Genomic DNA, 51,736 nt, shown 5'->3' on the forward strand with positions numbered 1-51,736 from the left:
CCTCTATCACCACTCTTCTTAGTCTATGTCCTAACTAAACTGGCAGTAGCTATAATTGAGTGCTGGTTCAACAAGCTCAAGCACTTTCGCCGGGTCTTTTCTCGCTTCGAGAAGACCGCCAAGAATTTTCTGAGCTTTGTTTATTTCACAGCCTTGCTGATTGAACTTCGCTGAAAGGTCAACAGAACCTAGGAGTGCGATCGCAGGTTTCGCTTTGATGGGATGAATGAGGGTGCGATCGCACAGTTTGGCTAATTGAATGACTGCTTGAAAACAAGCTAATTTTTGACTAAGTTTCTGAGCCAAATCCAATCGCCCTCAACTTCTGCGATCGCATCCTTCAAAAACGGATCAGTCCGCGTCCGATTAGGTGCAGAAACCAACGCCATAAACTTTTCAACCTGCTCAAAATTTGGGTTGAACTGGAGAGTTTTCTGTAAAAACTGCCGCACCGCTCGACGTTGCAGCGCAAGGGGTGCTTGCCTCAAAATTTGGCGGTTCAAACGGGAATCATCCAAATCAGCCGCTTTTTCGCGCAAGGTAGAGGCTTCTGCTTCGAGATAGTCCACCTCCGCACTCAAAAGTTCCACCGTTTGAGCAAGATGCCGCTCTGTTTGAGAATTGAAGTGAGTTTTGAGATAGGGCAATAGCTCGTGACGAATTCGGTTCCGTGCATAGCGGAGGTCTTGATTAGTCGAATCTTCCCAAATTGGAAGATTAGCGTGTTGGCAAAACTCGCCCGTTTCAGTTCGAGTTGTCTCTAGCAAAGGACGAACCAAAGTTAGGGTCGGGCTGAGCAAACGCATCCAGCCGAGCGATCGCAGCCCATCAGATCCACTGCCTCGCATCAAGTTGAATAGCAACGTCTCCGCCCGATCGCTGGTGGTGTGCCCAGTGGCGATCGCACTATACCCTTCTTCATTCGCGATCGCACTCAACACGTCATAGCGCCACACTCGCGCCTCGGCCTCACTTGCCGGAACCTGTTGGGCTATTTCTAAATAGAACGGTAGATTCCAGGTCTTAGCAACGTGAGCCACATGATCTGCATTGGCTTGAGCATCCAAACGCCAGCGATGATCGCAATGCGCGATCGCCAGCTTCCACTTCCACTTCGCCTGCAAATCAAGCAGCAATCGAGCCAGACAAATCGAATCCTGACCTCCAGAAACCGCCATCAGAACTGCTTGATCTGGTTTCAGCAACATGCGCTGACGAATTGTTTGATGCAGGCGAACATGAAGCGGTGTCCAGAGGAGACGGCTCATCGATCAATAATCGCTATCGTCAGAGTAAATATCGTCAATTGGGCGCGGACGCAGCTTATCAAGCGGTTCTGGACGAGCAGAAGAACGTTCTGGCAGGGTTCCGGGCGGCTTGAGTGGCATGAATTCTAGGCGAATGCGGACTCTACCGCGCTGCCAACCACCAGACGTAAAGCGCAGCGCTTCACACGGGAGTCCATCGCCAAACCACGCTTCATTCTCTTCTGTCCAGTCACCTTGACGATCGCTGACGGCTTGAGCCAACTGGTCGAGAAATTCGCTGACCTTGAACGTCGGATTCGACATCAAGACCCGACCGCGATCGGTAAACAATACTTCATCATCGTTCAAAGGTACAAATCCGTTATCCATAGTGATAGTTCGCTCTCAATCTCGTTCTGAATGTGTGAATTATAGGACTTACGCATCGGCAACGGATTTGATCGGGATGTATCCCATGCACGGTTCTGGCTGAAGTTGAAGTGTGACTCTGTTAAATCCGCAGGCGAAGCCTCTTGAAGATACCCGCCATCCGTTGCCAACGGGAAACCTTTGTGCAAATCCTAAATTATAGAAACCAACCGTAGCTATGAAGCCCTTTACCCAGAAGATTGACACCTAAGTAGCAGATCCATACGACGACAAACCCTGCTGCTGCAAGAATTGCCGGACGCCGACCTTGCCAACCTTTAGTGATACGGGCATGAAGATAGGCCGCAAACACAAGCCAAGTGATCATTGCCCATGTTTCTTTCGGATCCCAACTCCAGTAAGAGCCCCAGGCTTCGTTCGCCCAGACAGCCCCAGCGATGATGCCGATCGTGAGGAGGGGAAATCCGAGTCCAATGACGCGGTAGCTGATATTGTCTAACGTATCTGCGAGGCTAAGTCGCTGCGGGGAGAGGGTTGCTTCAGCCGAGACTGAATTTAAAACGGCAGTTCCGCCTCCTTGAATCGGAGTCTCTATTGGTTCTGCTCGACGCAACTGGTAGGAGCGCTCTCGATAACTGCCCGTACCGACCGAACTTCCGCGCAACTCGACATTCTGACCCCGCGTGACCACGAGAAACGCGATCGCCAGCAGTGCCCCGACCATCAATGTGGCATAGCTCAACATCATGACGCTGACATGCATCATCAGCCAGTTAGACTTCAGCGCTGGTACCAGCGGAGCGGACGCTTGCATCGTGTCTGGCAACGTCAGAGCCGCAAACGCTGTAATTGCCATCGCCACCGGAGCCGTCACCACCCCAACTAGCCGACTGCCGCTCATCTGCTCGGCAACTAGGTGCATCGTGGTGATACCCCACACGAGAAAAAATAGCGATTCGTACAAGTTGCTGAGGGGGAAATAACCCGCTTCTAGCCAGCGTGCGCCCAGTAGGACGGCAGTGGAAAGGTTTGCGATCGCCATTCCTGCAGTTCCCAAGCTTGCGAGGTAGGATTGCGGAAAAGCAGCTCCGACCCAATAAACCAGCATCGTCACGAACAGAACCGCAAATGAAACGTTGTCTAATATGCTTTGAAGTGCGACCAAATCCATGTCGTGTTTTTTCCCCCTGCAATCAGCAGACTTTAGCATCTATTGATCATTGTAAATGAGTGAGGAAAGCCCCGGAAAATCACTCTTTGTGAAAGATCGATCTTGACCTCTTGTACAAAACCTATTTTTTTCTGAATTCTTCTTGTTGGTATCTATCACTGCCGGACAATTCTAGGTATAGACGCCACAATAGAAAGAATTATCAGAATCGGAAGAGGTGCTTGTGGCTTTATACGCAGAATTACATCGTCATCTCGGTGGGTCAGTTGTGCCGCGAGTCTTGTGGCGCTACCTACAACGCAACGAATCAGAACTCATTGAGCGCTTCACTGAATATCCCGAATTCGAGGATTTTTATACTCGTCCTCGAAATACGTTAGATGAATACTTAGAACTGCATACTCTAGTCGAAGGCGTGCAGACAGCGGATGCACTGCCGTATTTCATTTACCGCTTAATGCGCGGAGCCTATATTTTCGAGAATTTGGCCTATTTAGAGTTGCGCTATACGCCGTTCTTGAGAACAAACCCTACACTCACTCAGTCAGAGCGCATTGACCAAATGGCTCAGATTATCGAAATTGTGGGTAAAGCAAGTCAGTTAAAAGAATATCCCATCGTCAGTAGCCAAATTCTGTGTATGCATTCGCGCCTACCCTATGAGGTGAATCGCGCCCTAGTCGATTTAGCAGCGCAATCGCGAGAATACGTTTGTGGAATTGATTTAGCCGGAGGTGATGCCCATTATGCAGAGCGGTTGGATGAGTTTGTTGAATTGTATGCCTATGCGCGATCGCTAGATCTCAATACAACCTGTCATTTGTACGAGACAACCGATGGGCATTACCCAAAGCTTCTGCCATATTTGATGCGAATCGGGCACGGAATTCAAATTCCGTTGCAGCATCCTCATTTGCTTAAGGAAGTCGCCGAACGTCAGCAGTGCCTCGAAGTGTGCCCAACCACTTACCTAAAAACGGGAACATTGCAAGACTTACGGCAACTGAAGCATGTGTTCGACTCCTGTTTCGAGGCAAGCGTAGATATCGCAATTTGCACTGATAACGCAGGTCTCAACGATGTGCGGCTGCCGTTTGAGTATGAAACGTTGCTGACGCAAGACATTATCGGCTTTAAGGAACTGCAAGCCTGCCAAGATGCTGCTTTCCGTCATGCATTTGCGTGGAGATATGCTCAGCGCCCCGCCTCTTTGCTCAATCGAATCTTAATGACGGATGCAACAGCAAGTTAACCCTTTAAAAAGACTTTAGATCTTAAACGTTGAACTTCAATTCAGCTCGATTAAGATCTAGAGCCTTTTCTCAATTCACGGCTAAATTGAATCAAGTCCCACGCTTAAGTGAAAGTTCGACCTGCTGAAATTCTTGGGCAACGCGATCTTTTAGCTTCTGAGGAACTGGGCGATTTGGATAGGAGCTATAGTGACCTGCCAGAGAGTTGAGCGCTGTCCGCATTGTAGTGAACGAACTCAGCTTGGTCAGACTAGAATCTTGACGGTAGCGAGAGGCAAAGTCATTGATCAACTGACGGGCACTGTTTTGCGCCGGAATTCGAGCCGGATCGTCTTGAGGCAGATCGATCGCGGCTTTCAAAGTGCTGATAACGGACAGGGTATCTTCTCTATAATTACCCGTCAGCCCATTGGGCGAAGAACACCCCACAAGAGCGACCGCCGCTACTAACACCAAAGCCAGCAGGCGAGACAAATAGCGCTTCATAAGCCTTTACGTGTGAGTGAATAAAAGTAACAGTTTTTTAATCCTACCGTGATTAGGAACAGCGGGATCACCATAACGTCGCTCCGCAAGTTTGCCACAGAATCTACACCCAATTTTCTACCTAGAGTTAGAACTGGGCTAAAAACAACCGCTGGAAAGACGATTAGGTGTCTCTCCAGCGGTTGTAAAACTTCAATCGGCTTGATTAACCGAAACGTCCACTGACATAAGCTTGGGTTGCTTGTTCTTTAGGACTCTGAAAAATTGCCTCCGTGCGATCGTATTCCACAACGTATCCGGTTCGCTGCCCTTTGCTATTAGCTTCTACGTTAAAGAATGCCGTGTAATCAGAGGCACGAGAGGCTTGCTGCATGTTGTGAGTCACGATCATGATCGTGTATTTCTCTTTGAGTTCTTGCAGCAGATCTTCAATTTTGAGGGTTGAAATCGGGTCGAGAGCAGAACAAGGTTCATCCATCAAAATGACATCTGGCTGAACGGCAATGGCTCTAGCGATGCACAAGCGCTGCTGCTGTCCACCAGAAAGGTCAGTTCCAAACGCTTTGAGCTTATCTTTCACATCGTCCCAAAGCGCCGCTTGCTTAAGCGATTGCTCGACGAGTTCATCCATGTCGCCCTTATAACCCAGCAGCCGAGGTCCAAACGCGATGTTGTCATAAATTGATTTCGGAAACGGATTCGGCTTCTGAAATACCATGCCAACCTGTCGACGCACTTCTACCGGGTCAATCTCTGAGGCATATAAATCTTGGTCGTGATAGTAAATCTTGCCTTTAATGTGAAATGACTTGATCAAGTCATTGAGCCGATTGAAACAGCGAAGAACAGTGCTTTTGCCGCAGCCAGATGGTCCGATAAAGGCCGTGATCGAATTTTTGGCAATATCGATCGAGAGATCTCGAACGGCTAGAAAGTTGCCGTAGTAAATATTGAGATCTTCGGTGTGGAAAACGGAATCGGTTTGGCGGGCGCTTTGAAGTCGGGAAGTCATAAACGTCTCACTGAGTGAAAGAAGACTAGTCGAGAATCGAACAGAATCAGACTAGATAGATCAGATGCGATCCTCCGAAGCTTGGCAGAGCCAATCGCAGCAAGCGTGACCCAAGCGAAGGCTGGCAATCACTTACGTCTTCGCTGAGTGACCAAGCGAGACAATATGCTCGTTACAAGCACCAACGCCACGAGGACTAGAGAACCCGTCCAAGCCAATTGTTGTTGGCTTGCGTAAGGAGCTGTTGCAAAGTCAAATACCAAGCGTGACAGAGTGGCAGTCGGTTGCCAAACCGTGGTATTCCAGTATCGGCTAAATGAGGCAGTAAACAAAACTGGGGCCGTTTCGCCTGCTGCGCGGGCGATCGCTAGCATGATCCCCGTTAGAATAGCTGGAACAGCAGCAGGCAAAACAATTTTCAGCGTCGTCTGCAGCCGAGTTGCTCCTAGCCCGATCGCAGCTTGCCGAAAATCGTTGGGCACAGCTTCTAAAGCTTCTGCCGCTGTGCGGACAATGGTCGGCAGCATCAAAATCGCCAGCGCTACCCCCCCTGCCACGGCAGAAAACGTTCCGGTGGTCAGCACAACAACGGCATAAGCGAATGCCCCGATCACGATCGAGGGAACGCCGCTCAGCACGTTAGTGAAGAAGTTTACCCATTCTGCAAGCCGGGTATCGCGACCAAATTCTGAGAGATAGATGGCGGCGACGACCCCAAATGGAATGCTGATAGCAGCCGCGATCACAACCGTTAAGAGCGTGCCAAGCAGCGCATTTCCAAAGCCGCCACCGCGCAACCCAGGAGCAGGGGGAAGTTGGGTAAATGCTGCAATGTCTAGCCGAGGTAAGCCATTGACTACCACATAAGCTAACACTGCAACCAACGGAATCAGGGCAAGCAGGGTAAATAGAACTGAGAGTACCGTCATTGCAGAAGCAAACAGCGTCCGGGGTGAGGTAGGCGATCGGTTCAAACTCCTGGGGCCTCGAGCAGCGGCAAAGTCTGGAGCAGGCATGTCAACGGTTCCTAAAATTCAACGAATTCACAGTCTCAGGTCTTAAGTTAAGGTCTCAATTTTGCAAATTTCCAGTTTCACAAAACTATCGCCTCGCTTACAGTTTCAAACTAAAGCGGCGAACCACAATCTCAGCTAAAACGTTCACCACCAGTGTCAGGCCAAACAGCACCAACGCAGCGTACATCAAGGCAGAAACCTGAAGTCCCCCCGCTTCCGCAAACTGGTTTGCCAACAGCGAAGAAACAGTTGAGCCTTGAGACAAGATAGAAAATGAGTCGATCGTGTTGGAGTTACCAATCAGCATAGTGACTGCCATCGTTTCGCCCATCGCTCGACCAAGCGCTAACATCACACCGCCAGCAATACCAGAAAATCCTGCTGGCAAAAGAATCTGGAAGATCGTTTCCCAGCGAGTAGCCCCCAAACCATAGGCGGCTTGGCGCAATTCAGCCGGTACGGCGACCATAGCATCCCGGGAGATCGCGGCAATAATAGGCAAAATCATGATCGCTAGAACAAGCCCGGCGGCATAGATACCAGGACCTGCCGGAGCGGTGCTAAAGAGCGGAATCCAGCCCAAGTTTGCGTTTAACCAGATCCCGATTGGACTGAGAAAAGGAATCAAGACAAAAATTCCCCAAAGCCCATAGACGACGCTAGGAATGGCTGCCAGCAGTTCAACTAAAAAAACAATCGGCTGCTTGATTCGAGGGGGCAAGAAATCTTCGCTCAAGAAAATTGCCACTCCAACTCCGATGGGTACGGCAATGAGGAGGGCAATGAATGAGGTGACGAGCGTGCCGTAGATTTGGGTCAATGCACCAAATTCGCCATCAATGACGCTCCATCGGTTGGAAACCAGAAAACCCAGCCCAAATTTCTGAATTGCTGGGAGAGCATCTTCTCCAACTTGCAGCGCAATCACGGCTAAAAGCAACCCGACGGCGATCGCGATCGCCGTCGTACCCCAGACAAATCCATCGTCGATCAATCGAGTTGCCGCCGATCGCTTACGATTCATTGGCGAAGAGTGATCAGTTGTCGAAGCCATAATACCTGCTGGCAAAAAAGGTTAAGGGGAGCGTCACAAATCGTTCAAGGAGGCAGTCAAGTGCTGTTATCGGTTCATCGTGGAATCAACCAATGAGACGACAATAGCACTCAACCCCTAGGCTAAATTGTGAAGTTACTTCGCTGCTACTTTAATTGTATCTAACGCGGACGCTGCCTTCGTTGATAAATCATCTGGTAGAGGAATATATCCCAGTTCGGTGGCAATTTGCTTACCCGGCTCGGAATAAGCCCACTTCATAAATTCGGTCATTGCTTTAGTTTTAGCTGGCTCTTGAGGATTCTCATAGAACAGCAGCCAGGTTAAGCTGACAATCGGGTAAGCATCTTTTTGCTCTGGATCGGGCACAGACAGGGCAAAATCAGCTGGGACTTGAGCACCGACTAATGCTTTTGCGGCTGCATCAGGAGTCGGCGTGATGAAGTCGCCCGCCTTGTTTTGGATAGACGCCATTTTCAGCTTCGTCTCGTTGGCATAGGAATACTCGGTGTAGCCAATCGCGCCTTTGGTTTGCTGAATTTGAGCTGACACCCCTTCGTTGCCTTTTGCCCCCGTTCCAGTGGACCACTCAACCGTTTTTCCTGCTCCCGCCTTCCAGTTCGGGCAGGCTTTAACGAGGTGCTTGGTAAAGATATCCGTGGTTCCACTTCCGTCCGAGCGGTGAACAAATGTAATCGGATCAGCAGGCAGATTCACCCCAGCATTGTCTTTGGTAATCTTGGCATCGTTCCACGTCTTAATCGAACCGTCCGTGATGCCGCAAAAGGCTTCGCGCGATAGTTTGAGATTCTCGACGCCATCCAAGTTGTAGGCAAATACGACAAATAAACCTGTTGAAGGGACTTGAACAGCTTGACCACGAGCGGCAGGAATCTTTTGACGCTCCTCTTCTTTTAGAGGAGAATCCGTTGCACCAAAATTAACGGTTCCATCTAGAAAGCGCCTGACACCCGCACCACTGCCTACAGAATCATAGCTAATTTGAACCGTGGGATTTTGTCTGTTGTATTCTTGGAACCAACGCTGATAGAGCGGATTAGGAGCAGTTGCACCCGCACCACTCACCGTTAACGTATTTCCTCCTGCCGCAGGTGCAGCTGCGGGGCTTCCGCCTGCTTGAGGGGGGGGAGCGGTTGGGGTATTGGGAGTACAAGATGCAAGACCAACCACTAGCGCGATCGCAGAGGTAGAGAACAGTGTCCGACGAGTTTTGCTCACTAGAAAAGACATAAAAACGTTAGTGCAGGGCAAGTGATATCCCTCTCAGGATACACCCTGACCTTAAAGACAAGGTTAAGGCAGATTTATTTTTTGCCTCAACCAATATTTAATTTACAGTGTTTTCCTTGAGCTATAACAAAACTACGGCTATTAATTATTCAATAACTTCCGGCAGTTTCTACCAGAATGCCCTAGACCATCTACGTTTTTTTTGAATGTTAAGGTTTACAACTTAGGTTAAGTTTAGGTAAACACTCATCTTTTTTTAACTATTGAACGATTTCAGGTTAAAAATTGTTCAGCATAAACACTTTAGCTTCTTTCATAAGAATCGATTGGACAGACAATCGAAATTCCTATTTTTATAGCTAGACGAAATGCATTGAGTATGCTTCTCAGGATCGAGAGAGTCAGTTATAATAATCTCCAAACCAAGAGTTCGGCTGGGCTATTTTGAGTAGTGCCAATGCCCCTGCTCCCACAGCTTTAACCGAGTTCGCCCTCACAAGATTTGTTTGGAGAGAAGCGTGACTATTTATATTGGAAATCTATCTTTTCAGGCGACTGAAGAGGATTTAAAGGAAGTCTTTGCTGAATACGGTGAAGTCAGCCGAGTCAGCCTTCCCACTGACCGAGAAACGGGCAGGAAGCGTGGATTTGCCTTTGTTGAGATGGTGGATGACACGCAGGAAGATGCAGCGATCGCCGCGCTTGATGGAGCCGAGTGGCTCGGTCGCGAATTAAAGGTAAATAAAGCAAAGCCGCGCGAACCTCGGGCAGGGGTAAGCGGTAGTGGCAGAAATTTTAGCCGAGACAATTACTAACAACTCACAAAACCAACTCACAAAATTATGTGCGCCTATCTTGTTCAGATAGGCGCATTTGTTATGGAGTGCGCTACGACTGAGACACTCTTTCTAACGTCGCTGGTTCTAACGTCGCTGACTGAGGAACTGTCCCGCTAAACCCATCGCATCCCCCAAATCAACATTTCCATCCCGGTTAGAATCCAAAAATGCATTCAGAACAGGATTACCGGATTGCTGCACTCCTCCAGTAGAATTTCCGCTCTGCAATAGATTTAGAGCTAAGGGCACTAAAACAGGCAGCATTGACAGAATTGTATTGGTGTCAAACCCGGTGCGCTGCGAAATATCTTGAGCAACTTGTTGCTGCTGTCCTCCTGGAAATAGAGACTGAACAGCTTGCGGATTGCTGCCCAGTCCAGCGAACTGATTGACGACATCTTGGGGATTATTGCCTTGCTGGTTTTGCAACGACGATCGCACGTGTCCGCCTAAAATAGACATGATTGCTTGAGTTGCATTACCATCCATGCCATGATTGCCTGCGACTTGTTGTGCAACACCCAAGATGCTTCCCAATTGATCTGGAGAAGCTTGCTGTTGAGGATTGCTAACAGCACCTAGAATTTGGTCGAAAAGGCTCATAGATCTTTATTCCAAAACGATTTTAGAGAGTGATTAACCTCTAAACGGTAAAAACTTTGCTGTGTAAAGTCAAGAGTGTTCCGTTACCATCACTTGGGTGCCCGAATATAGCAAGTCAGGCAGCATAATCAAGCTTTCATTCTCTAGAGGCTGTTGTAGCTTAAGGAATAAAGGAGAATAAGACAGTACATCGGGCGTTCCGATCTTTTCTCTGTGTTGAGTAGTTTCCATGCCTCTGTCACGACTTCTAACGCTAATTTTTGGGGTGGCGCTGATCTTAGGGCTGGTGATTTGGTTAATCGATTCGCTAAATCGCTTGTGGTATTTGTTGGCGTATTACCCGTTTCTGGGTGCGATCGTGATTCTGCTGATCATTGGCTTGTTGGGAACCTTGATCGCGGCGTTTATCTATTATTTTTTCTTATTACCAAATCAGCAGCGCAAGCGAAGTCGGCGGCGAGTTACGCCAAAGGTTTCACAAGACAAAGTTGAAGCGGCAGGAGAAAACCTGCAAGCGGTACGGCAGCAGGTCGCTCAGATTCAAGATGAGGTGACGAAGCAAGAACTGCTGATGCGATCGCGAGAGATTGAACAAAATCTGGCTCGCGGGGAAGTCATGGTTGTCGTGTTTGGCACAGGATCATCGGGCAAAACCTCCCTGGTCAATGCGCTGATGGGTCGGATGGTTGGGCAGGTCGGCGCACCAATGGGCACAACAGAAGTTGGAGAAACTTATCGATTGAAACTAAAAGGCGTCGATCGCGAGATTCTCATCACTGATACGCCTGGAATTTTAGAAGCGGGCGTTGCGGGAACAGAACGAGAAAAATTGGCGCGTCGATTGGCAACTGAAGCAGATTTGCTGATCTTTGTTCTCGATAACGATTTGCGGCAATCGGAATACGATCCGCTAAAGATGCTGGCGGAAATTGGCAAGCGATCGCTAGTCATTCTCAATAAAGCCGATCTCTATACCGAGCAAGATTTAGAAACGATTCAGGCGCGATTGAGAGAGCGGGTTCGTGGCATTGTCAATCACAATGATGTAATTGCGATCGCGGCAAATCCTCAACCCTTCCGTATGGAAACGGGCGAAACGCTGCATCCCGAACCAGACGTGATGCCGTTGATCCGCCGACTTGCTGCTGTCCTGAGAGCCGAGGGCGATGATTTGTTAGCCGACAACATTCTGCTTCAGTCGCAGCGCTTGGGAGAAGAAGCACGGCGACTGATTGACGGACAACGGCGACGACAGGCCGAAAAAATCGTAGAGCGCTTTCAGTGGATCGGGGCGGGCGTCATTTCAGTGACGCCGCTTCCGGTAGTGGATTTGTTGGCAACAGCGGCGGTTAATGCTCAGATGGTGGTTGAGATCGGGCGAGTGTATGGCTGTGACATTAACATGGAGCGGGGGCGAGAGTTGGCGTTTTCGCTCGCGAAAACGCTGGTTAGTTTAGGCGTTGTCAAAGGTGCGATCGACCTTTTAAGTAAGGCACTTCAGCTCAGTGTGGCAGGGTTTTTAGCCGGAAGAGTGATTCAAGGCGTGAGTGCAGCCTATTTGACTCGGATCGCAGGTAAAAGCTTTATTGAATATTTCCGCCATGATCAAGATTGGGGCGATGGCGGTATTACGGAAGTGGTACAACGTCAGTTTCAACTGAATCGACGCGACGAGTTTATTAAGTCATTTGTGCAAGACGCGATCGCAAAAGTGGTGAAGCCGTTGCAACTTGATATTCGCGGAGAAAATGAAATCGATCCGGGTGAAATGGAACCCTTGGAGTTACGGCAACCGATGAAACCGATTCAAGCACCGGAGCGAGTTGAAATTCGGACTGATTCAGATGAAGAGACGATCGATGACTGGCAGTAGAAAGCGGCATCTCATGATGCGATCGTGGTCACTCTACTATAGTCTTCTTCATGAGCTTGGATTGCATCCCAGATATCAACTTTTTGCTGAAGATTAAGCCAAAACTGAGGACCATTCCCCAATGCTTTCCCAATGCGAATCGCCATATCTACCGTAACGGGTCTTCGGCCCTGAACAATTTCGTTGATAGTACGCCGAGATACTCCAAAAATTTCAGCAAAGTTTGTTTGAGTCATTTCGAGATCTTCAAGCACATCTGAAATGACTTCACCAGGATGTACTGGTCTTATGCGCCTCCCCTGAATCATATCTTGTATGTCTTTCATATAATCTCTCTGCGTCACACAACGTTTCTAGTGAAACCAGAATGGGAGTAAACTAATCGGCGCAGGAATCATTTCGCCCCGTAGATCCAGCAGTTGAACCAGCATTAAATACGCGATTCCCAGAATTAGAGAAATAACGCCAGTCAAAATAGCGACAAACTTTGAGCGATTCATAAATAGAATTAGAGCCAAACGTCCTTACATTCAGTGTAAGCAAAATTTCACTGCGGCGATCGTTCGGAGTTTGGCAAAGCCGTTTTCCCTGAAGTTGCGCTTTGCCCTAATCGCACTCAACCCAAAAATCCATGCATCGAAAATCGGATTGGATGTTTTAATGGCAACACGCTATTCTGTAACCTTCCGTATGGATACTGCTGTTGATCCTCTAACTTCTACTACCGATGCCAACCGGGCGATCGCGCTGCAAACCTACGAACTGAGTAAGACTTATCGAACCGGATTTTGGCTGAATCAGAAGGTGACATCGCTGAAGAAAGTGACGCTAACCGTGTATGAAGGCGAAACCTTCGGATTACTAGGGCAAAATGGAGCAGGTAAAACAACGCTGCTCAAAGCGCTGCTGGGAATTGTGCGTCCAACAGCGGGACGGGCAACCCTGCTCGGTCAACCCCTAGGCGATCGCAGTGTCAAGCAAAACATCGGATACCTGCCTGAAAATCCTTATTTCTACGATTACCTCACTGGGTGGGAAATTCTTGAATTTACCGCAGGGTTGTTTCGCCTGCCGCGATCGCATGTTCGTAAACGCATTCCTGAACTATTGGATCTCGTTGGCTTAGCGAAATCGGATGCGAAGAAAAAACAATTACGCCGCTACTCGAAAGGAATGCTGCAACGCATCGGTCTAGCACAAGCGCTGATCAACGATCCAGAGCTTGTGTTTTTAGATGAACCGATGTCAGGACTCGACCCGCTCGGTCGTTATCAAATGCGCGAGATCATTGGCTCGCTCAAAAGGCAAGGCAAAACGATCTTCTTTAACAGTCATGTGTTGTCGGATGTCGAGAAGATCTGCGATCGCGTAGCATTGCTGGCTGGCGGCGAATTAATTGCGATCGGCTCAATGCAAGAGTTGTTAGGCGTAGCCGAACAGTATCGCGTCGTGGTCAAAGGTGGCAATCCTGATCTACTGCGTCAGCGCGTTCCCGATGTGGAGTTTCAAGACGGGTTGTGGATCGGGCATCTGCTTGGGGAACCGCAGGACTTTATGGCGAGTGTGCGCCTCATGAACGCCCAATTGGTGTCCATCCAACTGGCACGACCGTCGCTAGAAGAATTTTTTGTGCAGAAATTGCGCGATTCACTTCGCGAAGCTCCCAACGATTAGCGCAGAGTGCAACGTTGAAGGACGGCGTTCTGCCAGTTGTTAACCAAAAAAAGACGGGATGAAATGTCCATCCCGTCTCAAACCTTTAATTCAATCGCTTACTACTTTTCGCTAACCTCAGCCGTCTCGGGATAGCAAACCTTAGTACCGCCCAAACCACAATATCCACCAGGATTCTTTGCTAGATATTGCTGGTGGTAATCTTCCGCGTAGTAAAACTCAGGAGCTTCTAAGATCTCCGTCGTGATTTCGCCGTAACCCGCCTTTTGAAGCTCTTTTTGATAGGCATCACGAGAGGCTTCTGCCTGTTGACGTTGTTCATCGGAGTAGACATAAATGCCCGATCGATATTGCGTCCCGCGATCGTTGCCTTGGCGCATTCCTTGAGTCGGATTGTGGCTTTCCCAAAAGACCTTCAGCAGTTGCTCGTAGCTGATCACGTTGGGATCAAACACAACCAAAACAACTTCATTATGACCCGTCATTCCAGAGCAGACTTCCTGGTAGGTCGGGTTTGGTGTCACGCCTGCCGCATAACCAACAGCCGTTGTAAACACGCCATCTTGCTTCCAAAAGACTCGCTCCGCACCCCAAAAGCACCCCAACCCAAACATCGCCATCTGCATTCCGGCAGGGAAGGGAGGCTTGAGCGGATTACCATTCACAAAATGCTTTGCGGGAACGGGCATTGGAGTTGCGCGTCCGGGCAGTGCTTCTTCTGGTGTCGGAAGCGATGATTTTTTGCCAAATCCAAATAGCACCATGGCTTTAAACTCTTCTTTTCAGACTGCTTTACTTTTCTTTATGGTAGCTCAATCCATGATTTGATGGCTTCCAATACTCGCTATTCTCGCGCTCAAATCTGAGAGCAATCTAAACGTGGTATTAGAGTTTCCATAGAGTTCTTTGACAGGTGAATAAATACTTACTTAGTAGCCAATCGTATTTGTTTGAGATTGTTCTTGTGCTTATACGTTGGCAACACAAATCGCAACTGTAGATTCTGGTGTTTGCCTTAGCGATGTTAGTGATATTTGCATTTGCGTTGCCAATTATTGCAACTGTTCTCAAATCGTGAAGCCGCGATCGCGGCTTGACCATGAGAAACAGGAATAAACAATCTTCAAGAACTTAGAGTGTTCATATTTGGCAATGTGACTATCGAAAATGCTTCTTGCATCAATGCTGCGTTTGCTTCAGAGTTGTACTCTGCGTAATCGCCAATCCATAGCGTAGAATCTTGCTCGTACAGGGAAACATGAGTAGTAGATTGGGCATCACTACAGATCCAATCCAATGACATCATCGTAGACAATTTTTAACAAGGTTTTTAACAATAAGTTGAGAGAAAGCGCTCTGTTTCGCCTTCCTTGGTGACAAGCAATGCTTTAGATTGAATAGGAAGCAATAGGTTGCATTCACTGAGCTTCAAGCCTCTCTCACCGCAAGAATTCCCTTTATGACTGCCCAATCGACTCACCAGATCTGCATCTACGACACCACCTTGCGTGATGGCGCTCAGCGCGAAGGCTTGACGCTATCTATTTCAGACAAGCTGCGGATTGCGCGGCAATTAGATCAATTGGGTGTGCCCTTCATTGAGGGAGGATGGCCCGGTGCAAATCCGAAAGATGTGCAGTTCTTCTGGCAACTGAAAGAAGAACCGCTCAGCCAAGCAGAGGTTGTTGCCTTTTGCTTTACTCGTCGCCCTGGTAAAACGGCGGCAACCGATCCAATGCTGCAACCCATCCTCGCTGCCGGGACTCGGTGGGTGACAATCGTCGGTAAGTCTTGGGATTTACAAGTCACAGAGGGACTCAAAACCTCGCTAGACGAAAACCTAGCCATGATTCGAGATACGATTTCGTATCTACGCAGTCACGATCGACGAGTGGTATACGATGCCGAACACTGGTTTGATGGGTTTAAATACAATCCAACCTATGCATTAGAAACGCTGAAAGCCGCTCATGATGCTGGAGCGGAGTGGCTAACCCTATGTGACACGAATGGCGGAACGTTGCCCCACGAAATCGCTCAAATTATTCAGGCGGTTCTAGAATATCTTCCTGCCGCTCAATTCGGCATCCACACTCACAACGATGGAGAACTTGCGGTTGCAAATGCGATCGCAGGGGTACAAGCCGGGGCGCGAATGGTGCAAGGAACAATCAACGGCTATGGCGAGCGCTGCGGCAATGCCAATCTCTGTTCGCTCATTCCCAATTTGCAGCTTAAATTAGGCTATGACTGCTTAGCGCCCGCACAGCTTGCGCACTTGACAGCAACCAGTCGATTTGTGAGCGAAGTTGCCAACCTTGCCCCTGATGATCATGCGGCTTTTGTCGGATTATCTGCTTTCGCTCACAAAGGCGGATTACACGTCAGCGCGGTCGAGCGAAACCCGATTACGTATGAACACATTGCACCAGAATTAGTGGGCAATGGTCGGCGGATTGTGATTTCTGAGCAAGCGGGCATGAGCAATGTCTTAGCGAAAGCGCGATCGCTAGGCATTGACCTCGATAAGAACAATCCTGCCTGCCGCCAAATTTTAGAGCGGCTGAAGCATTTAGAACACGAAGGCTATCAATTTGAAGCGGCAGAAGCGAGCTTTGAATTACTGATGCGTGAGGCATTAGGACAACGGCATTCCCCATTCGAGGTCAAAGGATTTCAGGTGCACTATGATATGCTGCCCGGAATTCCACTGCCCGTGTGTTCAGTGGGAGATTGGCGCAGCCAGTCGCTGGCAACGGTGAAAGTTAGAGTGAATGGAAACAACATTCTTGAAGCGGCGGAAGGAAACGGTCCGGTCTCTGCTCTCGATGCAGCGTTGCGGAAAGCGCTCGTAACGTTCTACCCAGAAATTCAAGCGTTCCATCTCACCGATTATAAAGTCCGAATTTTAGATGGCGCTGCCGGAACATCAGCTAATACTCGCGTGTTGATTGAGTCGAGCAATGGCTTTCAGCGCTGGCGAACCGTTGGAGTATCATGCAATATTCTGGAAGCGTCTTACCAAGCAGTAGTCGAAGGATTGGAGTATGGGCTGTTTTTACAGCACCAAGCAAAGACAGTGCTGACAACGTAGGATTGCACTGATGGTTAGAGGAGTATCTTCGTCCCAACATGAAGATGCTTTCGTTTCAACCAAGCTCCTGTAACGCTGAAGTTCTTCCAGATGTTGCGGATAGTTTTGAGCATAACTACAGGCAAAAAAATTAGACTATAGGCAGAAATATTAATTGCCACAACAGTAAGAAAGTACGATACCATTAGAAGTTGTAAGGTCTTGGATAGCCACGATACACGTTGCGATGCTATCACCAAGATGCCCACATTTAGAAACTTCAACAATTTAATTCTTAAAAAAGGAATCAAGGAATCGTATGAGCCAACAGGTCGCACACCCAATGGAGAAATTGCAGCGTCAAGTTCAAAAACTTGTTGATTCTAAACTGATAAAATCTACCGATGGTTTGTGGAAGATTGCACTCCTTTACGGAGATGAGTGGGCGTATTGGAAGCAAGAATTGCTTTCGTTTGAATTCTCAATGAAAGATCCAGTAAGCGCTTTACTTGCTGTTGATACGTGGGAAGAAGACGAGGGATGAGGGATGAAACAAGAGCCTTTAAAGTGCTTCTTGTAAAGCATTGAAGTCATCTTCACGTCACCATTGGACAATTTGCAATTGACAAACCGTAGTCTTGGACTAATCCTGTAACGCTGCTTTATAGACAGGAAGCTTACTCAAGAAGCTTTTGGTAGTCAAGAATGATCTACTAACGTCAGGGTGCTGAATTACGGCGATCGCGCTGGACAGCCAAATCTCACCTTCAAGATATGAGTGATGCTATTTCAGAATTCTTGCGCTTTAAGTTAGCGCAAGTGTCCTAAATTAGGGCGTACTTTGGCTCGAATCGCGATCGCGGTGATGTTATCGTGCCCATTGAGCTGATTGGCTAAATCAATCAGCTTACTCACGCCTTGATCTAAATTGGTCTGCGAACTCACCAGCGGATCAATGTGGGTTTGCCAATTCTGTTCCAGTAGATTGTTATCGGTTAGTCCATCCGATGCTAGAATAATCACCGCATCTTCGTTAATCTCAAAATACTGCACGTCTGGGTGAATGAAGTGTTCGTCTCTCGGTCCCAACGCTTGCGTTAGCTGATACGCATCTGGACGACTATAGGCAATTTCAGGTTCAACCCCGCGCAGAATTTCACGCTGCCCTACTTCGTGATCGAGTGTGAGTTGCTCTAAGCCACGCTTGCGCGTATAGCGGTAAAGACGACTATCACCCACATGCGCGATCGCAATTTCCGTATCTTGCAACAGCAGCAGCACCATTGTCGTTCCCATTCTGCCGCTTCCCGACCGGGCATTGGTTTGATTCACATCATAGATTGCTTTGTTCGCACGCTGGATCGCCTCCCGAATGACGTCTGCGGGCGGCAGCTTGGCATCTGCTCCAGTCTCTGCGGCCTGTTGCCAATACTGCTGAAAATAGCTGCGTAACGTATCTGCGGCTAACTGACTTGCCACTTCGCCACTTGCATGTCCGCCCATACCATCACACAGCACATACAAGCCCCGCGCTCGTACCGCTTTACCAGAAGATAAATGAGTTTTTGCGACTTGCGTATCAATGCTAAAGCAATCTTCGTTGTGATCGCGCTGCCGTCCAATATCTGTTCGTCCAGCATCATCTAGGCTGAATAGCTGCATCGGCAAAACGACGGTGGGCAAGTCGTCCGCGTCAACTGCGGCGTCTATCGGTTCGGTTGTCGCCTCTAATGAAGAGGCGGGTTCAGAATTCGGAGGTAACTCAGACATAGATTCAGACATGGTGATGGCCGGAGGGGGAGTATCTTGAAACTCTTGGGCAAGCGTTCTGAGCCGCGATCGCAGGTCTTCAACCGTCACGACTGCCTCTACTAAAACATCTGCAATCAGTAAATGCAGATCAGCCGATTGAGTTTGAGACAGACGGGCTAGCAGTAACTGCCAAATTGTACCCAAGTTTCTCAACGTCAGTTCGCTCGGAGGGTCAGGATACAATCGCTGTAAACACAGTACCTGATCTTCATCCAACCGAAGATTGGGCAACTCTAAAAGACTTTGCCGCATTCGCCACGGATCTAGCATTTCCCACAGGTCTACCATTTCGTAGAACCAGTGCAAGATTTGCAGCATGGGTACAGTGTCGTTGTTTTGGGTCATGAAGTCTGTGAGTTGCAGCAGGTGCGATCGCTCTTCTAGCAGCAAAATGTTAGCTCCGCTGACAACTCCAGAAGAATCGCTCTGCTGCCAAGCGTCATATACCGCAGGCAGTACCTGATGCAATTCAGGTAAATGAAGATAGGGACTAGCAAGTTCGGACAAGGGTTGAGACTCGTCAAAAAAAGGTGGCTGGAGGGGCTGAGTATCCAATACCAGGCATTCGCTGCCTAGGTCAGTTTCTTGAAACGCTGACAAAATCTGATATCGACAGGCAGGATCTAAATACTTCAATGCTGCCGAATCTTTTTTGGTTCCTTCAGGGTTGCGACAATCGCTAACTGCAGTTGCTTTGAGAGGATGAATATCACAAATTGCTAACAAGATCGTTCCCGTTACAGTACCGCACTGAGAACATCTTTCAGCAGCAAGCAGTACCAAAGCATCACAACCTGGACAGGATTTTTCCGTGAGAGACATTCCGCACACCTGACAGAATTCGTGAGCGTCTGGATTTTCAGACTGACACTGAGAGCAAACAAGCATTGATCTCTACTTCTCACTGGGATGGAGACATTCCAATCTTACGCACATTTTTAGTGATGGTGCTTTGATTTTTAGAAGGATTCATCCCTCATCTCCTGCAAAGGTTCGGCTTTCATCCTTCATCCCTCATCCTTCATCCCTGTACAATAGAGCCAGACTTTGCAGATGCAATGAATCTATGACCACTGCGATTACAAAAACTCAGTACGAAGCTGTTATCGGACTTGAAACTCACTGTCAGTTGAGTACCGAAACCAAGATCTTCTCAGATAGCTCTGCGAAATTTACAGCTGATCCAAACATTAATATTGATCCGGTCTGTATGGGACTGCCGGGAGTGCTGCCGGTTCTCAATCAAAAGGTGCTGGAGTATGCTGTAAAAGCAGGGCTGGCGCTTAACTGTCAGATCGCGCCTTACAGTAAGTTCGATCGCAAGCAATATTTTTATCCTGATCTACCAAAAAATTATCAGATTTCGCAATTCGATTTGCCGATCGCAGAACACGGGTGGCTAGAAATCGAAATTACCGACAGCACGGGTAAGCCATTGCTCGATGAAAATGGTCAGTCAATTACAAAGCGAATTGGGATTACTCGCCTCCATATGGAAGAGGATGCCGGGAAACTGGTGCATGGAGGAAGTGACCGTTTATCTGGCTCGACCTATTCCTTGGTAGACTACAATCGCGCTGGGGTGCCCCTTGTCGAGATCGTGTCTGAGCCGGATATGCGAACCGGACAAGAAGCCGCCGAATACGCTCAAGAATTGCGCCGGATCATGCTCTATTTGGGTGTGAGCGATGGCAACATGCAAGAAGGATCGCTGCGCTGCGATGTGAATATCTCAGTGCGCCCGATTGGGCAGAAAGAGTTCGGCACGAAGGTCGAAATCAAAAACATGAACTCGTTCAGCGCGATCCAGAAAGCGATCGATTACGAGATTGATCGACAAATTCGTGCGATCGAGACTGGGGAGCGAATTTTGCAAGAAACTCGGTTGTGGGAAGAAGGCGCTCAGCGCACGATCACAATGCGGGTCAAAGAAGGATCGAGCGATTACCGCTATTTTCCAGAACCTGACTTGGGTCCGATTGAAGTGTCCCCTCAGCAGCTTGAAACGTGGCGCTCAGAGCTTCCGCAACTTCCCTATCAGAAGCGTCCTTACTATGAGAAAACCTTGGGGCTTTCACCGTATGATGCGCGAGTACTGACCGATGACCGTGCGATCGCAGACTATTTTGAAGCGACCGTTGCCGCAAAAGCGAATCCTAAACTCGCTGCCAACTGGATTATGGGCGACATTAGCGCCTATCTTAACAATGAGCGGCTCAGCATCACGGAAATTCCGCTCAAGCCAGAATCCCTGAGTGAACTGATTGGTCTGATTGAAGCCGGAACGATTAGCAACAAAATTGCGAAAGACATTCTGCCAGAACTGCTAGCAAAAGGCGGTTCTGCCAAAGAACTCGTCGAGAGCAAAGGCTTGATCCAAATTTCGGATACGGGCGCGATCGAAGCCGCGATCGAGGCAGTGCTGGCAGAAAATCCCAACGAGTTAGAGCAGTATCGTGCAGGGAAAACCAAGCTTCTTGGCTTCTTTGTGGGAAAAGTCATGAAGCAAACAGGAGGACGGGCAGATCCGAAGCTGACCAACCAGCTTTTGGCAAAGAAGCTCAACGCCTGAGGCTTGAAATTCAGTAGCGCCGCGTTGGATAGGGTGAGCCAAACCCTACTACCGAGGAAATACCGATTTTTATGAATTTCTGGCAAAAACTCAGTGTATTTTTGACGAAGAAGAGGGAAAGGGGTTACTCCCCCCACCCCTTCGATGGCATACTGTGATAAGTAGATGCACCCTGATGACAGGGGGAGTCGTGTTAGTACGACGCCTCCTTTTTTCTTTTTAAAGCAACGGCTTTCGCCGTCCGAAGAAATTTTATCCTAAACGAGATTTCGCTTCTTTCTCGAACCAAGCCACAACCTGGGGAACGGTAAGATTTTCGATCGCAATTCCGCTATCCTGTGCAGCTAACGTCAAAGGTTTGTTAGCAGAAATCACAAGCTGCGTAAAAAATCGTTTGAACTCGTTGTCGATCGCGCCCTGCAAACTCTCGTCTTGGTAGATCCAATCTTCAATTTGATTCGGGTTGAGATTCGCGATCGCTTGTCCCGATTCGGAGGAGATTTTTTTCAGCGATCGTAGCGAATACAGGGCGACTCGCGTCGCAAATTTGTCTTTTGAAGTCAACAGCGCTTTATCCACTTCCGCCGATTCTTCAGGAGTTAAAAATTCTGTTGGAGACTGCATAAAAAATTAGGTTTCATTAGTCAGACAAGGTGTACAAGGTGAATCGCTCATCAGGCTCATCCTGAATAAGTAGCTGAACATTCTGCGGCTCTTGCCAAGACTGAGCTTTTACAACTTCAATAAACTCCCAAATCCTTAAGAAATTGTATGCACCGCCATAAATACGGGTTCCCATAACTTTGCCAGTATTAACATACTGATTCAAATTCTCAAGAGGGGAATAGCTTTGCTGCGCAAGCCAAGCATTGATATTTTTAACAGGAAGAACCGGTTCAACTGGCTCAATCCCTTCCTCAGCAAGTTCTATTTCTTCAGTCCAGACCTCGCCCAAGCTAAAAATTAGAATGACATCTACAACCCAACTCAGTTATTTTACTTGAATTAAATAACCACAGCGATGCTCGCCCTCTACCAGCCAATGCGTCCGCTCGACTGTGCATCCTTGTAGTGCCAACGCAAACATTTCTAGCTCATGGCCGCAAACGCTCGGAAACGACTCTGCAATGTGAGAGATCGCGCAGTTATACTCAGTCAGAACATATTTTAGATCCGCACCTTCCGACTCGACCGGATGGCATTCGGCCATATAGCCTTCTTGCTTTCTCAGTTCGACCAATTTTGCAACTCGCTCTGCAAGCGAGCCAGTGCCGACACGATCGCGATACTCTATCGCCTTACGCTCCCACTGTTTTCGTAAAATCGTTTTCATCTGGTCTTGGCTCACCGTTTCTGCCAACGTATCAAGTAGCGAAACAGCGAAATCATCATAGCGATCGGGAAACTGCGATCGCCCGACGCGGCTTAACTCGTAGACAAAATTGGGACGCCCCATTCCAGCCTGCACCACCTGATGCAAAATCAATCCTTCTGTTTCCAAATCTTTTAAATGACGCCGAATGGCTTGCGGACTGACCTGCAACTGCTCCGACAACTCTTGGGCCGTTGCCTGACCCTGCTTCAAAAGGTGTTGCAGGATGTCCTGTTTTGTGGATTGCTGCTGAATTGGGGTCATCCTTGTGTTCTCACAACGCTGGCTAACACTTGGCAAAAGTCGGTGCGATCAAGACGGTAGCTAAAAGGGGTGGGATAAAAAATTACTGTGCTTTAGTTATAGCGCTGTTGTGTCTGGTGCAATCCAGCTTGATCTACCGGATTTCCCTACACATTCCCCACGTCCTAAAAAGATGACTTTGACAACATCTAAGTTGTCAAAGTATTCTACAATAGAAGTTGCGCAACAAGTGTGTTGTTTTAATTATAAGATCTATCGGATGTACTGTCGTTTTGGCTTATGAATACTCAAGATCAAACTACGCAAGCATCAGATAAAAGCCTCGAAGCAATGCGGCATTTCTCAGAGCAGTATGCGAAGCGAACGGGGACTTATTTTTGTGTCGATCCGGGTGTAACTGCCGTCGTAATCGAGGGACTTGCCAAGCACAAAGATGACTTAGGCGCACCGCTTTGCCCTTGTCGGCATTACGAAGACAAAGAAGCCGAGGTCGCCGTCGCTTACTGGAATTGCCCCTGTGTACCAATGCGAGAGCGCAAAGAATGCCACTGCATGTTGTTCTTGACGCCAGACAACGATTTTGCGGGTGAACGGCAAGATATTGGATTCGACGAAATTCGTACTGTCACCAATCACAGCTAACCATTTCTTTTTGACAAACCTCTCTAGACCTGAGAACACTACTTTAACCATGAGTGCAACCGTTCAAAGCCTCGTCAATCAGCCCTACAAGTACGGATTCATCACCAATATTGAATCCGATACTCTTCCTCGTGGGCTAAGTGAAGACACCGTCCGTCTGATTTCTGCCAAGAAAGAAGAGCCAGACTGGATGCTCCAGTTTCGGCTAAAAGCTTATCGCCAGTGGCTCAAGATGGTAGAGCCAACCTGGGCATTAGTTGATTATCCAGCGATTAACTATCAAGACATCATCTATTACTCTGCGCCTAAAGTATCAGAGAAGAAAAAGAGCCTGGACGAAGTTGATCCAGAGCTTCTAGAAACCTTTGAGAAGCTCGGCATTTCTCTGTCTGAGCAAAAGCGCTTGACCAACGTTGCAGTCGATGCGATTTTTGACAGCGTTTCTGTCGCAACTACGTTTAAGGAGAAGCTGGCAGAAAAGGGCGTTATCTTCTGCTCAATCTCGGAAGCGGTAAAAGAGCATCCCGAACTCGTGAAGAAGTATTTGGGAAGCGTTGTTCCGGCTGGCGACAATTTCTTTGCGGCTCTGAATGCGGCAGTGTTTAGCGATGGCTCCTTTGTGTTCATTCCTAAAGGCGTCGCTTGTCCAATGGAGTTGTCTACTTATTTCCGCATCAATAACGGAGATTCTGGTCAGTTTGAGCGGACGTTGATTGTGGCCGAAGAAGGCAGCCAAGTGAGCTATCTCGAAGGCTGTACCGCTCCAATGTATGACACTAACCAGCTTCATGCGGCGGTTGTAGAGTTAGTGGCGCTAGATAATGCCGATATCAAATACTCAACTGTGCAGAACTGGTATGCCGGAGACGAAAACGGCAAAGGTGGCATCTACAACTTCGTGACCAAGCGCGGGTTGTGCCAAGGCGTGAATTCTAAAATCTCTTGGACTCAAGTAGAGACAGGTTCTGCTATTACCTGGAAATATCCAAGCTGTGTGTTAGCTGGCGATAATTCGGTTGGCGAATTCTACTCGGTGGCTCTGACGAATCACTATCAGCAAGCCGATACTGGAACCAAAATGGTTCACGTTGGCAAGAATACTCGCAGCACGATTATTTCTAAGGGAATTTCGGCGGGAAATTCAAAGAATAGCTATCGCGGCTTAGTGAAGATCAGCCCTAAAGCAGCAGGCGCACGCAACTACTCGCAGTGTGACTCGATGCTAATTGGCGACAATGCCCAAGCCAATACCTTTCCTTACATTCAAGTGCAAAACAACGGAAGCAAGGTTGAACACGAAGCTTCCACCTCTAAAATTGGCGAAGACCAGTTGTTCTACTTTGCTCAACGGGGCATTTCTCAAGAAGATGCTATCTCGATGATGATTAGCGGTTTCTGCAAGGATGTATTTAACCAGTTGCCGATGGAGTTTGCGGTTGAGGCAGATCGTCTGCTCAGCCTCAAGCTAGAAGGCAGCGTAGGTTAGAGAGATATGGTTCCTGCTTCAATTGGGGGGAACAGGTGGAATCGGCAAGCATGGGATTGGGATTCGCAGGGATTGAATTAGTACGGGGCGCAGATGTCATTCTGGTGCAAGAAGGGTTTCTTCAAGAGGATCAGATGCGGCGTTGTACGTTGTCGGCGCTTCTAGATAGCGGTGCTACCATGCTGGCGATTTCAGGCTTTGTGAGACAACAATTAGCGCTTCGTAAGCTCAACGATATTGGGGCAGAGTTTGTTGATAGTTCTAGCGTGTCTGAAGGAACCCCTCACTCCCGAATCAAAACAGGTGTTGCTGGGCGCGATTCCAATTGAAGGGATAGATGTCTTGATCGATCCCAAGCGGGAGCGGCTGATCGTCAATTCTGAAAGTCCAGACATTACTGAAGATGATGTTGATGTAACGATAGCTCAGCAGGTAGCGAGGTTGAAATGAGTGACGTAATTTTATCAGTGAAGGATTTGACCGCTGAGGTCGATGGTACTCCAATTCTTAAAGGCTTCAATTTAGAGATTAAAGCCGGGGAAATTCACGCCATTATGGGACCGAATGGATCGGGCAAAAGCACATTCTCTAAAATTTTGGCGGGGCATCCTGCTTATACGGTGACTGGCGGCGAGATTGTCTTTCAAGGGCAAAATCTACTGGAACTGGAGCCAGACGAACGCGCCAAATCTGGAGTGTTTTTGGCATTTCAATATCCGTTAGAAATCCCGGGCGTGAGTAACGTCGATTTCTTGCGCGTCTCGTACAATGCCAAGCGCAAACACGAAGGGTTAGATGAGTTAGACGCCTTTGACTTTGATGAAGTGGTGCGATCTAAAGTGACGCTGCTGAAGATGGATCCTTCGTTTCTCAACCGCAGTGTGAATGAAGGCTTTTCGGGTGGTGAGAAGAAGCGAAATGAAATTCTGCAAATGGCTTTGCTAGAGCCAAGCCTAGGCATTCTCGATGAGATTGATTCGGGTCTTGATATCGACGCTTTAAAGGTTGTTGCGAGCAGTGTAAATGCGCTTAAAAAGCCAGAGAATGCAACGCTAATCATTACTCATTATCAACGCTTGCTAAACTACATCACGCCGGACTTTGTGCATGTAATGGCGAATGGACGCATTCTGAAGAGTGGCGGTAAAGACTTGGCTCTAGAACTAGAAGCGAAAGGGTATGACTGGGTGTTAGACAGCCAAGCGGTAGGTGCGTAATGACAATCCAATCTACCCTATCTGACGTTGGAAATTTGGGCGTGTCTACGAAGGTCGATCGCGCGGCTTATCTTTTGGGGTTGTTGAGCTTGCGGAGTGAGTTGCCATCGGAGTTGGCTGGGCTGAAGGAGATCCGCGATCGCGCCTTCTCCCTCGTTCGCGATCGCGCCATTCCCAGCACACGCGAAGAAGAATGGCGCTTTACCGATCTCTCGGGGCTGCTGCAAGTTCAGTTTCAAAACAGTGCGCCGTCTGAGATTGGATTTCCTCAGATTGAATCGTTTTTACTACCTGAATCTACTAATAGCCGTTTGGTTTTTGTGGATGGCGTTTATGCGCCTGCCTTATCTGCTGTTAATGATTTGCCAGACGGCGTGTTAGCGGGAAACTTGGCCGCTGGAGTGCAACTGTTTCCAAAGCTGTACGAGCATTTAGCATTGCATCCAGGCGGTGAGGAAATTTTCACGGCGTTGAATACCGCGAGCTTTACCGATGGCGCGATCGTATGGGTTCCGAAGAATCAAGCGATTACACCTCCAATTCATCTTCTATTTGTCTCGACGCGAGAAGCACTTTGTCATCCCCGCGCTTTGGTTGTGGCAGAGACGGGCAGTAGCGTAACGCTGGTCGAAGAGTATGTCTGCTTGGCTGAGGGTGCATACTTCACCAATCCAGTTACGGAAATCTGGCTTGGGGAAAATGCTGAGGTTCGCCATACTAGAGTTCAAAGGGATAGCGTTGCCGCGTTCCATATTGGCAAGACGGCTGTTTCTCAAGCGCGAGATTCTCGCTATGACTGTACGACGGTGAGTTTGGGCGGGAAATTGTCTCGCCATCATTTAGAGGTATATCAGACGGGTGAGCAGACCGATACTAAGTTAAACGGACTGACGATCGTCGATGGCGATCGCTTGGGGGATACTCACAGCTTGATTGCACTGAGTCAGCCCTATGGAACTGCGAATCAGGTCAATAAGACGATTGTCAGCGATCGCGCTCATGCTGTATTCAATGGCAGAGTGGTTGTGCCGAAAGCGGCTCAGTTGACGAATGCGGCGCAGTTAAGCCGGAACTTGTTGCTGTCACCGAAAGCACGAGTGGACACTAAGCCCCAGCTAGAAATTACGGCTGACAATGTGAAATGCGCTCACGGAGCCACAGTGAGCCAGTTAGAAGATGATGAAGTGTTCTATTTGCAGAGTCGGGGCATTGAGGCAGACCAAGCGCGGAAGTTGTTGACCTATGCCTTTGCGATCGAGGTGATCGATCGGATCTCGGTGGCGTCACTACGCAATGCATTAACTCAATTGGTGCGGATTCAGAGTGCATAATCTTCGACCAAGACGCGGAGTTTGGCATCTCTACAGGTTTATTGATCCTTTATTTCTTCTTGAACGATGACTATCATCCAGGAAAAAACGCTCTCTGCTCTGACTCGACCTGATTTCCCCATTCTGAATCAGACGATTCACGACAAGCCACTGGTTTATCTTGATAATGCGGCGACTTCGCAAAAGCCGATCGCGGTGCTAGATGCGATTGGTCATTATTACAGGTATGACAATGCGAATGTGCATCGAGGCGTGCATACGCTCAGTTCACGGGCGACAGATGCTTATGAAGGCGCTCGCGACAAGGTTGCGGCGTTTGTGAATGCGGCATCTCGTCAGGAGATTGTCTATACCCGTAATGCCAGCGAGGCGATCAACTTGGTTGCTTACTCTTGGGCGTTGAATACGCTAAAGCAAGGCGATGAAATTGTGCTGTCGGTAATGGAGCATCATAGCAATCTGGTTCCGTGGCAAATTATTGCTGGTCGGACAGGCGCAGTGCTGAAGCATGTTGAATTGACTGAGACGGAAGAGTTTGACTTTGAGCAGTTCAAGTTGCTGTTGTCGGATAAGACAAAGCTCGTTTCAGCGGTACATGTCTCCAACACGCTGGGTTGTATTAATCCCGTCAAAGAGATTTGTGCCGAAGCTCACAACGTTGGCGCACGAGTGCTGATCGATGCCTGTCAGAGTGTGCCGCACATGCCGATCGATGTTCAAGAGATTGATTGCGATTGGTTAGTGGCATCAGGTCACAAGATGTGTGCGCCGACCGGGATTGGCTTCTTGTATGGCAAGTTGAATTTGCTGCGATCGATGCCTCCGTTTATGGGCGGCGGCGAAATGATTGCCGATGTGTTCCTTGATCATTCTACCTATGCTGACTTGCCTCACAAGTTTGAAGCGGGTACGCCTGCCATTGGAGAAGCGATCGCGCTCGGTGCAGCAGTGGATTATCTAACCAATCTTGGCATGGATAGGATTCATGCTTATGAAGAAGAGCTAACCGATTATCTGTTCCGACAGCTTGCGACAATTCCAGAGCTTCGCCTGTATGGACCCAAGCCGAAAGCTGATGGCAGCGGGAGAGCGGCGCTTGCTTCGTTTACCGCAGGCGATGTTCATCCCCACGATTTGTCTACAATCTTGGATCAGGCCGGAGTTGCGATTCGGGCAGGACATCACTGCACACAGCCTTTGCATCGATACCTTAAAGCTCAATCGACCGCACGGGCAAGTTTGTATTTCTACAACACTCGCGAAGAGATTGACGTATTTATTGCGTCGTTAAAGGATGCGGTTGACTTCTTTGGCAGTATTTTTGGGTAGGAAGCTTAAACTAAGCTATCCCAGTGCTTTAGACTGTCCTTCATCTGATCTCGGCATGTTAGCTGTTCAAATTGTTTTAGGAGTTTTGATTCTAGGTTCGATTGTGTTCTATCTCGCGTGTGCTTGGTTTACTCAGCAGTTCTTCTCAACTGTTGCCCCAACCATTGCTACAACAGATGATGCTACACCAGATGAACCCGTTTCGATTTTAGTCCCGATTTGCGGCTTAGATGAAGGAGCGTTAGAGAACTGGACATCACTCTGTGAGCAAGAATATCCCCGTTACGAAGTATTGTTTGGGGTCGCTGACACGACTGATCCAGCCATTCCAACACTCCGTAAATTGGAAGAAACCTACCGCGATCGTTCGGAGCTTGGAGCCAATTGCGTTCGCGTTTTTGTCGATTTGGCTCCCCGTGGCATCAATCATAAAGACAGCACCTTGAGTTATCTACTCGAAGAGGCGCAATTTGAAACTTTAATTTTTGCGGATAGTGATATTTGTGTGAATCCAGACTACATTCACACCGTTACCGCTCCGCTGTCTCAAGTCGATGTAGTCACCTGCGCTTACATTGCCCACAATCCGCAGTTTTTAGGGGCAGCATTAGCGTCTTTGGGGCGGTGCTGCGATTTTATTCCGAGTGCGCTGATTGCTCGTGCCCTAGATGGCGGCTTGAAGTTTGCGATCGGAGTGACGATCGCAACTCGCAAAACTACACTCGAAGGATTTGGCGGACTGCAACTTAATCGCATTGGGTCTGATTACAATCTCGGCAAACGGGCCGCTCAAGCAGGCTACCAAGTAGAACTTTCTCATTTAGTGCTTGAGTCGGATACGGGGCGCGAAAGCATTGGGCAACTGTTTCAGCGAGAATTGCGATGGGCAAGAACGATTCGCTTTAATCGGGGTGCAATTTACTACACCATGATTTTTTGCTATGGCACGGTGTTGTGTTTGCCGTTGCTATTGGTTTCAGGTTTTGCAAGTTGGGCAATCGTCCTAACGGGATTCACCTTTGGAATTCGGTTTGGTCAAGCGGCGATCGCGGCATTGAGCATGCAGAGTCCTCATCTCGTGCGGTGGTTTTGGACGTTACCCCTGCGAGATGGATTAAGCTTCGTCATTTGGGTCATGGGAGCGTTTGGGCGACAAGCTTACTGGCGCGGGCGACGGCTGCAAATTGAAGGGGACGGAATCATTCGTCAATTGGAGTAATCCTGATTAACGTCAATTCGGGTTAAGCCATCAGTGCCAAAGCCACGCTCCAACCGCCCTCGCTTCTCCACCCGTCCCCTCTCATTTCCCTTAGCGAGGGGGTGTCGGGGGACGGCTTCCGTCTCCTGACGAGCGGGGGCGCGGGGGAAAGTCCCCCGAATTGTGGCAACGCCACCCAACTCGCTCTAACACATCTCGTCTTATCCCGAATTCACGTTGATTAAGAGGCTGTTGGATAGGCTTTTATTAGGAATCCACCCTCCGACCTTACAATGACCAAAGATTACAGATTCAAGGCTGATACTCCAAGCTTGAATCTGCAAACTCCAAGCTAAAAGCTTGACGCTTCAGGCTAAAAGCTCGGCACTTCAGGCTAAAAGCCTCGTACTTTGACTTAAAAGCTTGATGCTTCAAGCTAAAAGCTCGACACTCCGGGCTAAAAGCCTCGTACTTTGACTTAAAAGCTCGGCACTTCAGGCTAAAAGCTCGGCACTTCGAGCTAAAAGCCTCGTACTTTGACTTAAAAGCTTGATGCTTCAAGCTAAGAGCCCGACATTTTGAGCTAAAAGCCTCGCACACCGCCCTTGAATCTCCACCTTTCGCCCTCTATTCTCAATCCTCCGTGTTTAAGTCTTAAAATCTTCTTTTTTCAGTCTCTCTCATCCCCTATCTCCTCCCCTCGTTTATCCTAAAAGAACGTGGTTTGTCGTCTAGGTAAAGATTGATGGTCGGATCGCTTGAACAAATTACCCAAAACCTTGCTGCTCTCGACCAAAAAGTAGAGGCACTGAGAGAAGACTTTCGCACCGCCTACTCCAACTACTTGCAGACCTTAGGAAAAGTCGCTCGTCAGCAGTTTATTCTCTCTTGTCACCACATCTGCACCGAAGGGTATCCCCAAGCGTTTTTGACGCTATCGGTCAGAGGTCGCCAACAGCTTCAAGATGCTCTGCGCGATTTGGCAAAACAGGTAGAACACGACTTAATTGACACGCTTACCCTGGCTGATGAAGCCACCGAAAGTCATGATGACGAATCGCTCGACGAACTGAGTGAAGAGCTAGACTTTTCCCTCAGCGACGATGACCTTGAACTCCTCGAAGCCGAGGGTGAGATAGAAGAGTTAGAGCTAGAAGATGAAAACGAGCTCGAAGCGCTCCTCTCGAAAGTGGTTTTATCTCCAGCCGAACGCAAACCCCTCACTCCGATCGAGCGGCTCGGTCAGTGGCAATCGACGCTAGAACGCTCGATTACGAGAACGCTGCAAATCACCTCTCAAGCGGCGAACCAACTCTTGCAACATCATGACGTTTTGCCCAAACAAGTGCCGCCTCCGGTGTTAGAAGCAGCGGCAAAGGCAAAGGGCAATGAGCCATCGTCCGGTCCTCCAAATCTGCTGAACTTGCTGGTCGATGCCAGCGCCGACTCTGCCAAATCTAAAAAGCTAAATCCGGCAACGCTAGTGCATGTGATTGCCGTTAACCTGCGGCTTGCCGAAATCGAATTTAATGACATGAGCGTGATGAGCGATCGCAACAAACTCCGCAATCTCAAGAAACAATATCAGGCGTTGGCAAAGGAGTATGGGCAGAAACAGCGCGACCATACGATCGCCCAAGCTCGCCTTGCCTGGAAGTCAACCTGGACGAATGAGTAACGCGTGGTAGAAGACAGAAACCAGAAGACAAGGCATGATAGGAGTTACGCCTCATTTTTGAATGAATCATTTTTGGATGAAAAGGATAGACACATGACCAGTCAGGGAATTAGAATCGCCGCGATCGGAGACATCCACGACCGATGGGAGTCGGAGGATGAAGCCGCTCTAGAATATCTAGGCGTCGATCTTGCCCTGTTTGTCGGAGATTTTGGCAACGAATCCGTTGATATTGTGCGGCAAATCGCGGGTATCAATATCCCGAAAGCGGCCATCATGGGCAATCACGATGCTTGGTACAACGCCACCGACTGGGGAATTAGCAAATGTCCCTACGATCGCGCCAAGGAAGATCGGGTGCAGCAGCAGTTAGATCTGCTGGGAGAGGCTCATGTAGGCTTTGGAAAGCTCGATTTTCCAGAGTTAAACCTCAGCGTGGTGGGCACTCGCCCGTTTAGTTGGGGCGGGTCAAGCTGGAAAAATAATCGGTTCTATCGAGAGCGCTTTGGGGTGCAAAGTTTTGAAGAGTCGGTAGAGCGCATCGTCGAGGCAGCGAGTCAAACGCAATCCGATACGCTGCTGTTTATGGGTCACAACGGTCCGTTAGGACTGGGCAATGCGGCGGAAGACCCCTGTGGTAAAGATTGGCAACCCATTGGCGGTGATCACGGCGACCCGGATTTTGCAGACGCGATCGCCAAAACCCGTCAACTGGGCAAAACCATTCCTTTTGCCACCTTTGGGCATATGCATCACACCCTGCGCCATACCAAAGATCAAACGCGACGAGCCATCCACATCGATCCGGCAGGAACCGTTTATCTCAATGCCGCAAACGTGCCTCGCATCGTGGAGCGAAACGGCGATCGCTTCCGCAATTTTTCGATCGTCACTTTGCAAAATGGTCTGGTGTCGCAAGCGTCGCTGCTGTGGCTCAACCGAGATTTTGAAGTCGCTTCAGAGCAAATTCTTTACAATGCTCCAGATGCGATCGCTATCGACGATCCAGCGCTACATGCTGCTAACCGTAAGTAATATCTGTGCGATCGTCGCAATCCCACATCAGCACTTTCAGCGCTAAACGTTCTCCTTTTTGCCCAACTGAGCTAATATAAGATTTGTCTCCTGGAGAGGTGGCAGAGTGGTCGATAGCGTTCGACTTGAAATCGAATGACCCAAAAGGTCCGTGGGTTCGAATCCCACCCTCTCCGTTTACAGTGCTAGTAAATTACAGTGCCAACAAATAAAGTAGTGGTTCCTGACAGTGATGATTGCTAGGAACCGCCCTTCGGCGGCATACGGAACCGCAGCCTAGACAACTGAGCTTGTCTACTGCCTTCAGGAGAATCAGTATCTATCGAGCACTTAAAACCAATCAAGTGAGAAGTTTTAATCATGGATATAGAACTGGTTCCTTGCTCTGTTGAACACCTTGAAGCCCTGATTCAAGGCGCAGATGCTTTTCGTGCAGCGTTTGGACTTCAAGTCGTTGATGGCTACTTGCCGTTTGAAGGAGCACTTCAATACTCGCTGAACCTGCTGCGATCGTCACAAATTTGGAATCCGTGGTTGCCCTATCTATTTATTTTTCCAAACGACAAAGCGTTGGTCGGTCTTGGCGGATTCAAATCAGTTCCTGATCCTAGTCGTGTTGTTGAGATTGGTTACTCGGTTGCACCCGCCTATCAAGGCCGAGGGTTTGCAACTTCTGCAGCGCGCCAATTAATCGAAATTGCAGCTGCTTCAGCCTTGGTTGACAAGGTGTGTGCCCATACGTTGGCAGAGCCGAGTGCATCCACCACAGTATTAGAAAAAAGCGGAATGATGAGAGTAGCGGAGATTGTTGATCCTGAAGATGGACAATTGTGGCAATGGGAAATTAAAGTGGCACAATCAGACATTGAAGCAGGCAGTTAAAAGACCAGCGCTTTGTTCTGTTTGACTCGCCACGGCTCACAACAGCCGTTATGCTGTTGGTGAATAGCTGTGTTGTGAATGCGCTGAATTTCTAAATTTACTGTGATTCTAAATTTTTCAGTTGCTAATCATAATTCATAGCTGTTGAAGATTATTTTCTAAAATTTGCTCTTTCATAATCATTTATCTGCTCTAACTAACGTGGCTATTTTGACAAGAAAAGACGCTGAAGAGATGTTGCAACAATTTATTTGTAATGATGCATCTCCTCAACCCTCTGACTCTGCGCTGATTCGCGAAGCGTTGTTACTCGTTGCAGGTTTATCGGATTATCAGATTTTAGGAATTTGTGCCGACAATGCTGAACAAGGACTACGATCGCTGTATTCCTACTCGAAAGCATTGGGCTACGAAACAATTCCAGAAATTGATACCATTTCAGGCGCGACCTATATCAAATACAATCCGATGCGGGAACGCGCTTACATGGAACCTTATTTAGGAAAGCATCGTGGTGTATTAGTGTCCTGTCAGTCTGACTACAGCGATGGCGTTAACGAAACTTTTGGACATCTGCCGCTTGATTTGTTTGACTAAACCTACCCGTAAAGTAAGCCCAGATCAGTATTCGATCTGGGCTCGGCCTTTATAGACCAACCCTATTAAAACTGGTGGCGTTTTTGTTCAGCAGAGCAAATACTTGCTGTGAATATGAGTCTACGGCTTTAGATAGAGAAACGTTGAAAAAATAAAAGGTTCTTCAACTTTTTATAGAATCCGTTACGCAGATGAGATGAATGATTCTAGCGTCCTAATTCTTGCGATCGCAACCATGCCGCTTTAACCGCCTCCATAACTGCCGATCGAAATCCCGCTTTTTCAAGCTGAGCGATCCCCGCGATCGTCGTTCCGCCCGGACTCGTCACCCGATCTTTTAGTTCTCCCGGATGCATTGCCGTCTCTTGCAAAAGTTGTGCTGTTCCGCGCACGGTTTGCAGCGCGAGTTTCATTGCCACTCCTCGCGGCAATCCGGCGGCAACCCCACCATCTGCCAGAGCTTCGATCATCAGCGCTACATAGCCGGGTCCTGATCCCGACAGCCCTGTGACTGCATCCATTGACGATTCTGGAACTTCAACGACTTCGCCAACCGTTTGAAGAATGTGAGTGGCAAGGTCGAGGTGCGATCGCTGGACCTGCTGACCTGCCGCGATCGCAGTTACGCCTGCACCCACCGCAGCAGGCGTATTAGGCATAGAGCGAACCACAGGTTGTCCTGGAAATGCCGCTTCTAATTGGCTCAGCGATGTCCCTGCCAGAATCGAGATGACCAACGCCGAAGGCTGGAGGTGACTTGATATTTCTGATGCGACTTGGGGAAGAATCTGGGGTTTGATGGCAAGCAGCACAACTTCAGACGCGATCGCAGCGTTCTGATTGTGCCCCGTCACCCCGACCTTGTAGGTTTGCGCTAGGAACTCCCGCCGCTCAGTAGATGGCTCACTTACCACTATTTCTGCCGAGCCATACATCTGCTGAGCAACTAGGCGAGACAAGAGCGCTTCACCCATCATCCCACCACCAATCATGCCAAACCGAACTGACTTGTTATTCATAACTTCAAGGGTTTAGAAAAAGAAAGACCCTCATTGAGGGTCTTTAACCAAACTATTCAAAACGTTTAACCACGTGTAACTTACCGTTGGAGCTACCAATTAGCCTTGAGCTGTTCTCTGCTCTGTCCATGCAGGGGCAGGTGCAGTCGTGCGGGGACGAGCGGGCTGAGGCTGAGGCACTTCGTGAATCACGTTGCCTGACGTGCTGACCTGAACACAACTTGGAGTGAACAAGAAAATGCTCTCACCAATGCGCTCTTGATGACCGTCGATCGCATAAGTGCCACCCGCCACGAAGTCAACCGCACGCTGCGCTTGATCGGGATCCATAATGGTCAGATTCAAGACAACCGACTTGCGTTCCCGGAGAGCTTGAATGGCTTGAGGCATTTCCTCAAACGTGCGCGGCTCCATAACGACCACTTCAGAAATACCGTTCGTTGCACCGGGCATTCCAATTACGTTGTTCATTGTTGTTCCTACTACACCAGTTGTTTCTGAACCTATGACAGCTGCCCGATTATTCCGCAGGCTTCCGTCTGTGTCGCGAAATCGGCTTGTTCCTCGACGCGCACGAGCCTCATCTTCCGTTGCAGGAACCGGGGCTGGAGTTGGGGTTTCTTCTTGGTACAGGGTTTGATAATCCTGTCCATCCATCTCGTCATACTCGTATTCGTAGTCCATTGGTTCGTTTAGTCCTACGAAATCCCGCAATTTACTGAAGATACTCACTGTGTCACGCTCCGTCACAATCTATCGAGTTTACTTGAGGTTAGTTGAAAGTCATCGAGAGTAGCAGAAAATCCAGCTAAAAGATCTTAATATTTTAGAGAGGGGAAATACTCTCCTAAGCTAATCTTTTGTTGTAGTTAAGCAAACCTTGGTTTGCTAGTGGTCAGCTTAGATAGGTTAGCTGACTAGATGAGACTACATTGATTTGAAGAAATAGTATACCTCCAAGCTCCAAAGTTGGAATATCTATTTTTTCTAGGTCTCGGCAGCAATTGTATCGGTAGATTGAGAAATGGAACGCCGAATTGAAACTTTGTTAGCAATTCAAAAAACTCCATCTCAGAATCTTCCTCTCAAATTGTTTCTTTATAGACCACCGCCCCCAATTACTTCGGTGAAGTCGTCAGCCGCAAACCATATTTTTTGTGTTTTCAGCCGCTACAACAAACCTAGCTAAGAAGAAATCCTTGCAGATCTCAGCTATGCGTTTTACACAGCCGGGTCTTTTAGAAACAGCCGCATTATTTGCAACTCTGACTCCTCCGTGTTTTGCAAGTGTCCAAATAAAATCTAGATAAATCTAGGTTTGAACACTGAATCTAGGTCGAAATCCCGTTACAGGTAAACAACCTTATCACTTTTCCTCGAAGATGCAACACCCTTTTTTCTAAGGTTAAAGGTTTTTTAAGCCCTCATTTTCTAAATCGTTACTTTAAATGAAGAAATTAAGTTTAAGCTGACGCAACTCATAACTAAAATTACGCATATCAATGTGTTTTTCAATACTTCAATGATGCGTAACCTAGTCTAAAAATAGGTTTTCAAGGTTTCATCGAAGTCTACCGTTCTACATTCTCTTTAACAAAGCTCTATTTTCGATGCTGAATTGTCAGTACTTAGAGGCTAGGCGTTAGCCTCGCAAGGAGTCTCAGCACACCTATAGATAGACAGATCACAGCCGTTTACGTGCTATTGATTGACCTTATATAGCTCTGGACGATCGCCAAACAGTACTCGTCCCGGGCGAATCATTGTTGCTCCTGCCTCGATCGCCAGTAAATAGTCATTCGACATTCCCATCGAAAGCTGATCCATACAGATCTGAGAAAAGCCCTGTTGCTGAATCTTCTCCGCAAGACGATGTGCTTCTTTAAACAGAGCTAACACTGCACGATCATCTAGTCCTAAGGGGGGGATCACCATTAGTCCTTTGATGCGGACATGAGCGAGTTGATTCAGCTGCGGAAGTTCTTTCAATAGATCCGATACGTTCCACCCTGACTTGTTTGGATCATCGGTCAGCTTCACCTGCAAACAAAGATGAGGAGTGCGATTGGCTTTGCCAAGCTCGGAAGCATTGCTTTCTGCGGCAAGCCGATCGATTCGTTGGGCGAGCTTTAGACTATCAACCGACTGAATCCAATCAAACAGCGCGATCGCTTTTTGAACTTTATTACTCTGCAAATGTCCGATCAGATGCCACGTCACATCTTCTAGATCGCTTAATTGCGCCTGTTTGGCTTCTGCTTCTTGGATGCGGCTTTCACCAAACTCCCGAAAGCCAGCTTGATAGGCGGCTCGCATTGCTTCTACAGAAACCTGCTTTGTCACCGCAATTACCCGCACCGATGCGGGGATCGTGTTGCGGAATTGGATGAGGCGATCGCTCAACGATTCAGAAGCAAACTTACTCATTGAAAGGTACGTTTGTGGACTTTCTGAATTTGATCGTACTCCTGAGACATGCCCGATCGCCGCAACATCCGCATTCGGTTCTCAACCATCGCTTTTGCATCACTGCGCCCAATCGGTTGAAAATCTAGCCCATCTGACTCTGCTGTAACCACGAAAAACAGTCGCTGAGCGTAGAGAGTACTAAACAGTTCGCGATTTTCCTCAACCAAACACACTCGAAATAACAAGCCAAATGTCGGGTGATTTAGATAATTCTCGTTGTCCATCTAAAGTTGCTCAGCAGGGAAATACATGTGTTGATTGAATTCTGGAGTGCTTTTGGAAGGCATAAGTTGAAAATCGTAAACGGTGTTTGTAGAAGGCAAGGAGTTGGTCATCAATCCTTGTTTACAATGTTTCTCGTTCAAAATTTTCATTTGGTGATTATTTCATGACAATTCATACTGCCAAACGTGTCGTCCGAATCTATTCTGTATCATGCCCAGAATAGTTGTGATTGCCGCATTAGCGTCCTCAAATCGAGTGATTGGCAACCGTGGAAAACTGCCGTGGTCAATCCCAGAGGATTTGAGGCGATTTCAGCAATTGACGCTTCATCATACCGTTATTATGGGTCGCAAAACCTGGGAATTCGATTTGGAGAAACGCCCGTTAAAGCATCGCTCACTGATTGTAGTGTCTTCGACACTATCCGGTTCAACACCGGGAATTGAAGTAGTGCGATCGCTAACGGATGCGATCGGGCGGTGTCAGGAGTGCGATCACGTATTTATTGCCGGAGGAGCGTCGCTTTATGCTCAAGCACTAGCGATTCCGTCATTAGGTGCTGCGCCGATCGCCGATCAGCTAGAGCTAACCCTAATAGATGGGGAGTACGAAGGAGATGTCTTCTTTCCGCCTTTTCGTCATTTGATTGGCACGCACTTTGAGTTGGTCAAGGTAGAGCCGCGAGATGGGTATCGATTTGAAACCTATGTTAGGGAAGGGATGAAGTGCGATCTTTAGTAAGTTGGGTTGAGTGTGCGAAACCTAACAATTCCCACGACTTACGCACTGGGTGACATCAAGATACTGACCTTAAACGACACGAACCTAGACTCAATCGCAGAAGCAAGGTTCGTTACGCCAGGAACTCTGTTTGTAAAGACCTACGGCTGCACTGTAACATCTGCAATGATTTGCGTAAGTCCTAATTTAATAGAATCATGGGTGAAACGTATGGATTTTGAAATAATTCCCTATCAGCAAGCCGGGTCAATTAGATTTGGCATGACACGCACAGAGATTCGGCAACTTTTTTCTGCTTCGCCAAAGGAGCTTTCCAATGGAACTTTGGAAGAACAGTTAGCAGCGGGTATGTTTCCTATTGAAGATGTAGAGTTGGTAGACCTGTTCTGTGAAGATGGTGTTCGCGTTGCCTATGATTTGCAATCACCCCATTGCTGTGTCGCAGTTGGCTTTTTTGAACCTGCTAATCCCGTATTGCAAGGTCAATCACTGCTTAAGTCAAAATTATCTGAATTGAGGAAGTGGCTTGAATCAATAGATGAGGCATGCCAAGTGGAGAGCGATGGAATTTATTCGTATAAGTTTGGTATTTGTTTGTACGCTGAAGACCCTGAAGTACTGAAGAACGAGCTACCAATGGAAGTGACTGTATTTACACAGGGTTACTATGATGGGCTTGAGTAAACTATTGAGAATTGAATGTATAAATCACGTCAGACTTGAACGATATATCAAATAAATTTCGGTAGCGCAGATGAATCGCTCTGTTGCAGATTTAGATTGAGGTGCCGGTCAGATTCTATCCCTCCTCCCTACTTCATCGCTCCCATCGTGTTCTTCCAAGCAAGTTCTCTGCACAACACAATCAGGGCGCGTTCTTCGGCTCCTTTAAATAGCTTGGATTGGATCAATTCTTCTAACACTTGATGGGTCAGTTGCACAGAAAATGTGCCGCCGCAGCGCAACAGATGGCTGTAATAGCAGAACTGCGATCGCCCGTCTTGATTGAGGTGAAACTGGTGAATCTCATCCATTGTCATTCGTCGCACTTCTGTATTCACCGGAACCACCACTCGCGGAATCCCTTGAACACCATATTTTCTGTCATTTGGTGCGGTTTTCACTGCGCCCACTAACACTGTCCAGAGCAGCGTTCGCACTTCCTGAATTTGGTCAGGCGTAAACAGGGGATCAGGGTCGCTCGTTAGCCGTACACCTGAGTTGAGAAACGCTGGATTGAGCAACTGCGAGTTGTACACCACGCCGACTGCCCAGTGACGTTGGCTTCCCCCGCTGCGCGGCTCGTCCTCTAGCTTCACAAATGTGCCAAAGCCATAGTCATCTGCCCGTGGCGCATCGATAAAATCCATCTGGTCATCGACTTGCACAATGTAATCACAATGAGAATTTGACTTGACGACTTTGCCTAAGCGCATAGCAGTTCTCCATCCCTCAGAGGCATTCTACAGCGATGCGAGGGTTTGTACTACAAGCAAGAGAGAAACGTCTATGTTCTTCAGATGTTTATTCAGGTAGACTGTCGTGATTTTCAGACTGCTCCAAGGCTAGATTCGTGCTTGGCTCATGGTTGGGGTTAGAGGGCTAGAATTTGGTCTAAACCTCGATACGATCGTAGTCTTTGCAGGTGCATTCATCATTGCCATTACGCTCGCGTGGCATTTCGGTCGCGTCCGCAGTCCATAGTTTTTTAGCTCGTGCAGACCCCGAGTGACCTATACGTGGCAACTCATCTCTGACTTCTCTTACCGAACTCGCCTAGTTGTACGATAAAATTTAGGCTCTTGCTGGTCTACAACACCACGCCATCGAACTACGCCACACACACCACGCCATCACTATGAGTAAGGGAACGCTGTTTGATAAAGTTTGGGATTTGCACACGGTTGGAACCTTACCGTCGGGTCAGACTCAGCTATTCATTGGGCTGCACCTGATTCATGAGGTCACTAGCCCGCAAGCGTTTGCCATGCTAAAAGAGCGCGGACTGGAGGTGATGTTTCCAGACCGAACCGTAGCGACCGTCGATCACATCGTTCCAACTGATAATCAGGCGCGTCCGTTCGCCGATGGCATGGCAGAAGCAATGATGCAGGAACTGGAGAAAAACACGGCGGCAAATGGCATCCGGTTCTATAACGTTGGGTCTGGAAGTCAGGGCATTGTGCATGTGATTGCCCCAGAGCAAGGGTTAACACAGCCCGGAATGACGATCGCGTGCGGCGATAGCCATACTTCGACACATGGAGCCTTTGGCGCGATCGCATTTGGCATCGGCACGAGTCAAGTCCGGGATGTCCTCGCCTCGCAGACGCTGGCACTGGCAAAACTGAAGGTTCGCAAAATTGAAGTGAACGGTACGCTGCAACCCGGCGTTTATGCCAAAGATGTCATTCTGCACATCATTCGAGCACTCGGCGTGAACGGCGGCGTCGGATACGCTTACGAATTTGCTGGGACGACATTTGAGCAAATGAGCATGGAAGAACGCATGACGGTTTGCAACATGTCGATCGAAGGCGGCGCACGCTGTGGCTATGTTAATCCCGATCAGGTTACCTACGATTATTTGCAGGGGCGCACATTTGCTCCTAAAGAAGAGGCCTGGGACAGCGCGATCGCATGGTGGAATGACCTCCGCAGTGATGCTGATGCGGTTTACGACGACGTGGTTGTTTTTGATGCCGATAATATTGCCCCCACAGTCACATGGGGCATTACTCCGGGTCAAGGCATTGGCATTGACGAGGCTGTGCCTACCGCCGATGTGATGCCAGAAGCAGAACGCGCGATCGCAGAGGAAGCATACCGCTACATGGATTTGGAGCCGGGTCAACCGATCCAAGGCACTAAAGTAGACGTGTGCTTTGTCGGAAGCTGCACCAATGGTCGCATCACCGACTTGCGGGAGGCGGCTAAGTTTGCTCAAGGTCGCCATGTGGCAAAAGGCGTGAAAGCGTTTATCGTGCCAGGTTCGGAGCAGGTCAAAAAACAGGCGGAAGCAGAAGGCCTCGATCAGGTTTTCTTGACCGCTGGGTTTGAATGGCGCGAAGCGGGTTGCTCGATGTGTCTGGCCATGAATCCCGATAAGCTAGAGGGCCGTCAACTCAGCGCGTCGTCTTCTAATCGAAACTTTAAAGGGCGTCAGGGTTCATCGTCGGGGCGCACGCTGTTGATGAGTCCAGCGATGGTAGTTGCGGCAGCCGTGACCGGAGAAGTGACCGACGTTCGGGCGCTCATTTAGCGGCAGACGGCTTATACCAATGCACTCAGCGCTATAGTGAGGAGAAAAAGCTAGTGATTAAGGTGTTGCAACATTGCCAGGAGGTTGAGGCGGCGACGCAGCAGCTCCAAAAGGCCTCGCTGCCGACTCACATCACGACTGAGAAGAATTGGGATCAGTGGTGGCTGTATCAACTGCTGCACGATCAAGATCGGCAGTCTAGCATTATCGATCTCGGGTGCGGCGACTGCTGCACGCTTGACTTTTTAGCGGCACTGGAGTTTGAGCATTTACACGGGATTGACTTAGCGATGAAGCCATCGCTTCAGGACCGCCCTTATCAACTCTATGAGGGCGATTTGACCGCAACTCCGTTTGCTGATGAAAGTTACGATGTTGCCGTCAGCATTTCTGTCATTGAACACGGCGTCGATCTCAATACGTTTTTTAGGGAAGCAAGTCGGCTGCTCAAACCGGGTGGACTGTTGTTTGTCACAACTGATTATTGGCAGACCAAAATTGCGGTTGAATCGTCCATCCAGCCGTTTGGTCTACCGTGGATTGTTTTCTCACAACCCGAAATTGAGCACGCGATCGCGTGTGCCTCCAGTTACGGTCTGGTGTTAGATCGCCAGGTAGAAATTCCAGCTTGTGCCGAATCAACGGTTTCCTGGTACGAAAAGCACTATACGTTCATTGCGCTCGTGTTTAGGAAATCTACGGAGCTATAGGAGTCCTTTTCTAAGTCAGAGCGATCGCTGAATAGATATTGAAAGACCTGATGATTTCCATTCCCCGCCAAATGGAGAAGTTTGATGGAGTCCGAGTGATTGACCAGTCGGGTAAGGAAGTCCCATCCAAAATTAACTTGAGTCAGAATCGATTAGCGATCGCGTTTGATCAGCCTGTAGCTCCGGGCGGTGACTTGCAAGTGGAATTCAGAGAAGTGCAGATGAAAACCTCAAACGATGGAATCCTGCTTTATGGAGTAACGGGTCAACGGGTTGGACTGCGCGGAGAAATTCCAATTGGCACAGCCAGGATTCAGCTTCCCAGTAGAAGCTAGCGGATTGTTGAGCGTCCCTCAGTTCTGATCTAGGAGCTATGTCCATCTCCGTCCGAGGAGGAGTGGCGCGCTGCGGCTTCTCTGCTCGGACGATTGCTGCCATGTCCATCTCGCGTTTCATCCATAAGAATGGGTCTTGGAGAACGCTTAAACCGGGCCTCGGCGGATTTGATAACAATGTAAAGCACAGGAACAATAAATAAGCTGAGAAACGTTGCTACAACCATTCCACCTACGATCGCGGTTCCCAACGATTGACGAGCCGCCGCTCCAGGACCCGTGGCAATCACGAGCGGAACTGCACCCACTGTTGTCGCGATCGCCGTCATCAGAATTGGGCGCAATCGTTCCCGTCCCGCCTCAACCACGGCACTGGCAATCCCCTTTCCTTTTTCTCGCTCTTCATTGGCAAATTCAACGATCAGAATAGAGTTTTTACTTGCCATGCCGATCAGCATGACAAATCCAATTTGGGTATAGACATCGTTTGCTGTGCCGCGCAGCACAATTGCTAGCAGTGCGCCTAAGATCGCGAGGGGCACCGTCAGCATGATGATGATTGGATCGATGTAGTTCTCATACTGCGCTGCCAACGTCAGGAAGACAAACACGATCGCCAATCCAAAAATAAAAACCGCTGCTCCGCCTGACTCTAGTTCCTCTAGCGATAGCCCCGACCACTGGAAATCAAATCCGCGTGGCAGCGTTTCTTGGGCAACCGCTTCCATTGCCTTAATGGTCTGTCCTGAACTCGATCCGGGTGCGGGCGCTCCGTTAATTTCAACAGAGCGAAACAGATTGTAGTGATTAATAATTGACGGACCGTTAGTTTGGGTGATCTTCACCAAGTTGCTCAAGGGAATCATCTGTCCGGGAGCCCCGTTTACGCCAGGGCTGCGAACATAGAGCCGTTTAATGTCCTCAGGATTTGAGCGAAACTGGCGATCGGCTTGCACATACACCCGATACGCGCGGTTGAACTGGTTGAAATCGTTAACGTAAGTAGAGCCTAAAAAGATTTGTAGCGTGTTGAAGATATCTTCGAGCGAAACTTGAAGCTGAGTGGCTCGAACGCGATCGACTTCAACAGAGATCTGGGGGGTATTTCCATTGAAATTGGGTCGCAAACCAGTGATCTGAGGGCTTTGCGCCGAAGGATACGCAGTTGCTCGTGCGACAAATTTGCCCAGTGTCTCCCCGAGAGCAGCAAACCCTAGACCAGTGCGATCTTGCAAGTGAAACTCGAATCCGCCAAAACTGCCAATCCCCGGAACAGCTGGCAAGTTAAAGGGAAGAACCGTTGCATCCTGAATTGATGCCATTTTAGGAAACAGTCCAGAGGGTTGCGGAAAAAATCCGCCAATGATCGCAGCAAGCGTTTGATTCGCGCCTGTTCGTTCTTCCCACGGCTTTAAGGTTGTGAAAATTAAGCCGTTGTTGGGAGTCGCACCTCCGAAACTAAATCCGCCCACCGCAAAAATATTCGTCACTTCGGGCTGTTCTTTCAGGATGGCTTCAGCTTTCTCCAACACTTTTTCTGTGTAATCGAGCGATACGCCTTCTGGTGCCTGAACGACGGTAATAAAAACGCCCTGGTCTTCATCGGGAATGAAGGCTTGAGGCACAAAGTTGTACGCAAAATAGGTCAGCACCAATGCGCCCGCAAAAACGGTCAGGACAAGGCTTTTTCGCCGGATTGCTCGGCTAAGATTCCGACCATAGCTTTCGCGAGTTTTATCAATCGCCCAATTAATTCGATCGAAAAACCAATTATTACGAATCGGCGTCTGCCCTGGTCGTAGTAACAACGCTGACAACATCGGCGTGAACGTGACCGCATTAAACGTAGATACCGTAACTGAAAACGCGATCGTCAGCGCAAACTGTCGGTAGAGTTGCCCTGTTGTTCCCGGAAAAAAAGCAACCGGGACAAACACGGTAATCAAAACTAGCGATGTCGCAATCACAACACCAAACAGGACGTCCATCGATGCGATCGCGGCTTCCCTCGGTCGCATTCCCTCTTGAATGCGGCGAGTAATGTCTTCGATGATCACAATGGCATCATCAACCACTAATCCAGTCGCTAGCGTCAACCCAAACAGGGTCAGCGTATTAATCGAAAAACCCAATAATTTAACAAAGATGAATGTGCCAATGAATGCAATTGGAATCACGATCGAAGTAATCAAGGCAGCTCGCCAATCTTGTAAAAATAAAAACAAGATAATGACTACCAAAATCACGGCTTCAATCAGCGATTGCACCACCTCTCTAGCGCCCGCATCAATAAATGTCGTGGTGTCAAATGCGATCGCATACTTCATCCCCGGCGGAAAATTTGCCGAAAGCTGCTGCATTTCTTCTTTAACCGCTTTGGCAACATCTAGCGCATTACTGCCAAACTGCTGGTTGACGCCTAGCCCGACTCCTCGGTGAGTAATTCGATCGTTGGGCGTAAACCGCAACACCGAGCCGTAGTTTTCTGCACCCAGCTCCGCCCGACCCACATCTCTAAGCCGAACGAGCGTTCCCGTACTAGTCGTTTTGATTACGACATCATTAAATTCCTCAGTGGTTTTGAGTCGTCCTTGGGCAGTCACCGAGTATTGATACTGCTGTCCGGGCAAGGCAGGCGGCTGTCCGATTTGCCCTGCCCCCACTTGTAGGTTTTGCTGCTGGAGTGCCGTCACGACCTCTTGCGGTGTGGTGGCCCGACTAGCAAGTCGCTCAGGATCGAGCCAAAGTCGCATTGCGTAGGTGCGCTCGCCAAAAATCTGCACCTCGCCCACGCCTTTAATCCGCCTGACGGCATCGGCAAGGTAAAGGTCAGCATAGTTGCTCAGGTAGATATCATCGTAGAGATCCTGTCCCGTTTTCTGATCACGCTCGGCATACAGCCCGATCGCTAACAGAAAGTTATTGTTTGTTTTCGTCACCTGCACGCCCGTTTGGTTCACAGGCGCTGGCAGTCGTGAAAGCGCAGTAGACACGCGATTTTGAACATCAACGGCGGCGAGGTCTTGGTCGCGCCCTAAATCAAACGTCAGGGTAATGTTGCTCGTTCCCGTGTTGTCACTCGTAGACTTGATATACCTGACACCGTTAATGCCATTCAATTCCCGCTCTAAAATATTCGTCACGGTCGATTCCACAACTTCCGCGTTTGCGCCGACATAGTTTGAGGTAACCGTGACTTGGGGGGAGGCAATCTCTGGGTATTGCGCGATCGGCAACGTTGGAATACAAGCAATTCCCAACAGCGTGATGATGATCGAACAAACGGTCGCGAAAACGGGACGCTTGATGAAGAAATTAGAAATTGACAGAATCATGATGCCAGTGCCTGTAGAGACAACTCCAATCCCTATCCTATTGAGCTTGCGCTCCATCCGAGATCGGCATACAGTTTTGCAATTGAAGAATGCCAGCCGTCACAATGCGATCGTTCTCACGAAGCCCTTCTAAAACTTCTTGGTTGTTGCCGACAATCTTGCCTAGCTGGACGGGCTTTTGGGCAGCAACGAGTTGATCAGGACTCACTTCGGCGGCTGCGCCTGACGGCGATTGGGCAGGAGCGGTACATCCCGACTCCTTGAACGGAGCCGCAACGAACATAAAATCTCTTCCGCCTAAGCGAGAAATCGCGGTTGTCGGCACGAGGATGCCCGGGCGCTTACTCCACACCACTCTGGCACGAACAAATTGCGACGTGCGAAATTTGTCCGCGCCATTCTCAAACCGTGCCTTGACCTGCACTGACTGAGTAGCCGGATCGACATTCGGCGCAATAAATGAAATCCGCCCAGTTTGGATCTCTCGGCTTTGATCGTCTAGCAGTTTCACAGGCAACCCCAGTCGCAAAGCAGAAGAGCGCTCCAATGGAATCTGAATCTGAATGTCTAACTGCTCATTTTGAGTAATGTTGAAAAGCTGAGTGGTGTTGCTGACTGTGTCTCCCACCTTGACCGGAATATCGCTGACTGTGCCTGAGAAGGGGGCAGTAATCGTGTAGTACTGCAATTGGGCTTGCCCTTCGGCAACATTTGCCTGGGTTTGCTCAAAGGCGCGTTGATTCCTCAGCACTGTTGTCTTAGCGCGATTAATCGCGGAGCGTTGTGCTTGAAGTTCTGCTTCTGCTTCTTGTAGGGCGGCTCGCGCCGTTTGCAGAGCATTTAGCCGCTGGTCTAGAACTTGCTTACTGGTTGCGCCTTGGCGCTGAAGCTCTAGATACCGATCATACTCTCGCTGATTTAGCTGCACGTTTGCGACGGCTGTCTCGCGTCGAGCAACGAGCGATCGTAAGGTTTCGTTGGCGTTGTCTACATCTGCTTGAGCCGATTCAATTTCAGCCGCCGCCGTCTGAGTGGCAGCTTGGCGACTCGCGACCTGGGCACGTTGTTCAGCCGCATCGATTTGCAGGATCGGCTTCCCCGCTTCCACCCGATCGCCGGGTCTTACATAAATGGCGGAAATCTGTCCTGAAACGCGGGGTTGTAGCGTCACAGACTGCCGCGAATCTAGATTTGCCGCATAGTCTGAACTATCTTCAATGGTCGCTGCTTGAGGATTTGCAAGCGGCACAGGTGTGGGCTGAGCCTTCATCTGGCTTGCCATTATCAGCGGCAGAATGAGCCGGTTAAACACAATCCAGCCGACTCCACCCGCGATCGCTAACCCTATTAGGCCAGGAAGGAGAAATCGTCGCCAGCGTGGGGGCGGAGTTCCCTGATGATTTGAAGACGAGATGTCTACTTCAGCAGGAGTTTGAACGGTCAATTTTCGATTGGTTTCTTCGCCATTCATGGATTATCCAGGGTGGTCTGGTGTGGAAGTACAATCGGAGCGCAGATCGTTAGGAATTGAACCCTTTAACCAAGCAACAGGACTGATGTAGCAGTACGACCCAGTAGAACAACTGTTTGTAGCTGATTGGCTGCTACCGGCAAAAACTTCGTGTACAAACAAGTTTAAGGCAAATCTAGACAAACACTACCCCATCTAAGACATTCTCGTGAAGTACCCCCACCTTGCTTCGCTGAAGTGCAGCTGCTAACTGAAGCTAATAAGAACGGTCTTAATTTGTCTTTTGGGTTTGCCGCTTCCTCTACGGCTGCCATGTTGCTCACACTTGTTGCAGGCGGCGTGCTTCAAGCCTTTTTTCAGCCATGCGAGTGGGTGAGCAATACAAGTTTACCAGGTTTTTGCCTTGGTTCAAAGAGGGAGTGGCAACTCTGCTTCGCTGCCTTGTCTGCCCTTCATTCCCTCCCTCTGAGTTCCGCGTTGGCCTTCGCTATTGTGAGTCTGTTCTAGCTATCCACCATTGCCTTCACTGCCATAAGCTTGCCATGCTAGATCAACTAAACCATTGACGATCGCAGCCGCAACCACGGCACTTCCTTTGCGCCCTTGTGTCCGAATATGCGGAACTAAGGATTCTTCTAAACGAGTTTTAGCGAGATCAGCATCAATAAATCCCGCAGGAGTCGCAACCACTAGGGCAGGCTTAATTTCTTCAGCGTCAATCAATTCAACCAAAGCAGACAAGGCAGTCTGCGATTGCCCGACGACAAAGATTCCTTCAGGATAGCGGCGAGCTAAGGTTTGAATGCCCCATGCGGATTTTGTTTTTTCTTTCTGAGGACGAGTAATTGCCTCTATGCTGCAATAGATTGGATTTGAAAACGTGGTTTGAATTGTGGTGTTAATGCCGACTTGCACCGTGGGCACATCAACAATGATGGTGGTACGCGCGGCGAGAGCGGCAGCTCCAGACTGCAATGCCAAGTCAGAAAAATGAATCAGTGACTTGTACTCAAAGTCTGCCGTGGCGTAAACGACTCGCCGCACAATCTCATATTCTGCGGGTGAAAGAACGTGATCGCCAATTTCGCGATCAATGATTGCCAAACTTTGCGCGTCTGTTACGTGCCACTCCATATTGTTTTAGATAAGTGTTTTAGATAGGGCTTAACCTGCAATCTGAATCGCAAAAAAGAGGGTGCAGGCGATGAAAGTACCCTTAGTTTGTGATTGACTTTCTCAGTTTACCCGTGGCGTCTCAACTTCATGCATTGATGAGATTATATTAATGTTGCGGATTACGAATCACCTCGAAACCCTCAGGAATTCTAAAATCTAACAGCAGAATATCTCTGTGTCGATCGCTCAGATTCCAAGCTTCATGCTCGGAGGTGTCATCAAACACCATCCCCTTTCCATTGACCCACTGCTTGATCTCTGTTGCGACTCGCATGGCACATTTTTCAGGTACATCCAACCCTAAATGGCAGCGAAACACATTGGTTGGTTTACCTGCATGAGGAACAATATGTGCTCCAGGAGCAAGCCGGGAGAAGCCTGCAGTAATCATGCCTGGAACAGATTTGACCAGTTTCGCAGTCTCCGGGCAAAGCTCACAATTGACATCAATCTTGACACCAAGAAAGTAGATACCAAAAATTTCCCATCCAGTTCTCTTTTGAAGAAGATATTTTTCTGGATAGGGAACGAAATCGTTAGACCCCAGCCGATCTAGTTCAGTTCTAATCGTCTGCCAATTTTCTTCAAGTCGCGATACAAAGTCAAATTGATAGGGGTCGTAATACACCATATTGCTCCATCACACAGACAGGGGTTAGGAGTAAGCTCCTCTACAGGTTACGATCTTCTACGAATCGCGATTGGCTGTGCCAAGCTCCGAAGGATCGTCGGGTAAAAACGGTTTCCAAAAAATCAGACCTACCACAAACCGAAAACGATTCCAGCTACCTCGAATACGACTGGAGATGCGCCAGACAAACCGCACGAACTCTAGCCCTTGCGCAATGTCGTCCCGTAGGGTGGTTTTCACAGGTTCGACCTTGGGAGGAACTAATCCCGAGTCGGAGAGATTAGGATCAATCGCGTCTTGCATGGGTTGTACGTCCAGAAGATCAGACAAATAGGCAAGTTATTAACCTATCACTTCTTTTGCCTCAATCGTGTTCTACTCCAATTTTTTGACACATTGATTCTACTGGGCAAGTAGAGCAGTGCGGCTGTTTTCCGGTGCAGATATGCTTCCCGAAGGGCACAAGTAGCTGATTGATCTCGATCCAGTAGGGCGGCGGTAATGTCGCTTCTAGTGCCAGCGTTGTCTTTTCAGGTGTTTTAGTTTGAACGTAGCCCCAGCGATTCGTCACCCGATGGACGTGAACATCAACGCTGATGAAGGGCTGGTTGCAGGCCACTCCGAGCGCCAAGTGAGCGCATTTGGGACCGATTCCCTTGAAACTTAGTAACGTTGTGAGATCGGCAGGTACATCGCCGTTGTACTGCGTCACGATTTGGGTTGCGATGGCACGAATCTGCCCTGCTTTCTGATCGGCATAGGTGCTTTCTCGAATCAGCAATTCAATCTCGTCGGGCGTCAATTGCGCGATCGCTGCTGGGGTATGCGCCCGCTCAAACAACCTGCGCGCCACAGGTAAACTCACTTCGTCATACGTCCGAATCGAAATCAAGCAAGCAATCAGTTGTTCAAACAACGAGGTATAGCCTTCCTCTGCTAACGCAAACATGGCAGCTTTAGGAAAGGGTTTTACCGCCTCACGGATAAGGGCGATCGCACGGTCGATGTCAAAGGATGATTGAACAGTCATGAATCTCTTAACCGTCAGGGATCTCTGTCTAAGGAGAGACGTTGTATCAAGTCAACGTGCATCAATAGAGGAAATGAGTACGCCCATCATGACAAACAGGCTAACGGTTAGCTTCTAGCTCGCGAAATACCCTAGCCAAAACAACCTGATGAGGCTATTCTCAAACTCGGTTCAGAACTGTTCTGACCTTAATTTAGTACACTTGCACGCCTTGACTTCGTAGACTACAATTTCAAGGATTTTGATGAGAGGAAATTCTAATGAACAAAGGTGAACTCGTAGACGCGATCGCAGATAAGGCAAATGTCACCAAAAAAGAGGCAGATGCTGTTCTCTCAGCGATTATCGATACTATTCTCGATACCGTTTCTACCGGAGACAAAGTTTCGCTAGTTGGGTTCGGCACATTTGAAGTGCGCGATCGACAAGCCCGTGAAGGACGCAATCCGCAAACTGGAGATGCCATTCAAATTCCGGCAACTCGGGTTCCTGCTTTTTCTGCTGGCAAACTGTTTAAGGAGCGGGTTGCGTCGTAATTTTGGATTTGGGCGTGATTGAGAGAACATCTGCTCTCTAAATTTCCTTAATCTGAAAAATTTTTTAATCCTACAGGTAGATTGAAGCGCCTAGATCAAATCTGCTATAGCCATTCTGCATCAACACAGATTGCAGGATGGCTATCTTAATAGAAACTCTTTTTCAGGGGTTTGTGGACACAACTTGGCAAGTTACAGACGTAGAAAAACGGTTGCGAAAATCGCTTGCAAATTAGCTGGGTAGAAACACCTCCAAAATCTGCTGACTCGTTTGCCCCTGAGAGAACTGCGTCCAGATGAATTGCAGCAAATCGTCGAGCACTTTGCGAGAGAGCGTCAGCAGCTTCTGTCCCACGGTTTGCTTGCCTTGAGCAAACCCAAATTGTTCAGATTGTGCGCCGGAACAACCCGTCCGTTGCAGAATCGACTGCGCCACGCA

General features: G+C 48.7%; 52 protein-coding genes, 1 tRNA gene and 2 pseudogenes. 25 read left to right on the forward strand and 30 right to left on the reverse strand.

Going from position 1 to position 51,736, the window contains the following annotated elements:
- Positions 1-30: 30 nt before the first annotated feature.
- The 4 genes from AC5I6P_RS04400 to ccsB form a co-directional block, all read right to left on the reverse strand.
- Positions 31-306: a hypothetical protein gene (locus AC5I6P_RS04400; RefSeq protein ID WP_495692545.1), complete on the reverse strand. Its 276-nt coding sequence runs from the start codon at positions 304-306 to the stop codon at positions 31-33.
- Positions 279-1,268, reverse strand: coding sequence for a tRNA lysidine(34) synthetase TilS (gene tilS, locus AC5I6P_RS04405; protein ID WP_495692546.1), 990 nt, complete (start codon positions 1,266-1,268; stop codon positions 279-281). The genes AC5I6P_RS04400 and tilS overlap by 28 nt, the downstream gene beginning before the upstream one ends.
- A gap of 3 nt (positions 1,269-1,271) precedes the next feature.
- A complete protein-coding gene (locus AC5I6P_RS04410) occupies positions 1,272-1,637 on the reverse strand; it encodes a KGK domain-containing protein (protein ID WP_495692547.1) in 366 nt (121 codons plus the stop codon).
- 196 nt (positions 1,638-1,833) lie between these two features.
- Positions 1,834-2,808 (reverse strand): c-type cytochrome biogenesis protein CcsB, encoded by a 975-nt coding sequence (ccsB, locus tag AC5I6P_RS04415; protein WP_495692548.1) that lies wholly within the window; start codon positions 2,806-2,808, stop codon positions 1,834-1,836.
- Between the two features lie 223 nt (positions 2,809-3,031).
- Here ccsB and AC5I6P_RS04420 point away from each other — a divergent pair, with 223 nt between their 5' ends.
- Positions 3,032-4,060 (forward strand): adenosine deaminase, encoded by a 1,029-nt coding sequence (locus AC5I6P_RS04420; protein WP_495692549.1) that lies wholly within the window; start codon positions 3,032-3,034, stop codon positions 4,058-4,060.
- Between the two features lie 91 nt (positions 4,061-4,151).
- Here the strand turns inward: AC5I6P_RS04420 and psb27 are convergent, their stop codons facing one another.
- From psb27 to pstS, 5 genes are all read right to left on the reverse strand, one after another.
- Positions 4,152-4,547, reverse strand: a complete 396-nt coding sequence (psb27, locus tag AC5I6P_RS04425) for a photosystem II protein Psb27 (protein WP_495692550.1) — start codon at positions 4,545-4,547, stop codon at positions 4,152-4,154.
- 205 nt (positions 4,548-4,752) lie between these two features.
- Positions 4,753-5,559 carry a phosphate ABC transporter ATP-binding protein PstB gene (gene pstB / locus AC5I6P_RS04430; protein ID WP_495692551.1) on the reverse strand — a complete coding sequence of 269 codons (807 nt, stop codon included), beginning with the start codon at positions 5,557-5,559 and terminating at the stop codon, positions 4,753-4,755.
- A gap of 128 nt (positions 5,560-5,687) precedes the next feature.
- Positions 5,688-6,575: a phosphate ABC transporter permease PstA gene (pstA, locus tag AC5I6P_RS04435; RefSeq protein WP_495692552.1), complete on the reverse strand. Its 888-nt coding sequence runs from the start codon at positions 6,573-6,575 to the stop codon at positions 5,688-5,690.
- 97 nt (positions 6,576-6,672) lie between these two features.
- Complete coding sequence (gene pstC / locus AC5I6P_RS04440) at positions 6,673-7,629, reverse strand: phosphate ABC transporter permease subunit PstC (protein WP_495692553.1); 957 nt, start codon at positions 7,627-7,629, stop codon at positions 6,673-6,675.
- A gap of 135 nt (positions 7,630-7,764) precedes the next feature.
- The gene (gene pstS / locus AC5I6P_RS04445) at positions 7,765-8,880 is read right to left on the reverse strand and encodes a phosphate ABC transporter substrate-binding protein PstS (RefSeq protein ID WP_495692554.1); all 1,116 of its coding nucleotides are present in this window, start codon (positions 8,878-8,880) and stop codon (positions 7,765-7,767) included.
- A 518-nt stretch (positions 8,881-9,398) separates the two neighbouring features.
- On the opposite strand from pstS, the gene rbp reads away from it, so the two are divergent.
- A complete protein-coding gene (gene rbp, locus AC5I6P_RS04450; protein WP_495692555.1) occupies positions 9,399-9,695 on the forward strand; it encodes an RNA-binding regulator in 297 nt (98 codons plus the stop codon).
- A gap of 108 nt (positions 9,696-9,803) precedes the next feature.
- Here the strand turns inward: rbp and AC5I6P_RS04455 are convergent, their stop codons facing one another.
- Complete coding sequence (locus AC5I6P_RS04455) at positions 9,804-10,322, reverse strand: DUF937 domain-containing protein (RefSeq protein ID WP_495692556.1); 519 nt, start codon at positions 10,320-10,322, stop codon at positions 9,804-9,806.
- A gap of 229 nt (positions 10,323-10,551) precedes the next feature.
- Here AC5I6P_RS04455 and AC5I6P_RS04460 point away from each other — a divergent pair, with 229 nt between their 5' ends.
- Positions 10,552-12,195 carry a YcjF family protein gene (locus tag AC5I6P_RS04460; protein WP_495692557.1) on the forward strand — a complete coding sequence of 548 codons (1,644 nt, stop codon included), beginning with the start codon at positions 10,552-10,554 and terminating at the stop codon, positions 12,193-12,195.
- A gap of 11 nt (positions 12,196-12,206) precedes the next feature.
- Here the strand turns inward: AC5I6P_RS04460 and AC5I6P_RS04465 are convergent, their stop codons facing one another.
- Positions 12,207-12,521: a HigA family addiction module antitoxin gene (locus AC5I6P_RS04465; protein WP_495692558.1), complete on the reverse strand. Its 315-nt coding sequence runs from the start codon at positions 12,519-12,521 to the stop codon at positions 12,207-12,209.
- 27 nt (positions 12,522-12,548) lie between these two features.
- Entirely contained in the window at positions 12,549-12,695 is a 147-nt protein-coding gene (locus AC5I6P_RS04470) for a hypothetical protein (RefSeq protein WP_495692559.1), read from the reverse strand.
- A gap of 160 nt (positions 12,696-12,855) precedes the next feature.
- On the opposite strand from AC5I6P_RS04470, the gene AC5I6P_RS04475 reads away from it, so the two are divergent.
- Positions 12,856-13,869, forward strand: a complete 1,014-nt coding sequence (locus tag AC5I6P_RS04475; RefSeq protein WP_495692560.1) for an ABC transporter ATP-binding protein — start codon at positions 12,856-12,858, stop codon at positions 13,867-13,869.
- A gap of 101 nt (positions 13,870-13,970) precedes the next feature.
- Here AC5I6P_RS04475 and msrA read toward each other — a convergent pair whose 3' ends face one another.
- A complete protein-coding gene (msrA, locus tag AC5I6P_RS04480; RefSeq protein WP_495692561.1) occupies positions 13,971-14,633 on the reverse strand; it encodes a peptide-methionine (S)-S-oxide reductase MsrA in 663 nt (220 codons plus the stop codon).
- A 695-nt stretch (positions 14,634-15,328) separates the two neighbouring features.
- Between msrA and cimA the strand changes: the two genes are divergently transcribed.
- Positions 15,329-16,963 carry a citramalate synthase gene (cimA, locus tag AC5I6P_RS04485; RefSeq protein WP_495692562.1) on the forward strand — a complete coding sequence of 545 codons (1,635 nt, stop codon included), beginning with the start codon at positions 15,329-15,331 and terminating at the stop codon, positions 16,961-16,963.
- 298 nt (positions 16,964-17,261) lie between these two features.
- Positions 17,262-17,486, forward strand: coding sequence for a DUF4327 family protein (locus AC5I6P_RS04490; RefSeq protein ID WP_495692563.1), 225 nt, complete (start codon positions 17,262-17,264; stop codon positions 17,484-17,486).
- A gap of 266 nt (positions 17,487-17,752) precedes the next feature.
- Here the strand turns inward: AC5I6P_RS04490 and AC5I6P_RS04495 are convergent, their stop codons facing one another.
- Positions 17,753-19,642, reverse strand: a complete 1,890-nt coding sequence (locus AC5I6P_RS04495; protein ID WP_495692564.1) for a serine/threonine phosphatase — start codon at positions 19,640-19,642, stop codon at positions 17,753-17,755.
- A 178-nt stretch (positions 19,643-19,820) separates the two neighbouring features.
- Between AC5I6P_RS04495 and gatB the strand changes: the two genes are divergently transcribed.
- Positions 19,821-21,326, forward strand: coding sequence for an Asp-tRNA(Asn)/Glu-tRNA(Gln) amidotransferase subunit GatB (gene gatB / locus AC5I6P_RS04500; RefSeq protein ID WP_495692565.1), 1,506 nt, complete (start codon positions 19,821-19,823; stop codon positions 21,324-21,326).
- A 252-nt stretch (positions 21,327-21,578) separates the two neighbouring features.
- Here the strand turns inward: gatB and AC5I6P_RS04505 are convergent, their stop codons facing one another.
- Genes AC5I6P_RS04505 through sufR form a run of 3 tightly spaced genes read right to left on the reverse strand, consistent with a single transcriptional unit; the run spans position 21,579 to position 22,962 of the window.
- Complete coding sequence (locus tag AC5I6P_RS04505) at positions 21,579-21,950, reverse strand: NDH complex assembly factor CRR9 (RefSeq protein WP_495692566.1); 372 nt, start codon at positions 21,948-21,950, stop codon at positions 21,579-21,581.
- 16 nt (positions 21,951-21,966) lie between these two features.
- Entirely contained in the window at positions 21,967-22,281 is a 315-nt protein-coding gene (locus AC5I6P_RS04510; protein WP_495692567.1) for a hypothetical protein, read from the reverse strand.
- A 36-nt stretch (positions 22,282-22,317) separates the two neighbouring features.
- Positions 22,318-22,962: an iron-sulfur cluster biosynthesis transcriptional regulator SufR gene (gene sufR / locus AC5I6P_RS04515; RefSeq protein ID WP_495692568.1), complete on the reverse strand. Its 645-nt coding sequence runs from the start codon at positions 22,960-22,962 to the stop codon at positions 22,318-22,320.
- 279 nt (positions 22,963-23,241) lie between these two features.
- Between sufR and AC5I6P_RS04520 the strand changes: the two genes are divergently transcribed.
- From AC5I6P_RS04520 to AC5I6P_RS04550, 7 genes are all read left to right on the forward strand, one after another.
- Positions 23,242-23,604: a ferredoxin thioredoxin reductase catalytic beta subunit gene (locus tag AC5I6P_RS04520; protein ID WP_495692569.1), complete on the forward strand. Its 363-nt coding sequence runs from the start codon at positions 23,242-23,244 to the stop codon at positions 23,602-23,604.
- A gap of 49 nt (positions 23,605-23,653) precedes the next feature.
- Positions 23,654-25,090 carry a Fe-S cluster assembly protein SufB gene (sufB, locus tag AC5I6P_RS04525; protein WP_495692570.1) on the forward strand — a complete coding sequence of 479 codons (1,437 nt, stop codon included), beginning with the start codon at positions 23,654-23,656 and terminating at the stop codon, positions 25,088-25,090.
- Between the two features lie 35 nt (positions 25,091-25,125).
- Positions 25,126-25,419 carry a hypothetical protein gene (locus tag AC5I6P_RS04530; RefSeq protein WP_495692571.1) on the forward strand — a complete coding sequence of 98 codons (294 nt, stop codon included), beginning with the start codon at positions 25,126-25,128 and terminating at the stop codon, positions 25,417-25,419.
- 117 nt (positions 25,420-25,536) lie between these two features.
- A complete protein-coding gene (gene sufC / locus AC5I6P_RS04535) occupies positions 25,537-26,307 on the forward strand; it encodes a Fe-S cluster assembly ATPase SufC (RefSeq protein ID WP_495692572.1) in 771 nt (256 codons plus the stop codon).
- A complete protein-coding gene (sufD, locus tag AC5I6P_RS04540; RefSeq protein WP_495692573.1) occupies positions 26,307-27,638 on the forward strand; it encodes a Fe-S cluster assembly protein SufD in 1,332 nt (443 codons plus the stop codon). Before sufC ends, sufD begins: the two co-directional genes overlap by 1 nt.
- A gap of 66 nt (positions 27,639-27,704) precedes the next feature.
- A complete protein-coding gene (locus AC5I6P_RS04545) occupies positions 27,705-28,967 on the forward strand; it encodes a SufS family cysteine desulfurase (RefSeq protein WP_495692574.1) in 1,263 nt (420 codons plus the stop codon).
- Positions 28,968-29,022: 55 nt separating this feature from the next.
- On the forward strand, positions 29,023-30,186 hold the full coding sequence (locus AC5I6P_RS04550) for a glycosyltransferase (protein ID WP_495692575.1): 1,164 nt from the start codon (positions 29,023-29,025) through the stop codon (positions 30,184-30,186).
- Here the strand turns inward: AC5I6P_RS04550 and AC5I6P_RS04555 are convergent.
- Positions 30,174-30,365 carry a hypothetical protein gene (locus tag AC5I6P_RS04555; RefSeq protein ID WP_495692576.1) on the reverse strand — a complete coding sequence of 64 codons (192 nt, stop codon included), beginning with the start codon at positions 30,363-30,365 and terminating at the stop codon, positions 30,174-30,176. The genes AC5I6P_RS04550 and AC5I6P_RS04555 overlap by 13 nt on opposite strands.
- 545 nt (positions 30,366-30,910) lie before the next feature.
- Between AC5I6P_RS04555 and AC5I6P_RS04560 the strand changes: the two genes are divergently transcribed.
- The 5 genes from AC5I6P_RS04560 to AC5I6P_RS04580 all read left to right on the forward strand — a co-directional run bounded on the left by AC5I6P_RS04560 (position 30,911) and on the right by AC5I6P_RS04580 (position 34,357).
- A complete protein-coding gene (locus AC5I6P_RS04560; protein ID WP_495692577.1) occupies positions 30,911-31,843 on the forward strand; it encodes a hypothetical protein in 933 nt (310 codons plus the stop codon).
- A 93-nt stretch (positions 31,844-31,936) separates the two neighbouring features.
- Entirely contained in the window at positions 31,937-32,878 is a 942-nt protein-coding gene (locus tag AC5I6P_RS04565; RefSeq protein WP_495692578.1) for a TIGR04168 family protein, read from the forward strand.
- A gap of 92 nt (positions 32,879-32,970) precedes the next feature.
- Positions 32,971-33,054: transfer RNA gene (locus AC5I6P_RS04570), tRNA-Ser, on the forward strand.
- 184 nt (positions 33,055-33,238) lie between these two features.
- Positions 33,239-33,760: a GNAT family N-acetyltransferase gene (locus AC5I6P_RS04575; RefSeq protein ID WP_495692579.1), complete on the forward strand. Its 522-nt coding sequence runs from the start codon at positions 33,239-33,241 to the stop codon at positions 33,758-33,760.
- A 201-nt stretch (positions 33,761-33,961) separates the two neighbouring features.
- The gene (locus AC5I6P_RS04580) at positions 33,962-34,357 is read left to right on the forward strand and encodes a DUF1824 family protein (protein ID WP_495692580.1); all 396 of its coding nucleotides are present in this window, start codon (positions 33,962-33,964) and stop codon (positions 34,355-34,357) included.
- A 206-nt stretch (positions 34,358-34,563) separates the two neighbouring features.
- Here AC5I6P_RS04580 and proC read toward each other — a convergent pair whose 3' ends face one another.
- From proC to pipX, 4 genes are all read right to left on the reverse strand, one after another.
- Positions 34,564-35,376, reverse strand: coding sequence for a pyrroline-5-carboxylate reductase (gene proC, locus AC5I6P_RS04585; protein WP_495692581.1), 813 nt, complete (start codon positions 35,374-35,376; stop codon positions 34,564-34,566).
- A gap of 99 nt (positions 35,377-35,475) precedes the next feature.
- Positions 35,476-36,108: a cell division protein SepF gene (locus AC5I6P_RS04590; protein WP_495692582.1), complete on the reverse strand. Its 633-nt coding sequence runs from the start codon at positions 36,106-36,108 to the stop codon at positions 35,476-35,478.
- 969 nt (positions 36,109-37,077) lie between these two features.
- The gene (locus AC5I6P_RS04595) at positions 37,078-37,803 is read right to left on the reverse strand and encodes a YggS family pyridoxal phosphate-dependent enzyme (RefSeq protein WP_495692583.1); all 726 of its coding nucleotides are present in this window, start codon (positions 37,801-37,803) and stop codon (positions 37,078-37,080) included.
- On the reverse strand, positions 37,800-38,069 hold the full coding sequence (gene pipX / locus AC5I6P_RS04600) for a transcriptional coactivator PipX (RefSeq protein WP_495692584.1): 270 nt from the start codon (positions 38,067-38,069) through the stop codon (positions 37,800-37,802). Before pipX ends, AC5I6P_RS04595 begins: the two co-directional genes overlap by 4 nt.
- Positions 38,070-38,280: 211 nt before the next feature.
- Here pipX and AC5I6P_RS04605 point away from each other — a divergent pair, with 211 nt between their 5' ends.
- Together AC5I6P_RS04605 and AC5I6P_RS04610 are read left to right on the forward strand one after the other, a co-directional pair.
- On the forward strand, positions 38,281-38,808 hold the full coding sequence (locus AC5I6P_RS04605) for a dihydrofolate reductase (RefSeq protein ID WP_495692585.1): 528 nt from the start codon (positions 38,281-38,283) through the stop codon (positions 38,806-38,808).
- Positions 38,809-39,021: 213 nt separating this feature from the next.
- Entirely contained in the window at positions 39,022-39,495 is a 474-nt protein-coding gene (locus AC5I6P_RS04610; RefSeq protein ID WP_495692586.1) for a hypothetical protein, read from the forward strand.
- Between the two features lie 128 nt (positions 39,496-39,623).
- On the opposite strand, the pseudogene AC5I6P_RS04615 reads toward AC5I6P_RS04610, so the two are convergent.
- Positions 39,624-40,256, reverse strand: a pseudogene (locus AC5I6P_RS04615) (DUF8166 family protein); the annotation flags it as partial.
- 413 nt (positions 40,257-40,669) lie between these two features.
- Here AC5I6P_RS04615 and leuC point away from each other — a divergent pair.
- Genes leuC through AC5I6P_RS04630 form a run of 3 tightly spaced genes read left to right on the forward strand, consistent with a single transcriptional unit; the run spans position 40,670 to position 43,118 of the window.
- A complete protein-coding gene (leuC, locus tag AC5I6P_RS04620) occupies positions 40,670-42,073 on the forward strand; it encodes a 3-isopropylmalate dehydratase large subunit (RefSeq protein ID WP_495692587.1) in 1,404 nt (467 codons plus the stop codon).
- 53 nt (positions 42,074-42,126) lie between these two features.
- Positions 42,127-42,783, forward strand: a complete 657-nt coding sequence (locus tag AC5I6P_RS04625; RefSeq protein ID WP_495692588.1) for a class I SAM-dependent methyltransferase — start codon at positions 42,127-42,129, stop codon at positions 42,781-42,783.
- A 50-nt stretch (positions 42,784-42,833) separates the two neighbouring features.
- Positions 42,834-43,118 (forward strand): hypothetical protein, encoded by a 285-nt coding sequence (locus AC5I6P_RS04630; protein WP_495692589.1) that lies wholly within the window; start codon positions 42,834-42,836, stop codon positions 43,116-43,118.
- A 29-nt stretch (positions 43,119-43,147) separates the two neighbouring features.
- Here AC5I6P_RS04630 and AC5I6P_RS04635 read toward each other — a convergent pair whose 3' ends face one another.
- From AC5I6P_RS04635 to AC5I6P_RS04660, 6 genes are all read right to left on the reverse strand, one after another.
- A complete protein-coding gene (locus AC5I6P_RS04635; protein ID WP_495692590.1) occupies positions 43,148-46,453 on the reverse strand; it encodes an efflux RND transporter permease subunit in 3,306 nt (1,101 codons plus the stop codon).
- A gap of 37 nt (positions 46,454-46,490) precedes the next feature.
- Positions 46,491-47,924, reverse strand: a complete 1,434-nt coding sequence (locus tag AC5I6P_RS04640) for an efflux RND transporter periplasmic adaptor subunit (protein ID WP_495692591.1) — start codon at positions 47,922-47,924, stop codon at positions 46,491-46,493.
- Positions 47,925-48,431: 507 nt separating this feature from the next.
- Positions 48,432-49,058: a precorrin-8X methylmutase gene (locus AC5I6P_RS04645; protein ID WP_495692592.1), complete on the reverse strand. Its 627-nt coding sequence runs from the start codon at positions 49,056-49,058 to the stop codon at positions 48,432-48,434.
- A 148-nt stretch (positions 49,059-49,206) separates the two neighbouring features.
- Positions 49,207-49,731: an aspartyl/asparaginyl beta-hydroxylase domain-containing protein gene (locus tag AC5I6P_RS04650; RefSeq protein ID WP_495692593.1), complete on the reverse strand. Its 525-nt coding sequence runs from the start codon at positions 49,729-49,731 to the stop codon at positions 49,207-49,209.
- A 57-nt stretch (positions 49,732-49,788) separates the two neighbouring features.
- Entirely contained in the window at positions 49,789-50,034 is a 246-nt protein-coding gene (locus AC5I6P_RS04655; RefSeq protein ID WP_495692594.1) for a hypothetical protein, read from the reverse strand.
- A gap of 61 nt (positions 50,035-50,095) precedes the next feature.
- A complete protein-coding gene (locus AC5I6P_RS04660; protein WP_495692595.1) occupies positions 50,096-50,761 on the reverse strand; it encodes an endonuclease III domain-containing protein in 666 nt (221 codons plus the stop codon).
- A gap of 260 nt (positions 50,762-51,021) precedes the next feature.
- Here AC5I6P_RS04660 and AC5I6P_RS04665 point away from each other — a divergent pair, with 260 nt between their 5' ends.
- Complete coding sequence (locus AC5I6P_RS04665) at positions 51,022-51,297, forward strand: HU family DNA-binding protein (RefSeq protein WP_495692596.1); 276 nt, start codon at positions 51,022-51,024, stop codon at positions 51,295-51,297.
- Between the two features lie 232 nt (positions 51,298-51,529).
- Here the strand turns inward: AC5I6P_RS04665 and AC5I6P_RS04670 are convergent.
- Positions 51,530-51,736 (reverse strand): annotated as a pseudogene (locus AC5I6P_RS04670) (IS701 family transposase); the annotation flags it as partial.

The organism is Myxacorys sp., from assembly GCF_059501405.1.

Coding starts and splice junctions, on each gene's coding strand:
- tilS (WP_495692546.1), bottom strand. CDS start 1,268: ATGAGCCGTCTCCTCTGGACACCGCTTCATGTTCGCCTGCATCAAACA.
- AC5I6P_RS04410 (WP_495692547.1), bottom strand. CDS start 1,637: ATGGATAACGGATTTGTACCTTTGAACGATGATGAAGTATTGTTTACC.
- ccsB (WP_495692548.1), bottom strand. CDS start 2,808: ATGGATTTGGTCGCACTTCAAAGCATATTAGACAACGTTTCATTTGCG.
- psb27 (WP_495692550.1), bottom strand. CDS start 4,547: ATGAAGCGCTATTTGTCTCGCCTGCTGGCTTTGGTGTTAGTAGCGGCG.
- pstB (WP_495692551.1), bottom strand. CDS start 5,559: ATGACTTCCCGACTTCAAAGCGCCCGCCAAACCGATTCCGTTTTCCAC.
- pstA (WP_495692552.1), bottom strand. CDS start 6,575: ATGCCTGCTCCAGACTTTGCCGCTGCTCGAGGCCCCAGGAGTTTGAAC.
- pstC (WP_495692553.1), bottom strand. CDS start 7,629: ATGGCTTCGACAACTGATCACTCTTCGCCAATGAATCGTAAGCGATCG.
- pstS (WP_495692554.1), bottom strand. CDS start 8,880: ATGTCTTTTCTAGTGAGCAAAACTCGTCGGACACTGTTCTCTACCTCT.
- AC5I6P_RS04455 (WP_495692556.1), bottom strand. CDS start 10,322: ATGAGCCTTTTCGACCAAATTCTAGGTGCTGTTAGCAATCCTCAACAG.
- AC5I6P_RS04460 (WP_495692557.1), top strand. CDS start 10,552: ATGCCTCTGTCACGACTTCTAACGCTAATTTTTGGGGTGGCGCTGATC.
- AC5I6P_RS04465 (WP_495692558.1), bottom strand. CDS start 12,521: ATGAAAGACATACAAGATATGATTCAGGGGAGGCGCATAAGACCAGTA.
- AC5I6P_RS04470 (WP_495692559.1), bottom strand. CDS start 12,695: ATGAATCGCTCAAAGTTTGTCGCTATTTTGACTGGCGTTATTTCTCTA.
- AC5I6P_RS04475 (WP_495692560.1), top strand. CDS start 12,856: ATGGCAACACGCTATTCTGTAACCTTCCGTATGGATACTGCTGTTGAT.
- msrA (WP_495692561.1), bottom strand. CDS start 14,633: ATGGTGCTATTTGGATTTGGCAAAAAATCATCGCTTCCGACACCAGAA.
- cimA (WP_495692562.1), top strand. CDS start 15,329: ATGACTGCCCAATCGACTCACCAGATCTGCATCTACGACACCACCTTG.
- AC5I6P_RS04490 (WP_495692563.1), top strand. CDS start 17,262: ATGAGCCAACAGGTCGCACACCCAATGGAGAAATTGCAGCGTCAAGTT.
- AC5I6P_RS04495 (WP_495692564.1), bottom strand. CDS start 19,642: ATGCTTGTTTGCTCTCAGTGTCAGTCTGAAAATCCAGACGCTCACGAA.
- gatB (WP_495692565.1), top strand. CDS start 19,821: ATGACCACTGCGATTACAAAAACTCAGTACGAAGCTGTTATCGGACTT.
- AC5I6P_RS04505 (WP_495692566.1), bottom strand. CDS start 21,950: ATGCAGTCTCCAACAGAATTTTTAACTCCTGAAGAATCGGCGGAAGTG.
- sufR (WP_495692568.1), bottom strand. CDS start 22,962: ATGACCCCAATTCAGCAGCAATCCACAAAACAGGACATCCTGCAACAC.
- AC5I6P_RS04520 (WP_495692569.1), top strand. CDS start 23,242: ATGAATACTCAAGATCAAACTACGCAAGCATCAGATAAAAGCCTCGAA.
- sufB (WP_495692570.1), top strand. CDS start 23,654: ATGAGTGCAACCGTTCAAAGCCTCGTCAATCAGCCCTACAAGTACGGA.
- sufC (WP_495692572.1), top strand. CDS start 25,537: ATGAGTGACGTAATTTTATCAGTGAAGGATTTGACCGCTGAGGTCGAT.
- sufD (WP_495692573.1), top strand. CDS start 26,307: ATGACAATCCAATCTACCCTATCTGACGTTGGAAATTTGGGCGTGTCT.
- AC5I6P_RS04545 (WP_495692574.1), top strand. CDS start 27,705: ATGACTATCATCCAGGAAAAAACGCTCTCTGCTCTGACTCGACCTGAT.
- AC5I6P_RS04550 (WP_495692575.1), top strand. CDS start 29,023: ATGTTAGCTGTTCAAATTGTTTTAGGAGTTTTGATTCTAGGTTCGATT.
- AC5I6P_RS04560 (WP_495692577.1), top strand. CDS start 30,911: ATGGTCGGATCGCTTGAACAAATTACCCAAAACCTTGCTGCTCTCGAC.
- AC5I6P_RS04565 (WP_495692578.1), top strand. CDS start 31,937: ATGACCAGTCAGGGAATTAGAATCGCCGCGATCGGAGACATCCACGAC.
- AC5I6P_RS04575 (WP_495692579.1), top strand. CDS start 33,239: ATGGATATAGAACTGGTTCCTTGCTCTGTTGAACACCTTGAAGCCCTG.
- proC (WP_495692581.1), bottom strand. CDS start 35,376: ATGAATAACAAGTCAGTTCGGTTTGGCATGATTGGTGGTGGGATGATG.
- AC5I6P_RS04595 (WP_495692583.1), bottom strand. CDS start 37,803: ATGAGTAAGTTTGCTTCTGAATCGTTGAGCGATCGCCTCATCCAATTC.
- pipX (WP_495692584.1), bottom strand. CDS start 38,069: ATGGACAACGAGAATTATCTAAATCACCCGACATTTGGCTTGTTATTT.
- AC5I6P_RS04605 (WP_495692585.1), top strand. CDS start 38,281: ATGCCCAGAATAGTTGTGATTGCCGCATTAGCGTCCTCAAATCGAGTG.
- AC5I6P_RS04610 (WP_495692586.1), top strand. CDS start 39,022: ATGGATTTTGAAATAATTCCCTATCAGCAAGCCGGGTCAATTAGATTT.
- leuC (WP_495692587.1), top strand. CDS start 40,670: ATGAGTAAGGGAACGCTGTTTGATAAAGTTTGGGATTTGCACACGGTT.
- AC5I6P_RS04630 (WP_495692589.1), top strand. CDS start 42,834: ATGATTTCCATTCCCCGCCAAATGGAGAAGTTTGATGGAGTCCGAGTG.
- AC5I6P_RS04635 (WP_495692590.1), bottom strand. CDS start 46,453: ATGATTCTGTCAATTTCTAATTTCTTCATCAAGCGTCCCGTTTTCGCG.
- AC5I6P_RS04640 (WP_495692591.1), bottom strand. CDS start 47,924: ATGAATGGCGAAGAAACCAATCGAAAATTGACCGTTCAAACTCCTGCT.
- AC5I6P_RS04645 (WP_495692592.1), bottom strand. CDS start 49,058: ATGGAGTGGCACGTAACAGACGCGCAAAGTTTGGCAATCATTGATCGC.
- AC5I6P_RS04650 (WP_495692593.1), bottom strand. CDS start 49,731: ATGGTGTATTACGACCCCTATCAATTTGACTTTGTATCGCGACTTGAA.
- AC5I6P_RS04655 (WP_495692594.1), bottom strand. CDS start 50,034: ATGCAAGACGCGATTGATCCTAATCTCTCCGACTCGGGATTAGTTCCT.
- AC5I6P_RS04660 (WP_495692595.1), bottom strand. CDS start 50,761: ATGACTGTTCAATCATCCTTTGACATCGACCGTGCGATCGCCCTTATC.
- AC5I6P_RS04665 (WP_495692596.1), top strand. CDS start 51,022: ATGAACAAAGGTGAACTCGTAGACGCGATCGCAGATAAGGCAAATGTC.